The sequence below is a fragment of the Rhizobium sp. TBD182 genome, assembly GCF_001950375.1.
Lineage (GTDB): Bacteria > Pseudomonadota > Alphaproteobacteria > Rhizobiales > Rhizobiaceae > Agrobacterium > Agrobacterium tumefaciens.
The window spans coordinates 1,356,183-1,412,473 of record NZ_BDLN01000001.1 but is presented as its reverse complement, the minus strand read 5'-3'; the positions used below and the strand labels follow the sequence as shown (position 1 = coordinate 1,412,473).

Annotated in this window: 53 protein-coding genes, 2 tRNA genes and 1 riboswitch (2 of these 56 cut by a window edge); of the genes, 33 read left to right on the top strand and 22 right to left on the bottom strand. The window is 59.2% G+C overall.

The annotated features are described in order from the left end of the window. The 4 genes from pstA to phoB all read left to right on the top strand — a co-directional run. Window positions 1-313, top strand: partial view of a phosphate ABC transporter permease PstA gene (gene pstA / locus T18_RS07090; RefSeq protein ID WP_003514911.1) — the 3' end only. It extends 1,010 nt beyond the left edge of the window; the window shows 313 of its 1,323 coding nt (coding positions 1,011-1,323); the start codon falls outside the window, past its left edge; its stop codon occupies window positions 311-313. Between the two features lie 14 nt (window positions 314-327). Then, complete coding sequence (gene pstB / locus T18_RS07085; RefSeq protein WP_003514913.1) at window positions 328-1,143, top strand: phosphate ABC transporter ATP-binding protein PstB; 816 nt, start codon at window positions 328-330, stop codon at window positions 1,141-1,143. A gap of 98 nt (window positions 1,144-1,241) precedes the next feature. Then, window positions 1,242-1,967, top strand: a complete 726-nt coding sequence (gene phoU / locus T18_RS07080; RefSeq protein ID WP_003514921.1) for a phosphate signaling complex protein PhoU — start codon at window positions 1,242-1,244, stop codon at window positions 1,965-1,967. A gap of 31 nt (window positions 1,968-1,998) precedes the next feature. Continuing rightward, a complete protein-coding gene (gene phoB / locus T18_RS07075; RefSeq protein WP_003493692.1) occupies window positions 1,999-2,682 on the top strand; it encodes a phosphate regulon transcriptional regulator PhoB in 684 nt (227 codons plus the stop codon). Between the two features lie 299 nt (window positions 2,683-2,981). Here phoB and T18_RS07070 read toward each other — a convergent pair whose 3' ends face one another. Then, window positions 2,982-3,515, bottom strand: coding sequence for a GcrA family cell cycle regulator (locus T18_RS07070; protein ID WP_038489752.1), 534 nt, complete (start codon window positions 3,513-3,515; stop codon window positions 2,982-2,984). A 430-nt stretch (window positions 3,516-3,945) separates the two neighbouring features. On the opposite strand from T18_RS07070, the gene T18_RS07065 reads away from it, so the two are divergent. The 3 genes from T18_RS07065 (at window position 3,946) to T18_RS07055 (ending at window position 7,333) form a co-directional block, all read left to right on the top strand. Next, entirely contained in the window at window positions 3,946-5,148 is a 1,203-nt protein-coding gene (locus T18_RS07065) for an aspartate aminotransferase family protein (protein ID WP_013635420.1), read from the top strand. 54 nt (window positions 5,149-5,202) lie between these two features. Then, complete coding sequence (gene argF, locus T18_RS07060; RefSeq protein ID WP_003514928.1) at window positions 5,203-6,120, top strand: ornithine carbamoyltransferase; 918 nt, start codon at window positions 5,203-5,205, stop codon at window positions 6,118-6,120. Window positions 6,121-6,343: 223 nt separating this feature from the next. Then, window positions 6,344-7,333, top strand: coding sequence for an Hsp33 family molecular chaperone (locus tag T18_RS07055; RefSeq protein WP_003514930.1), 990 nt, complete (start codon window positions 6,344-6,346; stop codon window positions 7,331-7,333). Window positions 7,334-7,371: 38 nt separating this feature from the next. Here the strand turns inward: T18_RS07055 and apaG are convergent, their stop codons facing one another. Together apaG and T18_RS07045 are read right to left on the bottom strand one after the other, a co-directional pair. Further along, window positions 7,372-7,764, bottom strand: a complete 393-nt coding sequence (apaG, locus tag T18_RS07050) for a Co2+/Mg2+ efflux protein ApaG (RefSeq protein ID WP_003514932.1) — start codon at window positions 7,762-7,764, stop codon at window positions 7,372-7,374. A 235-nt stretch (window positions 7,765-7,999) separates the two neighbouring features. Beyond that, window positions 8,000-9,184, bottom strand: a complete 1,185-nt coding sequence (locus T18_RS07045; RefSeq protein ID WP_038489755.1) for an O-succinylhomoserine sulfhydrylase — start codon at window positions 9,182-9,184, stop codon at window positions 8,000-8,002. A 42-nt stretch (window positions 9,185-9,226) separates the two neighbouring features. Continuing rightward, window positions 9,227-9,305: riboswitch (SAM riboswitch) on the bottom strand. Between the two features lie 73 nt (window positions 9,306-9,378). Between T18_RS07045 and T18_RS07040 the strand changes: the two genes are divergently transcribed. The 4 genes from T18_RS07040 (at window position 9,379) to T18_RS07025 (ending at window position 11,831) form a co-directional block, all read left to right on the top strand. Then, entirely contained in the window at window positions 9,379-10,476 is a 1,098-nt protein-coding gene (locus T18_RS07040; protein WP_003514935.1) for a 2'-deoxycytidine 5'-triphosphate deaminase, read from the top strand. Between the two features lie 56 nt (window positions 10,477-10,532). Then, window positions 10,533-10,606, top strand: a tRNA-Gly gene (locus T18_RS07035). Window positions 10,607-10,760: 154 nt separating this feature from the next. Next, window positions 10,761-11,447, top strand: coding sequence for an aquaporin Z (gene aqpZ / locus T18_RS07030; RefSeq protein WP_019564342.1), 687 nt, complete (start codon window positions 10,761-10,763; stop codon window positions 11,445-11,447). Window positions 11,448-11,537: 90 nt separating this feature from the next. Further along, the gene (locus T18_RS07025) at window positions 11,538-11,831 is read left to right on the top strand and encodes a hypothetical protein (protein ID WP_019564341.1); all 294 of its coding nucleotides are present in this window, start codon (window positions 11,538-11,540) and stop codon (window positions 11,829-11,831) included. Between the two features lie 135 nt (window positions 11,832-11,966). On the opposite strand, the gene T18_RS07020 is transcribed toward T18_RS07025, so the two are convergent. Continuing rightward, on the bottom strand, window positions 11,967-13,904 hold the full coding sequence (locus tag T18_RS07020; protein ID WP_038489758.1) for a glycosyltransferase family 2 protein: 1,938 nt from the start codon (window positions 13,902-13,904) through the stop codon (window positions 11,967-11,969). Between the two features lie 170 nt (window positions 13,905-14,074). Here T18_RS07020 and T18_RS07015 point away from each other — a divergent pair, with 170 nt between their 5' ends. After that, window positions 14,075-14,836, top strand: a complete 762-nt coding sequence (locus tag T18_RS07015; RefSeq protein ID WP_038489761.1) for a transporter substrate-binding domain-containing protein — start codon at window positions 14,075-14,077, stop codon at window positions 14,834-14,836. A gap of 40 nt (window positions 14,837-14,876) precedes the next feature. Here the strand turns inward: T18_RS07015 and uppX are convergent, their stop codons facing one another. Beyond that, window positions 14,877-16,103, bottom strand: a complete 1,227-nt coding sequence (gene uppX, locus T18_RS07010) for a Wzx-type polysaccharide biosynthesis protein UppX (RefSeq protein ID WP_233284950.1) — start codon at window positions 16,101-16,103, stop codon at window positions 14,877-14,879. A gap of 350 nt (window positions 16,104-16,453) precedes the next feature. On the opposite strand from uppX, the gene uppY reads away from it, so the two are divergent. Further along, complete coding sequence (uppY, locus tag T18_RS07005) at window positions 16,454-17,749, top strand: Wzy-type polysaccharide biosynthesis protein UppY (RefSeq protein WP_025592405.1); 1,296 nt, start codon at window positions 16,454-16,456, stop codon at window positions 17,747-17,749. Window positions 17,750-17,776: 27 nt separating this feature from the next. Next, the gene (locus tag T18_RS07000; RefSeq protein WP_038489767.1) at window positions 17,777-18,529 is read left to right on the top strand and encodes a polysaccharide deacetylase family protein; all 753 of its coding nucleotides are present in this window, start codon (window positions 17,777-17,779) and stop codon (window positions 18,527-18,529) included. Between the two features lie 74 nt (window positions 18,530-18,603). Here T18_RS07000 and T18_RS06995 read toward each other — a convergent pair whose 3' ends face one another. Both T18_RS06995 and T18_RS06990 read right to left on the bottom strand, forming a co-directional pair. Beyond that, complete coding sequence (locus tag T18_RS06995; RefSeq protein ID WP_038489770.1) at window positions 18,604-19,254, bottom strand: helix-turn-helix transcriptional regulator; 651 nt, start codon at window positions 19,252-19,254, stop codon at window positions 18,604-18,606. A gap of 111 nt (window positions 19,255-19,365) precedes the next feature. Then, on the bottom strand, window positions 19,366-20,016 hold the full coding sequence (locus tag T18_RS06990) for a response regulator (protein ID WP_003514945.1): 651 nt from the start codon (window positions 20,014-20,016) through the stop codon (window positions 19,366-19,368). A gap of 244 nt (window positions 20,017-20,260) precedes the next feature. On the opposite strand from T18_RS06990, the gene T18_RS06985 reads away from it, so the two are divergent. Continuing rightward, a complete protein-coding gene (locus tag T18_RS06985; protein ID WP_003514946.1) occupies window positions 20,261-20,614 on the top strand; it encodes a DUF952 domain-containing protein in 354 nt (117 codons plus the stop codon). Beyond that, a complete protein-coding gene (locus tag T18_RS06980; RefSeq protein WP_013635431.1) occupies window positions 20,614-21,705 on the top strand; it encodes a quinone-dependent dihydroorotate dehydrogenase in 1,092 nt (363 codons plus the stop codon). Before T18_RS06985 ends, T18_RS06980 begins: the two co-directional genes overlap by 1 nt. A gap of 124 nt (window positions 21,706-21,829) precedes the next feature. Here T18_RS06980 and T18_RS06975 read toward each other — a convergent pair whose 3' ends face one another. Beyond that, window positions 21,830-22,327 carry a CAP domain-containing protein gene (locus T18_RS06975; protein WP_038489774.1) on the bottom strand — a complete coding sequence of 166 codons (498 nt, stop codon included), beginning with the start codon at window positions 22,325-22,327 and terminating at the stop codon, window positions 21,830-21,832. Window position 22,328: 1 nt separating this feature from the next. Continuing rightward, entirely contained in the window at window positions 22,329-22,595 is a 267-nt protein-coding gene (locus T18_RS06970; protein WP_003514949.1) for a DUF6460 domain-containing protein, read from the bottom strand. Between the two features lie 169 nt (window positions 22,596-22,764). On the opposite strand from T18_RS06970, the gene T18_RS06965 reads away from it, so the two are divergent. From T18_RS06965 to T18_RS06955, 3 genes are all read left to right on the top strand, one after another. Beyond that, complete coding sequence (locus T18_RS06965) at window positions 22,765-23,706, top strand: class I SAM-dependent DNA methyltransferase (protein ID WP_003514950.1); 942 nt, start codon at window positions 22,765-22,767, stop codon at window positions 23,704-23,706. 134 nt (window positions 23,707-23,840) lie between these two features. Beyond that, the gene (locus tag T18_RS06960; RefSeq protein WP_038489777.1) at window positions 23,841-24,452 is read left to right on the top strand and encodes a YitT family protein; all 612 of its coding nucleotides are present in this window, start codon (window positions 23,841-23,843) and stop codon (window positions 24,450-24,452) included. A 73-nt stretch (window positions 24,453-24,525) separates the two neighbouring features. After that, window positions 24,526-25,167, top strand: a complete 642-nt coding sequence (locus T18_RS06955; protein WP_003514952.1) for a YitT family protein — start codon at window positions 24,526-24,528, stop codon at window positions 25,165-25,167. A 26-nt stretch (window positions 25,168-25,193) separates the two neighbouring features. Here T18_RS06955 and T18_RS06950 read toward each other — a convergent pair whose 3' ends face one another. Together T18_RS06950 and T18_RS06945 are read right to left on the bottom strand one after the other, a co-directional pair. After that, the gene (locus T18_RS06950; protein WP_038489779.1) at window positions 25,194-25,655 is read right to left on the bottom strand and encodes a carboxymuconolactone decarboxylase family protein; all 462 of its coding nucleotides are present in this window, start codon (window positions 25,653-25,655) and stop codon (window positions 25,194-25,196) included. A 101-nt stretch (window positions 25,656-25,756) separates the two neighbouring features. Continuing rightward, the gene (locus tag T18_RS06945; protein ID WP_013635435.1) at window positions 25,757-26,260 is read right to left on the bottom strand and encodes an RrF2 family transcriptional regulator; all 504 of its coding nucleotides are present in this window, start codon (window positions 26,258-26,260) and stop codon (window positions 25,757-25,759) included. Window positions 26,261-26,310: 50 nt separating this feature from the next. Here T18_RS06945 and T18_RS06940 point away from each other — a divergent pair, with 50 nt between their 5' ends. Both T18_RS06940 and pdeM read left to right on the top strand, forming a co-directional pair. Continuing rightward, complete coding sequence (locus tag T18_RS06940) at window positions 26,311-28,902, top strand: ligase-associated DNA damage response DEXH box helicase (protein ID WP_233284929.1); 2,592 nt, start codon at window positions 26,311-26,313, stop codon at window positions 28,900-28,902. A gap of 34 nt (window positions 28,903-28,936) precedes the next feature. Continuing rightward, window positions 28,937-29,665, top strand: coding sequence for a ligase-associated DNA damage response endonuclease PdeM (pdeM, locus tag T18_RS06935; protein ID WP_025592414.1), 729 nt, complete (start codon window positions 28,937-28,939; stop codon window positions 29,663-29,665). A gap of 18 nt (window positions 29,666-29,683) precedes the next feature. Here the strand turns inward: pdeM and T18_RS06930 are convergent, their stop codons facing one another. From T18_RS06930 to podJ, 4 genes are all read right to left on the bottom strand, one after another. Further along, window positions 29,684-30,121: a universal stress protein gene (locus T18_RS06930; RefSeq protein WP_003514961.1), complete on the bottom strand. Its 438-nt coding sequence runs from the start codon at window positions 30,119-30,121 to the stop codon at window positions 29,684-29,686. Between the two features lie 160 nt (window positions 30,122-30,281). Next, on the bottom strand, window positions 30,282-31,106 hold the full coding sequence (locus tag T18_RS06925; RefSeq protein ID WP_013635439.1) for a TIGR02186 family protein: 825 nt from the start codon (window positions 31,104-31,106) through the stop codon (window positions 30,282-30,284). After that, the gene (locus T18_RS06920) at window positions 31,103-32,029 is read right to left on the bottom strand and encodes a sulfite exporter TauE/SafE family protein (RefSeq protein ID WP_003514964.1); all 927 of its coding nucleotides are present in this window, start codon (window positions 32,027-32,029) and stop codon (window positions 31,103-31,105) included. The genes T18_RS06925 and T18_RS06920 overlap by 4 nt, the downstream gene beginning before the upstream one ends. Window positions 32,030-32,291: 262 nt before the next feature. After that, a complete protein-coding gene (gene podJ, locus T18_RS06915; protein ID WP_075807503.1) occupies window positions 32,292-36,065 on the bottom strand; it encodes a cell division protein PodJ in 3,774 nt (1,257 codons plus the stop codon). Window positions 36,066-36,441: 376 nt separating this feature from the next. Here podJ and T18_RS06910 point away from each other — a divergent pair, with 376 nt between their 5' ends. From T18_RS06910 to T18_RS06885, 6 genes are all read left to right on the top strand, one after another. Further along, the gene (locus tag T18_RS06910) at window positions 36,442-38,238 is read left to right on the top strand and encodes an acyl-CoA dehydrogenase C-terminal domain-containing protein (RefSeq protein WP_038489783.1); all 1,797 of its coding nucleotides are present in this window, start codon (window positions 36,442-36,444) and stop codon (window positions 38,236-38,238) included. 32 nt (window positions 38,239-38,270) lie between these two features. Next, window positions 38,271-39,479, top strand: coding sequence for an acetyl-CoA C-acetyltransferase (locus T18_RS06905; RefSeq protein WP_013635443.1), 1,209 nt, complete (start codon window positions 38,271-38,273; stop codon window positions 39,477-39,479). 186 nt (window positions 39,480-39,665) lie between these two features. Then, window positions 39,666-41,882 (top strand): 3-hydroxyacyl-CoA dehydrogenase NAD-binding domain-containing protein, encoded by a 2,217-nt coding sequence (locus tag T18_RS06900; protein ID WP_038489786.1) that lies wholly within the window; start codon window positions 39,666-39,668, stop codon window positions 41,880-41,882. 169 nt (window positions 41,883-42,051) lie between these two features. Next, a complete protein-coding gene (locus tag T18_RS06895; protein WP_013635445.1) occupies window positions 42,052-42,474 on the top strand; it encodes a hypothetical protein in 423 nt (140 codons plus the stop codon). 285 nt (window positions 42,475-42,759) lie between these two features. Continuing rightward, window positions 42,760-42,835, top strand: a tRNA-Phe gene (locus T18_RS06890). Window positions 42,836-43,081: 246 nt separating this feature from the next. Then, complete coding sequence (locus T18_RS06885; protein WP_233284930.1) at window positions 43,082-43,519, top strand: alpha-ketoglutarate-dependent dioxygenase AlkB; 438 nt, start codon at window positions 43,082-43,084, stop codon at window positions 43,517-43,519. A gap of 75 nt (window positions 43,520-43,594) precedes the next feature. Here the strand turns inward: T18_RS06885 and mnhG are convergent, their stop codons facing one another. From mnhG to T18_RS06850, 7 genes are all read right to left on the bottom strand, one after another. Next, a complete protein-coding gene (gene mnhG / locus T18_RS06880) occupies window positions 43,595-43,939 on the bottom strand; it encodes a monovalent cation/H(+) antiporter subunit G (RefSeq protein WP_003514988.1) in 345 nt (114 codons plus the stop codon). Continuing rightward, entirely contained in the window at window positions 43,936-44,217 is a 282-nt protein-coding gene (locus tag T18_RS06875; RefSeq protein ID WP_003514989.1) for a K+/H+ antiporter subunit F, read from the bottom strand. The genes mnhG and T18_RS06875 overlap by 4 nt, the downstream gene beginning before the upstream one ends. After that, a complete protein-coding gene (locus T18_RS06870) occupies window positions 44,214-44,702 on the bottom strand; it encodes a Na+/H+ antiporter subunit E (RefSeq protein ID WP_003514990.1) in 489 nt (162 codons plus the stop codon). Before T18_RS06870 ends, T18_RS06875 begins: the two co-directional genes overlap by 4 nt. Beyond that, window positions 44,699-46,345, bottom strand: coding sequence for a monovalent cation/H+ antiporter subunit D (locus T18_RS06865; protein ID WP_003514992.1), 1,647 nt, complete (start codon window positions 46,343-46,345; stop codon window positions 44,699-44,701). The genes T18_RS06870 and T18_RS06865 overlap by 4 nt, the downstream gene beginning before the upstream one ends. Beyond that, window positions 46,342-46,677 carry a Na+/H+ antiporter subunit C gene (locus T18_RS06860; protein WP_003514993.1) on the bottom strand — a complete coding sequence of 112 codons (336 nt, stop codon included), beginning with the start codon at window positions 46,675-46,677 and terminating at the stop codon, window positions 46,342-46,344. The genes T18_RS06865 and T18_RS06860 overlap by 4 nt, the downstream gene beginning before the upstream one ends. Then, a complete protein-coding gene (locus T18_RS06855; protein WP_038489789.1) occupies window positions 46,677-49,595 on the bottom strand; it encodes a monovalent cation/H+ antiporter subunit A in 2,919 nt (972 codons plus the stop codon). The genes T18_RS06860 and T18_RS06855 overlap by 1 nt, the downstream gene beginning before the upstream one ends. Before the next feature lie 106 nt (window positions 49,596-49,701). Next, on the bottom strand, window positions 49,702-50,079 hold the full coding sequence (locus T18_RS06850) for a hypothetical protein (protein WP_038489792.1): 378 nt from the start codon (window positions 50,077-50,079) through the stop codon (window positions 49,702-49,704). 516 nt (window positions 50,080-50,595) lie between these two features. Here T18_RS06850 and T18_RS06845 point away from each other — a divergent pair. The 6 genes in view from T18_RS06845 to cheB are tightly spaced (at most 16 nt apart) and all read left to right on the top strand, a layout consistent with a single transcriptional unit that may run on beyond the window. Continuing rightward, window positions 50,596-52,191: a globin-coupled sensor protein gene (locus T18_RS06845; protein WP_233284931.1), complete on the top strand. Its 1,596-nt coding sequence runs from the start codon at window positions 50,596-50,598 to the stop codon at window positions 52,189-52,191. After that, window positions 52,191-52,490 (top strand): STAS domain-containing protein, encoded by a 300-nt coding sequence (locus tag T18_RS06840; RefSeq protein ID WP_013635450.1) that lies wholly within the window; start codon window positions 52,191-52,193, stop codon window positions 52,488-52,490. The genes T18_RS06845 and T18_RS06840 overlap by 1 nt, the downstream gene beginning before the upstream one ends. Further along, window positions 52,487-52,852, top strand: coding sequence for a chemotaxis response regulator CheY1 (gene cheY1, locus T18_RS06835; RefSeq protein WP_003493773.1), 366 nt, complete (start codon window positions 52,487-52,489; stop codon window positions 52,850-52,852). The genes T18_RS06840 and cheY1 overlap by 4 nt, the downstream gene beginning before the upstream one ends. 16 nt (window positions 52,853-52,868) lie before the next feature. Continuing rightward, window positions 52,869-55,136 carry a chemotaxis protein CheA gene (locus T18_RS06830; RefSeq protein WP_025592437.1) on the top strand — a complete coding sequence of 756 codons (2,268 nt, stop codon included), beginning with the start codon at window positions 52,869-52,871 and terminating at the stop codon, window positions 55,134-55,136. Between the two features lie 13 nt (window positions 55,137-55,149). Continuing rightward, entirely contained in the window at window positions 55,150-56,058 is a 909-nt protein-coding gene (cheR, locus tag T18_RS06825; RefSeq protein ID WP_038489797.1) for a protein-glutamate O-methyltransferase CheR, read from the top strand. Continuing rightward, a protein-coding gene (gene cheB / locus T18_RS06820) for a protein-glutamate O-methylesterase CheB (protein ID WP_013635453.1) crosses the window boundary here: on the top strand, window positions 56,055-56,291 show its 5' end (the start). 819 nt of this gene lie beyond the right edge of the window; 237 of the gene's 1,056 nt are visible here — the first part of the coding sequence; the start codon lies at window positions 56,055-56,057; its stop codon lies beyond the right edge, outside the window. Before cheR ends, cheB begins: the two co-directional genes overlap by 4 nt.

Below are 56,291 nucleotides of genomic sequence, written 5' to 3'. Positions count from 1 at the left end.
GACGATTTTCCATCACGTCCTGCCGCTGGCAATGCCTGGCATTCTGACCGGCACCATCATCGGTCTCGCCCACGCATTGGGCGAAACGGCGCCGCTGCTTCTGATCGGCATGGTGGCATTCGTCGCGAACTATCCGACAACGCCTATGGATCCGTCCACGGCCCTGCCGGTGCAGATTTACATGTGGGCGAACGAAGCTGAGCGTGCCTTTGTCGAACGGACATCTGGCGCTATCATCATCCTGCTTCTGTTCCTCATTCTCATGAATGTTGGCGCAATCCTGTTGCGTCGCCGCTTTGAGCGGCGCTGGTAGAGGGAGCTAGAGCAATGAACATGTTGTCGGAAGCAGCAGTTGAAAAGGCGCTGGACAAGAAAATGAATGAAGTCTCATACAAGATGATCGGCAAGGATGTTTCGGTTTATTACGGCGAAAAGCGCGCGCTTTACGACGTGAACCTCAATGTCCGCGAAAACACGGTGACTGCACTTATCGGCCCGTCCGGTTGCGGTAAATCCACTTTCCTGCGCACCTTGAACCGCATGAACGACACGATCGACGGTTGCCGGGTCACCGGCAAGATCACGCTCGATACCGACGATATCTACGATCAGCAGATCGACGTCGTGGAACTGCGTGCCCGCGTCGGCATGGTGTTCCAGAAGCCGAACCCGTTTCCGAAGACGATTTATGAGAACATCGCCTACGGCCCGCGTATCCACGGTCTCGCCCGCAACAAGGCGGATATGGACCAGATCGTCGAGCATAGCCTGCAGAAAGCGGGTCTCTGGAACGAGGTGAAGGATCGTTTGCTGGAATCTGGCACGGGCCTCTCCGGTGGCCAGCAGCAGCGTCTGTGCATCGCACGCGCGGTTGCCGTCAGCCCGGAAGTGATCCTGATGGACGAGCCGTGCTCGGCGCTGGATCCGATCGCGACTGCGAAGGTCGAGGAACTGATCCACGAACTGCGCACCAACTACACCATCGTCATCGTCACGCACTCCATGCAGCAGGCGGCGCGCGTTTCCCAGCGTACGGCCATGTTCCATCTTGGTCATCTTGTCGAAGAAAACGAAACCGACAAGATGTTCACCAATCCGGACGACCAGCGCACGCAGGACTACATCATGGGCCGCTTCGGCTGATCCCCGGCCGGTGCTTTATCGTAACCGTACAAGACTGGTGCCTCTGCCGTGCCCCGCTGTTGGGCACGCGCATGCAGGCCAAGCCGGAGGAATAGACCATGACACAGACAACGACCCATTCGCATATCCTGTCTGCCTATGACGACGAACTGAAGTTTCTGACGCGCCGCATCGCCGAAATGGGCGGTCTTGCCGAGCAGATGTGCGGTGACGCCGTGCGCGCACTCGTCAATTCCGATGCTGCGCTTGCGCAGAAAGTCATTTCGGACGATACCATTCTCGACCATGCTGAGCGCGAAATTGGCGACAAGGCGATTGTAACCATCGCCAAGCGTCAGCCGATGGCGGCAGACCTTCGCGAGATCATCGGCACCCTGCGTATCGCAGCCGATCTCGAACGCGTCGGCGATCTTGGCAAGAACACGGCCAAGCGCGTTATCGCTGTCGCCGGCACCGGCGTTCCGCGCAAGCTCGCCCGCGGCATCGAGCATCTGTCCGACCTGGCGCTGGTGCAGCTCAAGGAAGTCCTCGACGTCTATTCCACGCGTTCCGCCGAAAAGGCCAATGCGATCCGTGAACGCGACGAGGAAATCGATGCCATGTACACGTCGCTCTTCCGGGAGCTTCTGACCTACATGATGGAAGACCCGCGCAACATCACCACCTGCACGCATCTTCTGTTCTGCGCCAAGAACATCGAGCGTATCGGCGATCATGCGACGAATATCGCAGAGACGATCTATTACATGACCACCGGCAGCCAGCCGGAGGGCGAGCGTCCGAAGGACGACAGTTCCAACACGCTTGGTTCGGTGACCGAGTAACAGACAAGCAGAAGCTTGCGGAGTTCAGCATATGGTGCCCAAGATTGCAGTTGTGGAAGACGAGGAAGCGTTGAGCGTCCTGCTTCGTTACAATCTCGAGGCTGAGGGATACGACGTCGACACGATACCCCGTGGCGATGAGGCGGAAATCAGGCTGCAGGAGCGCATTCCGGATCTTCTCATCCTGGACTGGATGTTGCCCGGTGTCTCCGGTATCGAACTGTGCCGGCGCTTGAGAATGCGGCCGGAAACAGAACGCCTGCCCATCATCATGCTGACGGCGCGTGGCGAAGAGAGCGAACGGGTTCGCGGTCTCGCTACGGGCGCTGACGATTATGTCGTCAAGCCGTTCTCGACGCCGGAACTCATGGCCCGGGTCAAGGCCATGTTGCGTCGGGCCCGTCCCGAGGTTCTGTCGTCGGTGCTCAAATGCGGCGATATCGAACTGGACCGCGAGACCCATCGCGTTCACCGCAAAAGCCGCGAAGTGCGCCTCGGCCCGACGGAATTCCGCTTGCTGGAATTCCTGATGACGTCGCCGGGTCGGGTGTTTTCCCGCTCGCAATTGCTGGATGGCGTCTGGGGTCACGATATCTATGTCGACGAGCGCACTGTCGATGTGCATGTCGGACGTCTGCGCAAGGCCCTGAATTTCTCGCACATGCAGGATGTCATCCGCACGGTGCGTGGTGCGGGATATTCGATGGAAGCCTGAGCGAAGCGGAACCAGATAGTTTCGCTGGCGAAGTAGTGCACCAAAAAATCAGGAAGCCCGAAATCTGAAACGATTTCGGGCTTTTTCTATATGAGTATCCGCCAAACTCGATGCCATTGTCCGTTTTGACCGGAGAAGATCGGCAGCGCGTTGAAATCCGGATTGAGGGGTCACGCCCAATAGTAAGGGGAAAGGGTGCGGCCTGCCATCAAGCCGCCCAGAAAGCCGCTTTATTTTTGTCATAAAAAAACGGGCCCGAAGGCCCGTAATTTTTGAGTGCTGAATGCGTGCCGCAACACTCAAGCCTTGCGGCGCTCGCTCACCGGCTGGTAGGCGAGTTTCGCATGGAACTTGCAATAGGGCGAAGATTCCAGCGCTTCACAACCGCAGAAATGGAAGTCGTCCTTCAGCGGATCGCCAACCGGCCATTTGCAGGTGCGCTCGGTCAGTTCCGTCAGCGTCAGGCGACGGGAAATCGGCGTGACAACGTTCTTGGAAGGAACGTAATCGAGAACCTGCGCGGTCTCGATATCGATCTCCTCGTGCAGCGCCGTTGCCGCGTTCGAACGGGTGAGGATGCGCGCCGGTGCCGCGTTGACGCGACCTGCGAAAGTCGTCGCACGCGATGCAGGGGCAGCGGTGCGCTTCGGCGCGGAGCGTGCCGAAGTCACTGGACCGCCAGCCTTGACGCGTCCCGGCAGATTGAGACGATGGACCTTGCCTATCACGGCATTACGGCTGACGCCGCCCAGCTGCGCTGCAATCTGGCTGGCGCTAAGGCCCTCGGACCACAATTTCTTGAGCTTTTCGACTCGTTCGTCTGTCCAGTTCATGCCGCTTCTCCGCTTGTCGCGTGTATTTTCGGCAGAATCCCTCTCCGTCTCGCGCGCATGCCGCAAGCGTGGTTTCCGCCTGATTTTCGGTGACTAGTTCCGCCGCAATGCAGTCTAGTAATTAGCGATTAACCTAGTGCCAGCCCGACTCCGTGGCAAGAGTCGCGGGAATCATCTGGAATCGATTTTCCGGTTTTCCCCAACTTGCTGGCGTATTGAGTCTGAAAGGCAACACCTTGGGGCTGGCCCGCCGCCGCATACTAGTGCTTGAGAAGCCCGGGAAACGCTGACTTTTGTTGACATCGGCAAACGAAGTGACAATAGTGCCCCTGCCGCCGCAAGGCGGCATTTTGATTTTCAGGCGAGGGATAACCCCGCAAGCCTATTGACAACAGTTTGACAGCGCATCTGCGCAAGGAGTGATACAGCCATGGCCGAAGCCGGCGCGCCATTGTTTGATACGTTTTCAAGAGCCCCCCTGCGCTTCGAGCGCGGTGAGGGTGTATGGCTGTTCACGGAAAGCGGCGAGCGATATCTGGATTTTGCGGCCGGTGTTGCTGTCAACTCGCTGGGCCACGCCCATCCTCACCTCGTTGATGCGATCAAGACGCAGGCCGAGAAGGTCTGGCACGTCTCGAACCTTTATGAAGTACCGGGACAGGAAAAACTCGCCAGGCGCCTGACGGAAGCGACTTTCGCGGACAAGGTATTCTTCACAAATTCAGGCGCGGAAGCCCTGGAATGCGCCATCAAGACCGCCCGCCGTTATCACTATACCAAGGGCCATCCGGAGAAGTTCCGCATCGTGTCCTTCGAAGGCGCTTTCCATGGCCGTACACTGGCGACGATCGCCGCGGGTGGCCAGCAGAAATACCTCGAAGGTTTCGGTCCCAAGGTCGAAGGTTTCGATCAGGTTCCGTTCGGTGATGTCGATGCCCTCAAGGCCGTCATCACGGCTGAGACTGCAGCACTTCTGATCGAGCCCATCCAGGGCGAGGGCGGCATTCGCTCGCCCAGCAAGGAATTCCTGCAAATCCTGCGCGGATTGTGCGACGAGCACGGCCTGCTGCTGATTTTCGATGAGGTCCAGACGGGTGTCGGCCGCACAGGCAAGCTGTTTGCTTATGAACATACCGGTGTTGCGCCCGATATCATGGCGGTCGCCAAGGGTATCGGTGGCGGTTTCCCGCTCGGCGCATGCCTTGCCACGGCAGATGCCGCTTCCGGCATGACGGCGGGCGTACATGGCACCACCTACGGCGGCAACCCGCTGGCCATGGCAGTCGGCAATGCCGTGCTTGACGTCGTTCTCTCCGAAGGTTTTCTCGAGAAGGTCCGTGACGTCGCGCTGGTCTTCCGGCAGGGTCTGGCCTCGCTCAAGGACCGTTATCCTGACGTGATCGAGGAAATTCGCGGCGAAGGTCTGCTTCTGGGCATCAAGGCGAAGATTCCTTCGGGCGAATTGTTGCAGGCCATGCGCGCAGAGCATCTGCTTGGCGTGCCTGCGGGCGACAATGTCATCCGTCTTCTGCCGCCGCTCGTCACCACGGCGGAAGAGGCCCGTGAGGGTCTTGCACGTATCGACGCGGCTGCCGCTTCCCTGACGGTTGCGAAACAGGCAAAAAGCGCCTGAAAAAATCAAGAGCGGGCCTCTCTTCAGGGGCTCGCAAGCATGGGACAGATTAGAATGGGTTCACCAAAACATTTTCTGGACCTCTCGGCCGTCGGGTCGGAGGATCTGCGGACAATTCTTGATGATGCGCGCACGCGCAAGATTGCCACCAAAACCGGCACGGCGGAAAAGCCGCTTGCCGGCAAGATGCTGGCAATGATTTTCGAAAAACCGTCCACACGCACCCGCGTCTCCTTCGATGTCGGCATGCGCCAACTCGGCGGTGAGACCCTTTTCCTGTCGGGCACGGAAATGCAGCTGGGCCGCGCGGAAACGATTGGCGATACGGCCAAGGTGCTGTCGCGCTATGTCGATGCCATCATGATCCGCACCACGGATCACTCGCGTCTGCTCGAGCTTGCCGAACACGCAACCGTGCCTGTTATCAATGGCCTGACGGACGACACGCATCCCTGCCAGATCATGGCGGATATATTGACGTTCGAGGAACATCGCGGCCCGGTCAAGGGCAAGACCATTGCCTGGACGGGTGACGGCAATAATGTGCTGCATTCGTTCGTGGAAGGCTCCGCCCGTTTCGGTTACCGCATGGCGATGGCAGTCCCGATGGGTTCGGAACCGCACGACAAGTTCCTGAACTGGGCACGCAACAATGGTGGCGAAATCTCGCTGTACCACGATGCCGACAAGGCAGTGGCGGGCGCTGATTGCGTCGTCACCGATACCTGGGTGTCCATGAACCAGGAACACAAGGCGCGCGGCCACAATATCTTCCAGCCTTATCAGGTCAATGAAGCGCTGATGGCGAAGGCCAACAAGGAAGCGCTGTTCATGCACTGCCTGCCGGCGCATCGCGGCGAGGAAGTAACGGATGCAGTGATCGACGGGCCGCAATCGGTGGTCTTCGACGAGGCGGAAAACCGGCTCCATGCGCAGAAGTCCATTATTGCATGGTGCATGGGCGTCATCTGACCGCTATCGGCCGGGTGCTTGAACTCGGCGATGCACATTCCCATCTGTGGGGCTTCGAAGACGCTCGTCGGCTTTTCGCTGGCGGGCCACCTCACGGTTTGCACGATTTTCCCCGGAGGCGGTTTCGCTTCCCGGATCTCTGTGCGACAAGCTGAAAAAGTACATTTTAAAAGCCGGACTTTTGGACGGTAGCGGCGCAACGGCTGCGCCAGGGAGTTATGACATGGCAGATGTAACGGTTGAACTGGACAATCTCGATTTAGCTGGCGACGACAAGGTTGTGCCCTTTCAGGTCGAAGGTCTGGACGTGCGCGGTCGCGCCGTACAGGTCGGGCCGCTGTTGAATGCCATCCTCGAACGTCACGAATATCCCGAGATTGTCGCCCGCCTGCTCGCGGAAGCAACGGTTCTGACGGCGCTGATCGGCACATCCCTGAAATTTTCCGGCAAGCTTACTGTGCAGACCAAGGGCGACGGCCCGGTTGACCTTCTGGTGGCGGATTTCACCGCGCCCGAGAGCATGCGTGCTTATGCCCGTTTCGATGAGGAGCGGCTGGCGGAAGCTGTTGCTGCGGGGCAAACCTCGCCCGAACAACTGCTCGGAACCGGCATTCTGGCCTTCACCATCGATCAGGGCGTCGGCATGCAGCCTTATCAGGGCATCGTGCCGCTGGACGGTTCTTCGCTGGAAGAAATCGCCGGGGTTTATTTCCGTCAATCGGAACAGCTTCCCACCCGCGTGCGCCTCGGCGTTGCCCAGTTCTTCGACCGTGACGGCGAAGGCAAGCCGCGCCATAGCTGGCGTGCAGGCGGCGTGATTGCCCAGTTCCTGCCGCAGGCGCCCGAGCGTTTGCGCATGCGCGATCTCCATGGCGGTGACGGCGACGAGGGCGATTATGAAGTGGCGGAGGACGATGCCTGGACAGAGGCAGTGTCGCTGCTGAATACGGTGGATACCGACGAGCTGACCGATCCGCAGGTGCCAGTGGAGCGTCTGCTTTACAGGCTTTTCCACGAGAGCGGCGTGCGCATCTACGATCCGCAGGTCATTTTCGACCGTTGCAGCTGTTCACGGGACAAGATTAAGGGTGTGCTGTCCGGTTTCACCGCTGAAGAGATCAAGGCGAGTGAGGAAGACGGTGCGATTGCCGTGACGTGCGAGTTCTGCTCCACGACCTATCGTTACGATGTCAGCGAGTTTGAAAACGTCTGACGAGGAGAGCCGCGCTTGTGAATGGCGCGGCTTTTTTGTCAGTTCAGCACCCGCAACAGGCCGGGTGAATCCAGTGAAAAGGCGGGGATGGTGACGTTGAACACCTCGCCTTTGTCCGTTTCCATTTCATAGTGGCCAAACATAAGGCCTGACGGCGTATCCAGCGGGCAGCCGGATGAATATTCGTAACTGTCGCCGGGGTTCAGATGCGGTTTTTCGCCGACGACACCCGGCCCGTAGACCTCATCCACCTGTCCGTTCTGGTCGGTGATGTGCCAATAGCGGTTGACGAGTGTTATCGGAACATCGGAATTGTTCGAGATCACGACTTTATAGCCCCAGACGTAACGATCGTCATCCGGGTCGGACTGCTCCTCGAGATAATACGGATCGACCGTTACCTCGATATCCCTTGTCAGAGCACGATACATACGCGCCACACCTCGATATTTTCCCTGCTGCCATCATCCTACACTACAGGTTCTGGCTATCGTCAAGAAAATGAATGACTTGACGACCACGCGCATCTTCTGTTGCGCCGTTTTTTCACCGTTAGGGATAACGGTAAAGGTAAATATTGGTTGCCAGACGCGGGCTTTCACCCACGCGGGATGTGTGCCATGGCCCGACGGGAAGTCGGGCCATGGCGGTATGTCGACTGAATCCTTAAACTGAAACGGCCGCAAGACCCTTCGCCAGATCTTCCAGCAGATCGTCCGTATCTTCGATACCGCAGGAAAGACGCAAGGTCCCGCCGGAAATACCGAGTTCGGCACGCGCCTCGTCGGTCAGGTTCTTGTGCGTCGTGGTGCCAGGGTGGGTAATGAGGCTCTTGGCATCGCCGAGATTGTTGGAAATCTTCACTATATCAAGCGCGTTCTGCAGTGCGAATGCCGCTTCCTTGCCACCCTTCAGTTCGAAAGCCACGAGCGTCGAGCCGCCCGACATCTGCCGCGCGATGATGTCTGCCTGCGGATGGTCGGCGCGGCCCGGATAGATCACTTTGGCAACCTTGCCGCTGTCGGCGAGGCAATCGGCGATCTTCGAGGCATTGGCCGTCTGCTGCTTGACACGCAGCGGCAGGGTTTCGATGCCCTTGAGCAGCGTCCAGGCATTGAACGGCGACATGGCTGGGCCGGTGTGGCGGAAATAGTCCTGCAGCTCTTCCTCAATCCACTTCTTGTCGGAAAGGATCACGCCGCCAAGGCAACGGCCCTGACCGTCAATATGCTTCGTCGCCGAATAAACGACGATATGGGCGCCGAGTTCGAGTGGCTTCTGGAAAAGCGGTGTGGCGAAAACATTGTCGACAACCACTTTCGCGCCGATCTGGTTGGCGAGCTTCGCCACACCGGCAATATCCACCACTTCGAGCGTCGGGTTGGTCGGGCTTTCGAGGAAAAACAGCTTGGTGTTCGGCTGGATCGCCTTTTCCCAATTGTTGAGATCGCGTCCGTCGATCAGCGTGCACTCGATGCCGTATTTGGGTGCAAGCGTTTCTACCACCCAACGGCAGGAGCCAAAAAGCGCGCGGGCAGCAACGATGTGATCGCCGGCACGCAGCTGGCACATGATGGCGGCGGTAACGGCGGCCATGCCGGAGGCAAGCGCACGGGCGTCTTCCGCACCTTCCAGCAGGCACATGCGCTTTTCGAACATGTCATTGGTCGGGCTTGCATAGCGGGCATAGATGAAGCCATCCGTTTCGCCCTTGAAGCGCGCTTCGGCGGCTTCGGAGTTTTCGTAAACGAAACCCTGGGTCAGATAGATCGCTTCCGACGTTTCACCATAGGGTGAGCGTAGCGTACCACCGTGAACGAGCTGGGTTGCCGGGCGCCATTTATTGCTCATGTGATCACCTCAAAACAAAAAAACCGGTCGCAAAAGCAGACCGGTTCCTAGCACCCGGTCTTTTTAGCCACTTGTTTAACGTGGCTGCAAGCCGACCGGCCAAATCACCACGGGATAAGCTTGCCATACTGCCGTTACCGGCTTGCGTCAATGCTTTCCTTTTGGTTTTGTCGCCGTAAAAAGGAATGATGATCATGACCAGAACCACGGGCATTTTGGCGGATGGCGCGATCAGGGCGCTGTTTGCGGGCGGCAAGCTGAAAAGCGAGGCTGATCTCGATGTCGATCAGGTGCAACCCGCGAGCCTCGATCTGCGACTGGGCTCCAAAGCCTATCGCGTGCGCGCCAGTTTCATGCCCGGCCCCGGAACCCGAGTCATCGACAAGCTCAACCGCTTCAGCCTGCACGAGGTCGATCTGAGCGAGGGGGCGGTGCTGGAAACCGGTTGCGTCTACATCGTGCCCTTGATGGAGAGCCTGGAGCTGCCGGCGGATATGTCGGCTTCGGCCAATCCGAAAAGCTCGACGGGGCGTCTTGATATCTTCACCCGCGTCATGACCGACAATGCGCAGGAATTCGACAAGATACCTGCGGGCTATGCCGGCCCGCTCTATCTGGAAATCAGCCCGCGCACCTTCCCGGTCGTCGTGCGCCGTGGCTCGCGCCTCTCGCAAATCCGTTTCCGCATCGGCCACTCGTTGCTCAACGAAGCCGAGCTTCTGAAATTGCACGAGACGGAGATGCTTGTCGCCAGCGAAACCCCTAATGTGACCGGCGGCGGCATCGCGCTTTCCATCGACCTTAAGGGTTTTGGCGAAAAAGGGCTGATCGGCTATCGCGGCAAGCATCACACGGCGGTGGTAGATGTCGACAAAAAGGCTCAGCACGATGTTCTCGATTTCTGGGAACCTCTATACGCCCGCGGCCGTGCCGAACTGATCCTCGATCCGGATGAGTTCTATATTCTCGTTTCGCGTGAAGCGGTGCATGTACCGCCACTTTATGCGGCCGAAATGACACCCTTCGATCCCTTGGTGGGCGAGTTCCGCGTGCATTATGCGGGCTTCTTCGATCCAGGCTTCGGCCATGCGCAGGCGGGCGGCACGGGCAGCCGCGCCGTTCTCGAGGTGCGCAGCCACGAGGTGCCCTTCATCCTCGAACACGGCCAGATCGTCGGCCGGCTGGTTTACGAGCACATGTTGCAAAAACCTGATGGCCTCTACGGCAGCGGCCTTGGCTCCAACTATCAGGCACAGGGCCTGAAGCTCTCCAAGCATTTCCGCGCGGAGTAATGATCCTGTCGGGTGCTTGACACCCGATAAGAACTGTCCGATGTCTTGTGCGCGGCGCGGGTGTAGCTCAATGGTAGAGCAGCAGCTTCCCAAGCTGAATACGAGGGTTCGATTCCCTTCACCCGCTCCATATTTTCAAGGCAATCCAAACAACTTCCTGGCCGGTCAAAAGCGCGCATGTCACCGCCATCGCTGCGGCAAACGTGCGACTATGCGATTTAGCTTGACTACAATTAAATTGCACGTAATAGTTGATGCGGTCGTAACATTATTGGGGGAGTGTTATGAGTCGCAAGCTTCTTTCGGAATTTCTTGGCACTTTCTGGCTCGTGTTCGGAGGTTGCGGCAGTGCGGTTTTTGCCGCTGCTTTTCCTGAACTCGGCATTGGCTTTCTCGGTGTCGCTTTCGCTTTCGGTCTCACGGTTTTGACCATGGCCTATGCGGTCGGCGGCATTTCGGGCGGTCATTTTAATCCGGCCGTTTCCGTCGGTCTGTCCGTTGCTGGCAAATTTCCGGCATCGAACCTCGTTCCTTACATAGTGGCGCAGGTTCTGGGGGCGATCGTCGCGGCGGGGGCGCTTTATGTCATCCTTACCGGCAAAGCCGGTGCCGATATTGGCGGTTTTGCCGCAAATGGTTACGGGGAACATTCGCCGGGTGGATATTCGCTCGTGTCGGCGCTGCTGATCGAAGTCATTTTGACGGCATTTTTCCTGATCGTCATTCTGGGATCGACGCATGGCAGGGTTCCCACTGGTTTTGCGCCGATCGCCATCGGCCTTGCTCTCACACTTATTCATCTGATCTCCATTCCGGTCACCAACACATCCGTCAATCCGGCCCGCTCGACGGGACAGGCGTTGTTTGTTGGTGGATGGGCGCTGCAACAGCTCTGGCTGTTCTGGCTCGCTCCGATCCTCGGCGGCGCAATCGGCGCCGTGGTCTGGAAACTTTTCGGCGAGAAAGACTAGGGCTCAAAGCCCGCTTTCTCCGGCCCGCACAGACATGAATGGGAAGCATTGTTTCTCCGAATGGTCGGGGAAACCTGTGAGGAGGATGACATGGATCTTACTTCGATATTGGCCCAAATTGTCGGCGGTGCGGTTGGTGGTTCGGCCGGCGGAAAAATACTCAAGGATTCTGATCTCGGTGCGCTCGGCAACCTGATTGCCGGCGCTATTGGCGGCATCGGCGGAGGAACCGTGCTCGGATCGCTGCTCGGGACGGCGGGAACTGCTGCCGCCGGCGGCATGGATATAGGCGCTCTTGCCGGCCAGCTTGTTGGCGGCGGCGTCGGCGGCCTGATTGTCCAGATCATTGTCGGCCTCATCAAGAACAAGCTCGTTACCAAATAGAGCTGCTCGGCCGATCTTTTGCGAAGCGATAAAGCTTGCCGATGGAGAAACCTCGATCGGCAAGGCGTTTTGGTTTGTGCCATATCCGCAGTGGCGGCGCTGACGGAACCGGAATTCGTTTATAAAATCTGGTCGTCAGGCCTTGTTCCTGATGACCGGCATATGCGGCGTCTTGTTCCAGACGAACGGCTTGGTTTTCAATTCCACCACGGCGCGCCATGCGGCGAGTGACAGCATCAGCCAGTAAAGCGGGATCGCCAACCAGCGCCGTCCGACCTGTTGTTTCTCATGAGCTATCATCCTGTTTCTGCCCATCAGTACGAAGATGGCGTAGCTTCCGAAAATATTCAGCGTATCGATGAAAAACAGAATGCCCTGCCAGGAAAGCAGCATATCCGTGCCGTTTTCCCGGATTGCCATGGCCATGAAGGCGAAGGAAACAAACAGCAAGGGATGGGCCAGCGACGACAGAAGCATGCCGCCAATCAGCAGCTGAAAGACGATATAGGCAATCCATCCCATGCGGCGCGCGGTCGTGAAGGGCGAGCGGGTCATGACCAGCCAGCTTTGCAGCCAGCCCTTGTACCAACGCGCGCGCTGGTTCAGCCAGACGGAAAGCGAGGTCGGGGCATCCTCCAGTGTCTGTCGCCGGATGACACCACAGCGATAACCCAGCCTGTGCAGCCGGAGGCCCATATCGGCATCTTCCGTCACATTATACGGGTCCCATCCTCCCACCCGGCGTAACACGGCGGTGCGAAAATGGTTGGAGGTGCCGCCAAGCGGCAGCGGCAACTTGCACGCCGCAAGAACGGGCAACATGCAGCGGAAAAGGCCGGAATATTCCAGTGCGAAACAGGCGCTGAGCCAGGAGGAGCTGGCATTGCTGACAATAAGCGGCGCCTGCACACAGGCCACCTCGTCCGGCTGGCCGCGGAAGGCGGCATAGGCTTCGCGCAATTGCAGCGGATGCGGCCGGTCCTCGGCGTCGTAAACGGCAACGAAAGTGCCACGCGCGCCGGAAAGCGCATAGGTCAGGGCCTTGGGCTTCGTGCGTGGCATGGATGGCGGCACCTTGACGATCTCGATATGCGGACCGGGATTTATCCGCTGGATGGCCTCGATCGTCGCTACGTCGTCTGCCTCGCATACGAGCTTGATATCGAGCCGGGATTTGGGCCAGTCCAGCCGCTCCAGCGCATGAATGAGCTGCTCAACGACCGCCTCTTCGCGATAAAGCGGCATAAGAATAGTGTAGACCGGCAGCTCTCCGTCCTGCTGGAGTGGTGTGACGGTTTTCGCATCGTTTCCTTTTGGCGTATGGACGAGTGCAAACAACCTGAAAAGCAAGGTGGAGAGATAAAGCATCGTGAGGGTGACGTGAATATAGGCCAGGGCCGCCTGCGTATAAAACAGTAGCGACAGAACGAGCAGGGTAACGAAAATGCCGCTGACAAAACCCTGCTCGCCATGCAGCGTGATCCTTGCGGAATGCTGTGGCGCCGCGTTGAAAAGCTGATGTCGCGTGTCTCGGCAGCGGCGTGCTTCGCCCGCCTTCCAGATCGCGCTGCGCATGGCCTGTGGCGTGGTCACGGCAAGTTCTTCAAGAAGATACGGACGCTGATCGAGGATACCTTTCAGCGATTCCATTCTTGCCAGTTCCGGCACGATCAGCAGCACTGGCTTACCATTCAGCGGTGTCAACCGCAGGAGCCGTGGTTCGGCTAGTTGCGCGTCCAGGTGATTGAGGTCTGCCACACGACCCGGATCGATTTCCGGTCGGAACGGCAATCGCAACAATCTGGCAAAAGCACCGTAATACGCATCCGCATCGACCAGGCCGCTCGCCAGCAATTCGTCTTCCACGGTTGAGCCGTTTTTGAGGGCCTGCTCTTCGAATGCAGCGATGTAAGGCTTGCCGAACCCCAGCGAAGAGAGAAAGCGTGTTGGTCCGTGCTCGTCCGGTTCGGGCGCTGTCCAAAGCGGATTGTCGCCGATGAGCGAAAACGCAATTTTTCGCCCCGCTGACGTCGTGCGGAACGATTCTCGTGTATAGTGCCTAAAATAATCCATGCATCGCCGCCGCCGCCATGGTAACGCCCTGCTTCTTGCTACGGACAGTATAGATGAGAATGATGAATGTAACGCGAAATATAGTTATTGGTTTTACTTTAGCTGTCGCTTTACAATTCGGTGGTAATTTGGGAGAACTTCACGCGGAAGGTCTCTCGGACAGAAACCGCATGCCGGTGCTGTTTGATGCGCAGGAGCGGTTTCCGGGTGGCGATCTCTCCTCCGTGCCCCGGATCAGGTTTTTGATGTCGGTCGATTTTCCACCCTTCAATTTTACCGATCAGGAAGGCCGGCTTGCCGGTTTTCATGTCGATCTGGTGCGCGAAATCTGCGCCCAGCTGAAGGTTGAGAGCAAATGCCAGGTGCAGGCACTGCCGTTTGACGAGCTGGAGGCAGCGCTGGAAATGGGAGAGGGCGAAGCGGTGATTTCCGGCATTGCCACCACCGCCGATCTGCGAAAGAGTTTCACCTTCTCGCGACCCTATCTGCTGTTGCCCGCGCGTCTTGCCGTCAACAAGGCGGCGAAATTCACTGGCTCCGGCGCAGATGCCCTGTCGGGAAAGAAGGTGGGTGTGGTCACGGGCTCGCGGCACGAACAGATGCTCAAGGCATTTTTTCCCAAAGCCTCGACCGAAGGCTTTAATGGTTACGAACCCATGTATGAGGCGTTGAAGACGGGCAAGGTGGACGCGGTTTTTGCGGATGGGCTGCGCCTGCCTTTCTGGGTTTCGGGAAGCGCGTCCGGTGCTTGCTGTGCGCTTTTCGGCGGACCTTATTTATCCGACAGATTTCTTGGTGAAGGCCTTTCCATCATGGCAGTTGATCCGGACGATGTGCTTGTACCGGCCTTTGATCAGGCGCTTGCCGCACTTTCGCGCAATGGCCGGCTGGAAGAAATCTACCGGCGTTATTTCCCCTACGGGCTTTATTAGAGAAATCCGGTTTCACTCGGATCTGCGCCCGGATGACGTTCTATTTGGCGGGCGCAAAGGCTTCTTCGTTGCGCCGCAATCGCAAAAGCGCGATCCAAACGGCGGCGGCGATGGCGGCTTCCACGAAGAAATAGCTGCCGATCGTTCCCGAAATGCTGAACGACCAGGTGAGGAAGGCGACGATAACGGAGCCGATGAGATTGCCGCTGTTCCATATCTTGGCGCGGATATCCTGCCGTCCGGATGCGCCAAGCGCCTCAAGCGCGGTCGCCGCAACGGCCATCGGCAGCACGACCCAGCAAAGGATACGGGTGATGATCGGCAGCGAGACGTATTCGTCGCCGAACAGTATCGGCAGGAAGGGTGCGATGATGAAGATGACCAGCGCGCTGCCGACTGCGATGACAAGCGCTGCCTTCAGCACATTATAAGCGCGCTCTATGGTCTTTCCGATACCCTGCAGGGCGGCTGAGGCCGACCCCGGATAGATCAGCCGGTTGAGAGCCTCGACGGAGAGGTAGGAGCTGTCGAGAATTCGCCGTGCAATGGAGTAGCTGCCCAGAACCTCGGCGCTGGCAACGGCACCGAGAACGAGAATATCGGCATTGCCACGCACGGCCTTGAACAGGAACTGGGTGGAAAACAGGATGCCGATGCGGATTTCATCGCGAACGATCCGGAAGACCGGCCGACCGAGCCTGCCGATCGCCTTCAGCGAAATCACTGCCGCAATCGTATGGGCAGCCAGGTTCCACAGGGCCCAGGCCTCCACCGTCTCCACCTTGAAGATGAGACAGGCGACCACGGCGGCAATTGTGCGGGCAACGGCGAACATCACTTCCAGCTTGTTGGCGGAGGCGAAGTCGGAATGGGCGATGAAGCTTTGGGTGGAAAGTGAAATGACTTTCAGAAGGATGAGGTTCGTGACCAGGATCACGAAAGTGGTGATGAGGGTATGCAGCAATGTTTCCGACGTCGGGAAAAACACCGGGATCGTGACCATGCCGATGATGGTCAGCACAATGCCGGTAGCGGCGCTCAAGAGATAGCTGTGGCCGAGCATCACGGGAAACATGCTGCGATCCTGCGCCACGCGGCGGATCAGCGATTCCTGCGAACCGAAACCACAAATCTGTACGCCGAGATTGGTCACGGCCGTGATCGAGGCATAGAGCGCGAATTGTTCCACGCCGAGATGGCGGGCAAGCAGGGCGAAGGTCAAAAGCTGGGCGGCGCTGGACATCAAAAGCGCCCCGCCGGATGCCATATAGGTCAATCCCAGTCTGACTAGATGGCTGAACCGCGGCGTATTCAACGACACCTTATTCTCCGTGCTTTCCGGCGTCGCCGGGCGAATTCAAGATAACTGCCGTGTTCTTAAAATTGATGAACTGAAAAACCCGGCAAGGGGGCAATAATTCGAAGGCCGTTGACCTCTATGAATGGCAGTTGCCCAGTCTTAGCCTTCTTGAGGTAAGAGAGGGTTAAAGCAATTGTATAATAATGATGATAATGACTGTTATGGTTATTTGGACATGGCCCGGTTTCAAAAAGGGTTTCGTTGTTCGTCACAAGGCAGGCCAATGATCCGATTATCCTTTTTCGATGTGGCCGACGATGCCGCCTTTTACTGATACGCAGTCCATTCCTGTACAGAGCAACAGCATGTCGCTTACGGGCGGCCGTCGCGACGCGATTTTTTTCGTCGTCACGATGCTTTATATCTGGATTTCCGTTGCGCCTTTCGAAAATCTTGCTGCCGCGCCCGTGCCGCACGCCGCCGCAAACCAGCTGACCGGGCTGGTGATTGCGCTGATGCTGGGTGTTTTTGCCCTGCGTCATCGGCTGACGGGGCTTTTGTTGCGGCCGCGTCTGCCCATTCTGCTGTTGTTTTCCTGGCTGGTGATTTGTTCGGTGCTTGGCTCCCAGCCCGGCACCTCGCTGCAACGTTTGCTCTTTACGGGCCTTCTGTGCTTCATCACCAGCGTCCTCGTCGTCATGCCGCGCGACAGGCGGCAGTTCGACCGGATGATGGCCATCTTCGCCGTCATCCTGCTGGCGCTCTGCTACTTCGGGGTGATCTTCCTGCGCTCGCGCTCGATCCACCAGCCCTACGATCTCGATGAAACGGCGCTCGCCGGCGATTGGCGCGGTATCTTCAATCACAAGAATGCCGCCGCTCCGGCCATGATCATTCTCGTCATGATCGGGCTCTACCTGCGCAATAGCTGGTCGACGGTTGGCGGCATTGTCATCACGCTTCTGGCAGGGTTCTTCCTCTGGAAAACCAACGGGAAAACCGCAGCGATGCTGTTGCCCGTCACTGTTGCGCTGGTCTGGGTCATGGAAAGACATGCCGGTCGGACATTGCTGATGATCGGAGGTCTTCTGGCTTTCCTCAACATCCTCGCGGTCGGCTCCACCTATTTTCCGAGCATACGGCATGTGGTGGATAGTCTGGGGATCGATTCCACCTTTACCGGCCGAACGGATATATGGCGCCTGTCCTTCGACACGTTTGCGCAATCGCCGATCTTCGGGCAGGGTTTTCAGGCATTCTGGACGAGTGACCGGCTTCTGGCGCAGGCCGATACTGCCGGCACCTGGGCGGTCACCGCCTTCCATGCCCATAACGGCTTTGTCGAAAGCCTGCTGAATGGCGGCCTGCCGGCCTTTGTTCTCATCGTCATATGGCTCGTCATCATACCCGCAAACGATTTTCGTATAGCTGTGAACAAGGGTACCGATCCGGCATTAACGCGGCTTTTTGCACGAATTTGGGTGTATGCACTGCTTTCTTCGTGTCTTGAGAGTAATTTCTTTACCGGAACCGGGCCTATCTGGTCTTCTCTACTGATTGCAATCTATTGTTTGAGGCATCAGGCGTACGACATACTTGAGCAGGGGCAGTAATTTGCAGACAGGCCGGGGGGCTTATGCATGACACAAAAAATCGGGACATTTGCAGACAGGATCAATAACCGGCTGGTGCAGTACTTTCCAGGACCGGCGGCGCTGATCAAAACGTCCGAACCAATCGTCTCCTTCACATTCGATGATGTGCCGGCGACCGCCTGGACAAAGGGCGCGCGCATTCTGGAAAGCGAGGGTGTTCGCGGGACATTTTATCTCGCAGGTACTTTTATCGACAAGCACTATGAACAGCAGGACATGATTTCAACCGAAGGCTGTTCGGAACTTGCAGCGGCTGGCCACGAGCTTGCCTGCCATACTTTTTCCCATCGCAAACTCTCGAGCTTTTCACGGCGCGGGCTTGAAGAGGATCTTGATCACAACGAAACCGTGCTGGGGTCGTTCGCCGAAAACCGAGGCAGGCGGAATTTCTCCGTTCCTTTCGGCATGGCCTCGCCCGTCATGCAGCCCCTGTTACGACGAAGGTTCAAGACCGCTCGCGGCATCATGCCTGGCATCAACCGGGGCAGCATCGATCCGTACAATCTTGCCGGGGTAGAGTTGCGCGCGGACCCAAACTATCTCGATGCCGCCGATCGTTGGCTCGAGGATGTTTTGCAAAATGGCGGCTGGCTCATCATTTTCACCCATGATGTTTCGCAGACACCGAGCTTTTACGGTTGCCCGGAAGACAAACTTCAGAGCCTTGTCCGCAGGGCAGCCTCCGGCGGTGCGAAGATCATGACGGTTGATGCCGCGGCAACGTCACTCGGTCTGTAAAGGGATAGTATCGACGCCTGCTCTCTGAGTTGTGCCCGGGCAAGTAGGACGCCTGTCTTCGCAATTGCGGGTGTCTATTGGCTGGCCCAGATGATGCGGGCGATCCATTCCACATCGGCCATGTCAAAGCTGCGGTTCGGATGTTCGGGATTGAGCGAAAGAAGCTCGATATTCTTGGGGCTTTGCCGCGCCAGCACCTTGGCCATCACTTCGCCGTCACGGCTTTTCAGCACAACGCGGTCGCCGCGCCGCACCTGTGCGCCCGGCTCCACGATCAGGATATCGCCGTCGCGGTAAAGCGGCATCATGCTTTCGCCCTGCACTTCCAGCGCGTAGACGCCCTGCTTGCGTTCGGGAGAAGAGGGGAACTCCACCACATCCCAGCCTTGACCGGCCGGAAAACCGCCATCGTGGAAAAAGCCGCCGGAGCCCGCCTGCGCAAAACCGAGCAGGGGGATGGCATTGTCCGCACCTGAAGGCTGCATTGTCTGCGTCCTGCCGAAAGCATAACCAAAAAACTGGTCGACGCTTGCCCCCGTCGCCTCCAGCACCTTGGATACCGATTCCGTCGAAGGCCAGCGTTTGCGGCCATCCGGGCCGAAACGCTTCGATTTGTTGAACGAGGTGGGATCGAGACCGGCACGCTTCGCCAAGGCCGAAGGCGTCAGCTGGTGACGTTTGGCAAGCGTATCGATGGCGCTCCAGATCGTCTCGTGTGAAAGCATGATGAAAGCCCGCAGGTGGAGCCCGTGGCGTAAAAGCTCCTGTCGTTTACTCCGCGGAATCTAGACCATATCCCGTCAGGAGTAAAGAAAAGAAAGGAATAAAATCCTCGATTATGCCACCATGGCCGATGTGTTTATCTTGCTGAGCTGTATCACCGCCTGTGTGCGGCTATCGACCTTAAGCTTCAACAGAATAGCGGAGACATGCGCCTTGATGGTGGCTTCCGAAACATTCAGCGCATAGGCGATCTGCTTGTTCAGCAGGCCTTCCGCCAGCATGCCCAGAACCCGGCTCTGTTGCGGCGTCAGCGTTCTGAGCCGGCCGATGAGATCAGCCACGTCAGGATCATGCTCCTTTTCGCCCTGACAGCTTGCCGGTATCCACACATCGCCTTCAAGAACCGCGCGAATGCCATCCCTGATATCGTCGATGCCCGAGGATTTGGAAATAAAACCGGAAGCGCCGAGTTCGATGGACCGGCGAACAGTGGTCGCGTCGTCCGTTGCCGAAACGATGACGATGGGCAGGCTGGAAAATTCCGCCCGCAGCGCCATCAGGCCTGAAAATCCGCTGACACCCGGCATGGCGAGGTCCAGAAGCATCAGATCGGCGTCGTTGCATGCCGTCGCGGCACTTCTGGCAGCCTCGAAATCCCCGGCTTCCATGATTGTCTGCTGCCCGTCGAGACCGGATACGGCCTGTTTGAGGGCACCGCGAAAAAGCGGGTGGTCGTCTGCGATGATAATGACAAGTTCCGACATTCTGGCCCCCTCCCAAGGGCGTTATGCGGTTCTTTTAAAGGTATGGCGCACTCCCGTTTGCCGGCAGTCTAGACTGCTTCCGGCTCCTCTGCTGAAAGGTTGCTCTAATCGGTTGCGTATTACAAGAAAAAGCTTAGGAACAGCCGTCGCGGCAATAAAAATGCCGTGGAAACTGTGGACAATCGACCCGCTTTGCGGCAAACCGCCCAGACAGAAAAGCCTTGGAAAGCCTTCGGAGAGCCCCATGCACGAAACGCCCGCGATCATTTACAAAATCGTGCCGGAGACGTTGTGGAATGCAGCCAGGGCACAAGGCGTCTTCGAAGGCGCCGCCATCGATCTGACGGATGGGTTCATTCATTTTTCAACGGCAAAGCAGGCGGCCGAGACTGCCGCCCGGCATTTTTCCGGCCAGACCGACCTGCTTCTGATCGCTGTTGATGGTGCAGCACTTGGCGACAAGCTGGTTTATGAACCCTCGAGAGGCGGCGATCTTTTCCCCCATCTCTATGCGTCTCTTCCCTTGACCGCTGTGCTTTGGGAAACGCCGCTTTCACTCGGCCATGATGGCCAGCACCAGTTTCCGGAGATTTTGTGATGAGCGGATTATTTTCCTCAATCGGCCGCAAGGGCCTGTTTCTTGTCGATCCGGAAAAGGCACATGGCCTGTCCGTGGCGGCGCTGAAAAGCGGCTTTCTGCCCACCTGCATGGTGCCGCACGATCCGCGGCTGCAGCAGACCGTTGCAGGCCTCGTTTTCCCCAATCCGCTCGGCATGGCGGCGGGTTACGACAAGAATGCGGAAGTCCCGGGACCACTTCTGAGGCTCGGTTTCGGCTTTACTGAAATCGGCACCGTCACGCCGCGTGGGCAATCCGGCAATCCCAAACCGCGCATCTTCCGTCTGGTTGAGGATGAAGGCGTCATCAACCGCCTCGGTTTCAACAATGAAGGCCATGCCGCAGCGCTGGAGCGCCTGAAGCAGGCGCAGCTACGCGGCATCGTTGGCGTCAATATCGGTGCCAACAAGGACAGCGAAGACCGCATCGCCGATTATGTGCAGGGCATCGAGGCCTTTTATTCGGTCGCATCCTATTTCACCGTCAACATCTCTTCGCCCAATACGCCGGGTCTGCGTGACTTGCAGGCGCGCGAAAGCCTCGCGGCACTTCTTGGCGCCGTGCTGGAGCGCCGCAGGGCAGAAGCCGAACGCTTTGGCAAACGCATTCCGATCTTCCTGAAGATCGCGCCCGATCTGACCGAGGAAGGGCTGGATGACGTAGCGGAAGAGGCGCTGGCGCATGATCTCGATGGCCTGATCGTCTCCAACACCACGCTCTCGCGTGAAGGCCTGCGGCCCGGTCCGCATAAGGGTGAGGCGGGTGGATTGTCCGGCAAGCCGCTATTCGAGCTGTCGACCACTGTTCTCGCCAAGATGCGCCGCCGCGTCGGCAGCAATCTGCCCATCATCGGCGTGGGTGGCGTTTCTTCGCCGGAAACGGCACTGGAAAAGGTAAGGGCAGGGGCCGATCTGGTTCAGCTCTATTCCTGCATGGTCTATGAAGGCCCCGGCCTGCCGTCGTCCATCGTCAAAGGCCTGTCGAAGCTGGTCTCTCGCGAAGGTGTGCAGTCCATTCGTGACCTACGCGACAGCACGGTCGACCGCTGGGCCGACCGCAAGCTTGGATGACGATGACCTGAACGGTCGAGACGCTGCGTCGGTTAAGATAAGTGCTTATCGTGGTGGTGTGCTCTCCTGCCTCATCCCTGTGACAGGGACAGGAATGAGGGTGGAGGGGGCGCCCCCCGTTATCTCACGCGCAGAGCACCATCGCCCAATAGGGCCGGTTGCGGCTTGCGGCATCATAGGCAACCGCGACGCCAAGGCCATTATATGGTCCGAGCATGTTTTCGAGATGATGTTTCGAGCCGATCCAGGCCTTGACGACACGCTCCACGCTGTCCTGCCCGGCCGCCACGTTTTCCGCTGCTGGTAGCGGCACATTGCCGTCCTTCATGCGGATGAGGAAACTGTCGGTCAGGCCGATCAGATGCGCCATCTTCTGCGCCTTGACCATGCGTCCGGCCTGATAAGCGGCCGCACCACTTGCCGCACTACTGAAGGAGAGTGGCGAAAGCCCTTTCGAGCGGCGCAACTCGTTGACCATTGGAAGCGCTGCCGCGGTCTCATCGCGGGTGCCTGACGGCATGCCGTTGTTTGTAGGCACGGAAACACAGGCGGAAAGAACGGAACCGGCGGAAATCAGCACGAAGCCGCGCCGCGTAAGCGTCTGGAAAGATCTGTCGGTCATGTCAGCGGCGATAGCTCAGGAGGCGCAGGATGATGAAAATGGGTATGACGATCGTCGCGCCAAGGATCAGATAGTCGCCGATTGCGCCAAGCGCGTGGAAACCGCTGCGCCACAGATCGACCACGAAGTCGCGTGCGCCATAGATGATATTCCATGGCGTCAATCCGAAGATCGCCATCAGAAAGCCGACGAGCAATGAAACCACCAGCAGCTTCACCACGGTGCGGGCCACCGTATCACCCAGCATTTTGTTGACCTCACCGGCCATCAGCAAGTCTCCTGTTTTGTCCTGACATATGAAGCACGCTGCTTCGATGCAAGTTTCGGTGCACTATATCGCGTCATATTCGCAATTCCATAAGTGCGCCATGAAATAGGACTTGAGTTTTTTTATGGCTTGATAAATGACAGCCGACATCTTCTCCAGGAAATCTTGAATGGCCCCAAACCAGTTTTCTTCCGGTGACGTCATTGCCGACCGTCGGGCGGACTATGCCCGCATGTTGGCGGAGAGCGGTGATTATCCCGCCGCCGCCGAACTCATGGAGCAGGCGCTTGAACTTGCGCCGCGGTGGACGGCGGGCTGGTTTCGCTTCGGGGAATATCATGAAAAGGCGGGGGAAACGGACAAAGCCGTGGCGGCTTACGAAAAAGTCGCCGAACTGGATACGGAAGGGCTGTTTGCAGCCGAACTGAAACTCGCGGTTCTCGGCGCCGCGGACACACCGGAGCAGCCGCCGAGCCGTTATGTGGAAGGGCTGTTCGACGATTATGCAGACCGTTTCGAAACGTCGCTCGTCGAGAAACTGGATTACAGCGTACCGCAGAAGCTGGCGGAACTGATCGGCAAGGCGACGGGAGGCGGCGTCTTCGACACCATTGTCGATATTGGCTGCGGCACCGGCCTTCTCGGCGTTGAAATCCGCTCCCTGGCGAAGCGGCTGGAAGGTTTCGACATTTCCCAGAACATGCTCGCCAAGGCGGAGGAAAAGGGACTTTACGACCATCTCGGCCAGGCCGATCTATCGCTGGAAGCTGACGCCTCGGGACTGTTCGCGCCGGCAATGCCGCACCACCGCGCGGACCTCGTCGCCGCCGCCGACGTGATGATGTATCTCGGCAGTCTTGAAACCGTCATGCCCCTCGTTTCGGCCCTGCTTGCGCCCTCCGGCTTTTTCGCCTTTTCGGTGGAGGACGCAGGGGATGAAGATGGTTTCGTGCTGCGGGAATCGCTGCGTTACGCACATTCGAAAAGCTATGTGAGCGGCCTTCTTGAGCGGGCGGGCTATTCTCTTATCGAAATCCGCAAAACCACCATTCGCAAGGATGCCGGAAAACCCCTTTCCGGCATTCTTTTTCTTGCCCGCGCCAAAGCCTGAACATTTCGTTTCTTGCCTTTTTTACGATAGGTCAGTCGTCCTTACGTATCCATCTTGATCGCGTGTTTGTTGCAGTGCAAAATGCGCGGAAACCTGAGGGAAAAAGCGTGAGCAGAACGAGAAGCGTTTACAGCATGTGGAGTTCGGATCCGGCCAAACATGCGCCAGTGGAAGACGTGCAGGGCATCGTTACCGGAGCTATCGTATCGGCGCTCGGTTTTTATCTGCTGAACAAGGTCGGCCTTTTGACCGGTGGCACCGCCGGCGTCGCCTTCCTCATTCACTATGCCTTCGGCATCAGCTTCGGCCTCCTGTTCTTCCTCGTCAATCTGCCCTTCTATTACCTCTCGTTCCGCCGCCTCGGTCTTGCCTTTTCCCTCAAGACCTTCATTGCCATCGGTCTTGTTTCGGTGCTGACGGAAGTGGAAGCGCGCTGGATGGTCATTGACAGCATCAACCCGCTCTGGGCGGCGCTGCTCGGTGGCCTGCTCCTCGGTTACGGGTTGCTGGCGCTTTATCGCCATCGCGCCAGCCTCGGCGGCATCGGCATTCTGGCCATCTATATTCAGGACCGCTTCGGCATCCGCGCCGGCCTGATCCAGCTTGCCTTTGATGCATTCGTGATGCTCTGCGCCTTCCTCGTCATCGATCCGGCCACCGTCGTCTATTCGATTGTCGGCGCCTTCGTGCTGAACATGTTTCTCGCCATCAACCACCGCTCGGACAGATACATCGTTGTGCGCTGAAGAAAGTACGCTTGAAATCTCTCGCGCTTGGGCGCAATAGCTCGATCAAGGCCGGAAAATCAGGGGAACAGGCATGGGCGATACGACTACGCGCAAGCGCGTGAATATCTGGGCTTCTGCGCCCGATCGCCATTCGCTGCTGGAAGATGCCCAGGGCGTTCTGGCGGGCAGCATGCTGGTCTCGCTCGGCGTGACGCTGCTTTCCGCTGCGGGCCTCCTCACCGGAGGTGTGGTGGGTATTGCCTTTCTGGTGCACTATTCGATCGGCTTCAGCTTCGGCGCGGTGTTCTTCCTCGTCAATCTGCCGTTTTATTATCTCGCCTTCCGCCGTCTCGGCCTTGCCTTCACGGTCAAGACCTTTTGCGCCATTGCCATGACGGCGCTGCTTTCGGAATATATGCCGGGCTTCTTCGCGTTCGAAAGCATCAATCCCGTCGCGGCCGCCCTTTTCGGCGGGTTGACGGTCGCGGCAGGCATGCTGGCACTGTTCCGCCATCGCACCAGCCTCGGCGGCTTCGGCATATTGGCGCTTTATCTTCAGGACCGTTTTGGCTGGCGCGCCGGTCTCGTCCAGCTCGCCTTCGATGGCATGGTGCTGGCGTGCTCATTCTTCGTGGCGACACCCTTCGTCATCCTCTGCTCCATCCTCGGCGCGCTGGTCATGAACCTCGCGCTCGCCATCAATCATAGAAACGACCGCTACATCGCCATGTAACGGTCGTCCGGTGCAGGTAAAGCGGATCAGGCTGCTTTTGCTGTCGCTTCGACCGGGTGCTGCGAACGGAAGCCGACGGCGATGCGGTTCCAGGTGTTGATGGCACCGATGGCAACGGTGATCTTCACGATGTCCTCATCGGAGAAATGCGCCTTCAGGGTCTCGAAGGCGTCATCCGGAGCGCCGGTTTCGGCAATCTTCGTTACCGCATCCACCCAGCCGAGCAACGCCCGTTCCTGTTCGGTATATACCGGGGATTCCCGCCAAACGCTCATCAGGTTGATCCACTGTTCGGAAAGACCGTCGTGACGGCTTTCCTTCACATGCATGTCCACACAGAACGCGCAGCCATTCATGATTGATGCGCGCAGCTTGATGAGATGAACGAAGCGGCGCTCGAGGCCGCTGCTCTGGACGTAGGTTTCGAGCGCCATCACGGCTTTGAAGGCTTCAGGGGACGCTTTGGCATAGTTCAAACGGGTTTTCATGTGTCTCTCTCCATTCGTGGTTCAGTTTGAGGGGCATGTGTCATCGTTCCGGGAAGCTGCGAAGCTCTCCGGTATTTCAGATGGTCGGGTCTTTTTAGGTTCTAGCGCGTCGCCGTCCTGCGCTCGTTCAGCTCCAGAAAGGCGCAGCCGCGTGCCGCAATGCCGCCGTCGTCAGTGGCGGCAAGGTCGCCCAGAATGTCGGCAATGCTGGTTTTAGCGAGTTCCGCCCGATAGGCTTTCTCCGCCTTCAGCATCGCGGCGTTGATGCCGCAGGGCTTGGTGAAATAACGTCCCGGCAGGGGGTTCGGCCCGCGCTGGCGAATTTCTGCGCAGCGAAAGGCAGGCTGTGGTCCCTCCACGGCCAGAACAATATCAAGCAGGGTAATCTTGTCGGTTGTCCGGGCCAGACGATAACCGCCCTTCGGCCCTGGTACGGTGGAAACTATTCCGGCACCGGAAAGCAATTGCAGGTGCTTCAAGAGATAACTCGTGGAAACGCCATGGAATTCTGCCAGCGCCGCCGCCGAAAGCACGCCGCCTTCGGAAAGTCCCGCTAACATGCCTACGCTGTGAATGGCCTGTTCAACGCCGTCGCCGAGTTTCATCCGATTTGCTCACGTTTGGTTTGCTTTAGTATCGTGGATATTATTTATCCATGATTATGCATTCCTGTCAAGCAGCTCTGTTCCACTCTTCTTTTTTCAAGGTTTCTCACTACCTTGAAGGCGTGAAACACGCTGAGTCTCCCATTTCCGGCACGCATGTCGGCACCTTGCCCCTTTCATTCCAGAAATGGTTTGCCGAAAAAGGGTGGTCCCCGCGCGCGCATCAATTGGAGCTGATGGCTCGGGCGCGTGGCGGCGAAAACATGCTGCTGATTGCACCGACGGGTGCCGGCAAGACGCTGGGCGGCTTCATGGCGTCGCTCACCGATCTTGCTGAACGCGGCAAGGTGCCGCCGGGCTCCGCCTTTGTCGGCGTGCACACGCTTTACATCTCGCCGCTCAAGGCACTTGCGGTGGATATCGAACGCAATCTCACCAAGCCTGTCACGGAAATGGGCCTGCCGATCTCAATCGAAACCCGCACCGGCGATACGCCGCAGGCAAAACGCCAGCGCCAGAAGGTCAAACCGCCCGATATTCTCCTGACGACGCCGGAACAGGTGTCGCTGCTGCTTGCCAACAAGGAAGCCGAGCGCTTTTTCCGCGACCTGAAATATGTGGTGCTGGATGAGCTGCACTCGCTCGTCACCTCCAAGCGTGGCCATCTGCTGTCGCTCGCGCTCGCACGGGTGCGCAGGCACGCGCCGCATGTCCGCTTCATTGGCCTTTCCGCCACGGTGGCGGAGCCGATGGATTTACGCCGTTACCTGGCTCCGCAGGGGCAGGGAGAACCGCCCGCAGGTCTTATAACAGTGGAAGGCGGAGCCAAGCCAAACATCGCCATTCTGCAGACGGAGGAGCGTATTCCATGGTCCGGCCATTCCGCGCGCTACGCCATGAAGGATTTGTATCCCGCTCTGAAGGCGCACCAGACGACGCTCATCTTCGTTAACACCCGTTCGCAGGCGGAACGGATTTTTCAGGAACTCTGGAATGTAAACGACGATAATCTTCCGATCGCCTTGCATCACGGTTCGCTGGATGCCGGACAGCGCCGCCGGGTGGAGGCCGCGATGGCTGAAAACAAATTGCGCGCGGTCGTCGCCACCTCCACGCTCGATCTCGGCATAGACTGGGGCGATGTCGATCTCGTCGTGCATGTCGGCGCGCCAAAGGGGGCGAGCCGCCTTGCCCAACGCATCGGCCGCGCCAATCACCGTATGGATGAGCCGTCAAAGGCAATCCTCGTTCCCGCCAACCGTTTCGAGGTGATGGAGTGCCGGGCCGCACTCGATGCGAACTATATCGGCGCGCAGGATACGCCCCCCATCGCGCAAGGCGCACTGGATGTTCTTGCCCAGCATGTGCTCGGTATGGCCTGCGCCGAACCTTTCGATGCGGATGATCTCTATCGTGAAGTGACAAGCGCTTCACCCTATGCAGATCTACCGCGTTCTACCTTCGACCGCGTTGTGGATTTTACCGCTACCGGTGGATACGCACTGCGCACCTATGAACGTTACGCCCGCATCCGCCAGATGAAGGACGGCCGCTGGCGTGTCTCCAATCCGGCGGTCGCGCAGCAATATCGCCTCAACCTCGGCACCATCGTCGAGGCTGCGGAACTTAATGTCCGCATGGTCAAGCGCAATGCCAAGGGCTCGGTCGGACGCGGCGGCATGTCGCTCGGCAAGGTCGAGGAATATTTCCTCGAGCAGCTGGTGCAGGGCGATACCTTCCTGTTTGCCGGCAAGGTTCTGCGCTTCGAAGGCATCCGGGAGAATGAATGCCTGGTGTCGCAGGCCTTTTCGATGGACCCGAAGATACCCTCCTATGCCGGCGGCAAGTTTCCGCTTTCCACCTACCTTGCGGACCAGGTGCGCTCCATGCTGTCCGATCCCGCCCGCTGGCAGTCGCTGCCGGATCAGGTGCGCGACTGGCTGGCAATCCAGAAGGAAAAATCGATCATTCCCAAGCGCGACGAGCTGCTGGTCGAGACATTTCCCTTCCGCAAACGCTTCTTCATGGTCATGTATCCTTTTGAAGGGCGGCTGGCTCACCAGACCCTCGGCATGCTTCTGACACGGCGGCTGGAACGGGCGGGCGCAAAGCCCATGGGCTTCGTTGCCACCGATTATTCGCTCGCCATCTGGGCCATGGAGGATATTGGCAGGCGGCTGAAATCCCGCCGCCTGTCGTTGGCGGAACTTCTCGACGAGGACATGCTGGGCGACGATCTGGAGGCGTGGCTGGACGAATCCTTCATGCTGAAGCGGACCTTCCGCAACTGTGCCGTCATTTCAGGCCTCATCGAACGCCGCCATCCCGGCAAGGAAAAGACGGGCCGTCAGGTCACGGTCTCCGCCGATCTTATTTATGACGTTCTTCGCAGCCATGAGCCGGATCATATTCTGCTGGAGGCAACCAGACGTGATGCGGCGGCGGGACTTTTGGACATTGGCCGTCTTGGCGATATGCTGAAGCGAATCAAGGGTCACACCACCCATCGTGCACTGGAGCACGTCTCGCCGCTTGCCGTTCCCGTCATGTTGGAAATCGGCCGCGAGACGGTGGCGGGCGAGGCGATGGATCAGGTGCTGGCCGAGGCCGCAGACGAGCTTATCGCCGAAGCCATGTCCTGAAGCATCAAACTGGAATGAAGGAACGACCACAAAAGTGCTAAGCCGACTGACATTGAGCGACAGGTTTTCCAATGGCTTCGAATGCCTTGGCAGCGAAACTGCCATCAACGGCGTCGCCGCCTGGTGTGACCCGTTGGGTGGGCTTTACCTGCCCGATCTGTCGCTGCTGGTTGTCTCGGACCTGCATCTGGAAAAAGGTGCGGCCTTTGCCCGGCGCGGGCGCATGCTGCCGCCTTACGACACGATCGCTACCCTCAAAATCCTGTCTTCCCTTGTCAGCCGTTACGATCCGAAGATCGTCGTCAGCCTCGGCGACAATTTCCACGATCGGGTCGGGTCCGAGCATCTGCCGCTTATGCTGCGCGAACTGATCCGCGAGATGGCCCGTGGCCGTGACTGGATATGGATCAACGGCAATCACGATCCGGATGGCACGGTCGATCTGCCGGGGTCTTCGGTAGATGAGATGTTTTATGGCAATCTCGTTTTCCGCCACGAGCCTAAGGTAGGAGATGCCGCGGGTGAAATCGCAGGCCATCTGCATCCCTCCGCCACTGTTCGCCGTCGCGAAAAAACGGTGCGGCGCCCCTGTTTCGCCACCGATGGTTCCCGCCTGTTGATGCCGGCCTTCGGGGTGATGAGCGGCGGACTGGATTTGCGACACAAGGCGATGCGCGGTCTCTTTGACCACGCTGCACTCGTCGCGCATCTGATGGGGCGGGACCGCATCTATTCGGTACGGTTTTCAAATCTGCTCGGTTGAGCGCATCGCTCCGCCCGCCTATTGGCGGTATACCAGCACCGGTATCTTCGAGTTTTTCAGCACCTTGGCCGTAACGCTGCCGACAAGCATCTCGACGAAGCTTCTGCGCCGGTGTGAAGCCATGGCGATGAGGTCGCAGCCGGTCCTGTTGGCGATTTCGACAATCGCCTCATCCGGCCGTCCCGCCCGCGCCAGCAGGGCTTCGCAATCCAGCCCCATCGATGCGGCGTGCGCCTGCGTATCTCTCAGAAAATGCTCCGCCTCCTCGCAACGGTGGAATTCCTCTTCGGCAATGGCGGCAATGTCCTCGACATCGCTGGCAATCACGTGAAAGGGTTCGGACACCGTCACGACGGTCACCTTTGCGCCTGCCTCTCTGGCGAGAGCGAACCCTTGGTCGATTGCGATCTGCGCCAGCGGCGAGCCATCGGTGGGAATGAGAATGTGCTTGAACATGACATTTCTCCTTTTCATCCCGGTCACAACCGCACTTGCCGCCATAAGCTGCGTACGTGGTTGTAACGTCTTGAATTTTACCGCAAACCATTGAAGGAAGCGAACGCTATCTTTTACGCCGAGGGCGAAAGACGCGCTCTTTTACGGGAATGAAAAACACTCAGTCCTTGCGGAAAATAATACTGGCACTCCAGCCCGTGACGACGGCGAGGAGAACGCACAGCGCGCCATAGGCAAGCGGTGTCTGATGCGCGGCATCCGTGATTGCCTGTTCCATGCCGGTCTTGACGACGCGCAGTTTCAGCTCGCGCTGGGCGATGAAATTGCCGCTCTTGAAGAGATAGGCACGGGCGGTATGCACGCCGTTCGGGACGTTGGCGGGCAGGCGCAGGGTTGCCCAGAACAGGCCGGTGCGTTCAAGCCGCACGCCGGTCGTGTCGTTGCGATAGATGCCGCTTGAAAGCCGCAGGCGCCGATAGGCCTCCTGAAAATCGAAGACATTGTCGGGCACGCCGGAAAACACCGCACTTTTGAGCGACAGATGTTCGACACCAAGCCCCATTGCCCGCAAGGTGCCAGGCGAAGCGACGGCGCTGATATCGCGCGTGCTGGCCATGGAATAGGATTCCGGCAGCGGCGTGAAGGTGATGGCGCTGGTATTGATCCAGATACCGGCCACGCGCTCCTTCTTGCGCACCGTCATGTAGTCGCTGGGGCCTTCAAGGGTGACGACGATATCATATTGGCCTATAGCGAGCAGCAACTGGTCGGTGTTGTTAAGAGCGCCGAAAAGCGTGAAATCCGCCCCGCGAAAATCGGAGGTGATCGGAATCTCCGTCGTCGATGCGCCGATTTCGATATTTTCCTGCAAGGACCGCTGCTGTGTGCCGGGAGGCAGGGCAAGCGGCGGTGTCTGCGCCGAAGCGGTAAAGGCAAGGCAGGAACCGATAAGCAGAAAGGCGCAAAGCAGCAGGCGGTGGGTCAATAACCTAACCCTCCGACGGCGACCGAAAACAGGTCTTCGGGGCGAACAACCAGTGCCACGGCAAGGCGAAGGGCGACTGCAAGCACCAGAAGCGCCAAAAGCGCGCGCAGCTGTTCGCCGCGCAGTTTCTGCCCGACGCGCACGCCATATTGCGCGCCGATGACGCCCGCGACCATCAGGATGAAGGCCAGCACCACATCGACGGAATAGTTCGTCGCGGCCTGAACGATGGTCGTATAGGCGGTAACGAAAATGATCTGGAACAGTGAGGTCCCGACAACGACGTTGGTCGGAATACGCAGAAGATAGATCATGGCCGGCACCATGATGAAGCCGCCGCCGACACCCATGATCGAGGTCAGGATGCCGATACCGAAACCCAGCGTGACAACGGGAATGATGCTGAGATAGATCTTCGACTTCTTGAACCGCATTTTCAGCGGCAGGCGGTGAACCCAGTTGTGATGGCCGGGGCGGCGCAGCGTCACCGTCTCATTACGGGCAGCGCGGCGCAGGGCGGAAATGCTCTCCTTAAGCATCAAGGTGCCGACAGTGCCGAGCAGGATGACATAAAGCAGCGAAACGATGAGATCGAGCTGGCCGATGCTGCGCAGGAAGGAGAATATCCACACGCCCACCGTAGCGCCCACGAGACCGCCGACAAGCAGGACGCTCCCAAGCTTCACATCCAGCGTTCCGCGCCGGAAATGCGTGATCGAGCCGGAGACGGAAGAGGCCACCACCTGGTTTGCGCCCGTCGCCACAGCCACTACGGGCGGAATATTGTAAAAAATCAGCAAGGGGGTGATGAGAAAACCGCCCCCCACGCCGAACATGCCGGAAAGAAAACCGACGGCCGCGCCCATGCCGAGAATGATGAAAATGTTCACCGACAGTTCTGCAATCGGCAGATAGACAGTCACGGCTCGGACCTCGGGCAAATGGTTCCGGGCGGCAGGGCTTGTCCGGGTGGGGGGCCGCGCCGCGATTTACATTTTCTGTCTGAAAAGACCGGGCATGCCCAGCCTTATCCGTCATGCCCGCGAGGGTCCGACGTGTCAACATTCAACGGTAAATACGTTGATAATTTGGAAAGATAGCGATCAGGCGTGGGAGCAGCGCCACATTCCGGCGCCAAACTGTGGGGAAGCGGCCGGGAAGGCCGCCTCATCCGTTGCGAAACGGTTATTTGTTGCGGGCGAGCAGCGCTGTCACCAGCTCGTTGGTGATGCGCCCGTCGGGTGTCTGGCCAACGGATTTCTGGAAATCCTTGATGGCGGTAACCGTGTTCTTGCCAAGCTTGCCGTCGGGCTGGCCGGCATCGAAACCGTTCTTGTTCAGGATTGCCTGAATGTTGCGGATCGCCTTTTCCATGTCCACGGAGGCAGTCTTCACGCCCTCCTTGCCAGCCCATTCCTCGGGCGGGTTGACACTGTTGGCGTCTTCCGAAAGCGGCTTGACCTTCCACGCGTCGGCTTTCGCACGTGCGCTCTGAAGCTGCTGCGGGTTCATCGCTCCCGCAACCTCGTCACGCTTCTGGGCAGCGTCCGTGTCGCCATCCTTGGCCGCAATGGAGAACCACTTGTAGGATTCCTCGATATCCTGCTTCACGCCGCTTCCGCGCGCGTAGAGAATGGCAAGGTTGAACTGGCTGTCGCGGACGCCGAGTTCGGAGGCCTTGATGAACCATTGCGCGGCGGTGGTGAAATCCGGCTGGCCGGCCGCATCGGAGGCGAGCAGGACGGCGAGATTGTGCATGGCGCCTGCATTGCCCTGTTCGGCTGCCAGCGTGTAATAGCGCTTCGCTTCGGAAAGGTTGCGCTCGACGCCATTCGCCTTCTCGTAAAGGTTGGCGAGACGATATTGTGCGGGAGCAAGGCCGCGATCCGCAGCCAGCTTGTACCATTTGGCGGCTTCCGCGCGATCGGCGGCAAGGCCGCGACCTTCGGTGTAGCGTGCTGCGATCTCGTACAGCGCCTGCGTGTCGCCTTTCGCTGCGGCTTCCGCCAGCGATGCTGGCTCGATACCGGCGGGAACCGCAATCGCGCCCTGGGCGGCGGCAGCCGTGGTAGCGGCTTGCACCGGTGCCTGCGGCTCACTCTGTGCGACAGTGCCTGACGTCGCCGCATCCACAGCGGGCGCATCGGCAACAGGCGGTTCATTGGCAAGCGGCGCGCCGCCAATGGTACGCGGATCGATGGTGTTTTCCGATGGTGCTGCGTTTTCGATGCTGTCGGCGGATGCCGCCTCCTGCGGATCGATAGCCAGTTCGGACGGAATGGTCACGGCCTTGTCGCCGGTCTCGGGAAGTGCGGAGACCGGGGCATCGCCCATCTTCTCTTCGATGACCGGTGCCGGGGCTTCCGCGCCGCCCATCATCGTCTTGACGAGCGGCATGGCCATCATCGCAAGAAGAATGGCGCCGATGCCGAGCAGCAGCGGGCGACGATAACGTGAAAGCGCCGAAGCGTCGGGCTTGCGATTTTTCTTGCCGGTCTCAAGCTTCTCCGGTGAGGTTTCCATGGCGGCAGCCTGCGCTGCGCGACGGGCGGCGGCGATGAAATCCGTGCGGCCTTCTGCATCCGCCGCCTTGCCGCTGGAAGCGACCTGGCTGGCGCGCACCCGTTCCAGTATTTTCTTGATATCAGGTGCGCCGGAGCCGGGCTCCAGAAGTTCGTTCTCCTGGCCCGCGGGCAGCACGTCGATCGGATCGAGCGAAGGGGCGGGTTCCACCTGCGTGCGGGTGGTGGTTGCCGATACGGGTTCTTCTGCCGATTTGGCGGTCTTCGCCGTGCCGGTTTTGAAACGCTTGGTCAGGCCGGCAAGCAGGCTCTTTTTCTCTGCTTTTGCGGGTTTTGCAGCGGCGGGCGGCACGATTGCCATCGCATCCGCGCCGTTTTCGCCGGCATCGCGCGTGTCTTCGAGAATAAGCTGTTCTTCGGTGATGTAGCCCTCTTGCGGGAAGATGGCGGCCGGCATGGCCACGTCTTCGCGGGCGGGCGTAATCATATGCTGCGCGACGTTGCGTGGCGCTGCCTCTTCGCGATAGGCGGGAGCGGGTGCGCGATTATCAAGGCTGTCCAGTCGACCGGCAATCTGCACCAGCGTTTCGTGCAGCGCCTCGAAGGTGCGGTGCGTGCGTTCTTCCGTGTTGCGGCTCAGCGCCTCGAGGCTGCGCAGATCGGTGGCAAGATCGGTCAGCATCGTCATATCGGCGAGGTTTGCGCCGGAGGAGACATTGTTGCGCGTAAAGGCGTCCAGAACGGCCTCGGCCGCCTGTCGAGCCGCTTCGATGATATACTCATCGTTGGACGCCATGTAGTCCTCGATCGCCGACATGCGGGCATCGAGTTCCGGCGACATGCCCGCCGGCTGGTGATGACCCGGCTGGCTGATTAGCGAGGAGAGATGGGCGATCTGATTTTCGAGGCTGAGCAAAGCGCCGCTGTCGGCGGGTGCGGCATGGGCGGTCTCGTCCAGACGGGCCGCGATATCGCCAAGCCGTTCTTCCAGGCGCGAAAAAGTGCCTTCGTTGAAACCAGCAACGGGCTGCGGCTGGCTGTAGCGATAGTCAAGGTCTTCGATGCGCCGAGAAAGCGTGTCGAGCCGTTCCGCCAGGCCGTCATTGACCGTGCCGTGATCCAGCGCGTCGATCTTGCGGGAAATGTCGCTGAGGAACGATGTCAGTTCCGCCTGCTGTGAGGGGCGCTGCGAACGCTCCAGAAGCAGGGAAAGCTGGTCCAGTCGCTCGTGCAGCTGTGCCGCGTCGCGCGCCGTGCTCAATTCGTCGATCTTGGCGGCCAGCGTTTCAAGACGGGCGGTGAGATCCACAGCAGGATCGGGCTTTGCGGCGGCAATACGATTGATATCACCGAGCTGTTCGGCAAGGCCGTTCAGGCGGGTTTCCAGCCGCTGTGCCAGTGCGTTGTCGGTGGCCTGTGCATTGTTGGAGCGGGCGCCAGTAGCGGCAATGGCGCGGCTGATTTCATCCAGTCGCTGGTCCAGACCGGAAAACTGTTCGGTAAAGGCAGCCTCGTTCGGCTGCATATGCTTGCCGAGCTGCTCCACAGCGCTTGCGATGGTGATCAGCTTTTCCTCAAGCACGCGCACGGCGGGATTGTTGCTCATGCCGCCGAGCTGGGTCTTGATGTCGTCGAGACGATAGGCGAGCGAGACGATTTCGTCCTGCAGCGAGGCCGTGTCGAAACCGCGCAACGTGTCTTCCACGGTGTTCCAGCGGCTTTCGATCCGATGTACGCTGTCTTCACGCGCAAGCTGATCGATGGTGAGGCGCAGGTCATCGAATTCATTGCGCAGCCCGTAGGCATCGGGAGAGGCCAGATTGCCGAGCTGGTCGATGCTGCCGGCAAGCCTTGCAATATCGTCGCGCAGGTCGCCGATGAACTGCTGGTCTTCCGCGATCGCGCGAATGTTTCGGATTTCGGCTCGCAGCCCTTGCGCTTCGCGCGCCACGCCTTCTGAAATATCGTGCTTCAGCTCATGCCGCAGGTTGACGAGCGCCTGCGCGATCTCCTGCAAGGCCGCGTCGTTTCGCTGCTGCTCCTGATAGGGCGGGATGGAGCGCGCGCGCGGTGCGGGGTTGGCCGCCGCGTTCTGCACGTCGTTCGGCCGGTATTCAGGCGCAAGCGGTCTGGTAATGGTTCGTTCCGGGCGCGCAACGGGCTCCTGCGGGCGCTGGAAGCTTGCCTCAAGCAGGCGCTGGCGCTGGCGGATTTCGTTGACCGGGTCGAGTTGCGGCGGGGTGACGGTGGCGCGTGGCTCGCGCGGCGCGGCATGGGCCTCGTTTTTCGGCTCAGCTGTCGTGGCCCGGGGGTCGCGCGGAAATTTCTGGCTCATCAGCCCTTCGATGCGGGCTTCAAGGCCTTCAATGGTGCGATTGAGAGCATCAAGAGACGACCTGTCGCTCGGGCTTTGGTTTTTCGATCGCAATCCGTTCATCTTCTCGCTCGCTTCGCTTCCGTCCGGCGTGCCCGGTGTTTGTTGCAACGGCTACCCGCCTGATAATGCCGTCGCACAACATGCAGCAATTCTAGAGCCGGTATTTGCCCCCATGGAGGAAAATGCTTCGATTGACGAAGCAGTTACCTCGTGTCGGAGAATTCACGAAACGTGGTAAAGAAGTGGTTAACTATGGTTGGAATTTTTTAACTTTTGCGGCTCGTAACGCTTTCGCGTGGGGCTGGCCAAGCATTGCGCGGAAAAAGGGCCATGACATTCGACCGGAATTTATTTGACGTTTACGCGCACGTCAAATATTGTCATCCCATATCGGCCGGATCGGCTCCGGCTTTCACGATGCGGAGGAACATCGGTAATGCCTGTTTACAAGGCCCCAGTTAAAGACACGCTTTTTATTCTGAACGACGTTCTTGGCCTCGAGCGGTATAACAACCTGCCCGGCTTCGAGGATGCAACCCCCGACATGATCGAGGCTATTACCGGCGAGGCGGCGAAACTTGCCGAGGAGCGGCTTTTCCCGCTGAACCTGTCTGGCGATCAACAGGGCTGCAAGCGTGCAGATGATGGTTCAGTTTCCGTTCCTGATGGTTTCAAGGCGGCTTACGACGCCTATTGTGAAGGCGGCTGGATCGGCCTCGCCGTACCTCCGGAATTCGGCGGGCAGGGCCTGCCCTATACGCTGCATGCGGCGATTGGCGAGTATATGTCGTCCGCCAACCTGTCGCTGATGATGTATCCCGGCCTGACGCAGGGCGCCATCGCTGCCGTCCTCGTCCATGGCACGCAGGAGCAGAAAGAAACCTATCTGCCGAAGATGGTCGAGGGAACATGGTCCGGCACCATGAACCTGACGGAACCCCATTGCGGCACCGATCTCGGCCTGCTGCGCACAAAAGCAGTTCCGCAGGGCGACGGCAGCTACAAGATTTCCGGCCAGAAGATCTTCATTTCGGCCGGCGAACATTCCATGACTGATAATATCGTCCATCTGGTGATTGCCCGCATCGAGGGCGCGCCGGAAGGCACCAAGGGTATTTCGCTGTTCATCGTGCCGAAATTCCTCGTGAAGGAGGACGGTTCGCTCGGCGAGCGCAACGGCGTTACCTGCGGCGCGATCGAACACAAGATGGGCATCCACGGCAACGCCACCTGCGTCATGAACTATGACGATGCGACGGGGTATCTCTTGGGTGCGGAGAACAAGGGTCTCTCCGCCATGTTCGTGATGATGAACGAAGCCCGCCTCGGCGTCGGCCTTCAGGGCCTGTCCGTGGGTGAGATCGCCTATCAGAATGCGGTCGAATATGCCCGCGAGCGCATTCAGGGCCGTTCACTTTCCGGTGCGAAATTCCCCGATAAAAAGGCCGATCCGATCATCGTGCACCCGGATATCCGCCGTACGCTGATGACTATCAAGGCCTATAACGAGGCTGGTCGCGCCTTCCTTCTGTGGACCGCGCTGCAATCCGATATCGCCCACCGGTCGACCGATGAGAAAGAGCGTCAGACGGCAGATGACCTGCTCGGTCTCGTCACGCCGATCCTGAAAGGCGTGCTGACCGACAAGGGCTTCGACCATGCCGTAATGGCGCAGCAGGTCTTCGGCGGTCACGGCTATATCGAGGAACATGGCATGAGCCAATATGTCCGCGATGCCCGCATCACCATGATCTATGAGGGTGCGAACGGCATTCAGGCGCTCGATCTGGTTGGTCGCAAGCTCGGCATGAATGGCGGCCGTGCCGTCATGGCGCTGTTCAAGGAAATCGGCGATTTCTGCGAGGAAAACCGCGCCGACGAAAAGCTCAGCCTTTACACAAAGGGCCTGAAGAAGGGCTTGAACGATCTACAGGCCGCAACCATGTGGTTCATGCAGAACGCCATGGCCAAGCCAGACAATGCCGGTGCCGGTTCGACCGATTACATGCACCTCTTCGGTATCGTGGTGCTGGGTTACATGCAGGCCCGCATGGCGAAGGCGGCGAGCGAAGCCCTTGCGGCAGGTAGCACTTCGGACGAGGATTTCCTCAAGACCAAGCTTGTCACGGCGAAGTTTTATATGGAGCGCATCATGCCGGAAACGGCGCTACGCAAGGCCCGCATCGAAACCGGCGCGGACACCATGATGGAACTGGCTGCGGAAGCATTCTGACAGGGCGTGTCACGCGCCGAGGGAGAGAGTTAATGACTGACGTTTACATTTATGACCATGTCCGCACCCCGCGCGGACGCGGCAAGAAGGATGGCAGCCTGCATGAGGTGCCCTCCGTTCGCCTTGCCGCCAAGACGCTGGAAGCCATCCGCGACCGCAACGGGCTCGATACGTCTGCTGTCGATGACATCATCATGGGCTGTGTCGATCCCGTCATGGATGCCGGTGCAGTTATCCCGAAAGCCGCCGCCTTCGAGGCCGGTTATTCCAACAAGGCACCGGGAATGCAGATCTCGCGCTTCTGCGCTTCAGGTCTCGATGCCATCAACTTCGCGGCCGGCAAGGTCAAGGCAGGCTCCGACGATATCGTCATTGCCGGCGGCGTGGAAAGCATGTCGCGCGTCGGCATGGGCATGTCTGGTGGCGCCTGGTACATGGACCCTTCGGTCAACTTCCCCGCCTTCTTCATGCCGCAGGGCGTGTCGGCAGATCTCATCGCCACGAAATACGGTTTCTCCAGGGACGATGTCGACGCCTATGCTGTCGAAAGCCAGAAGCGCGCCGCGCATGCCTGGGAAAAGGGCTATTTCAACAAGTCCGTTATCCCCGTGAAGGACCGCAACGGCCTGACGATCCTCGACCGCGACGAACATATGCGCCCCGGTACGGACATGCAGGCGCTGGCTTCCCTCAACCCCTCTTTCCAGATGCCGGGTGAAATGGGCGGCTTCGAAGCCGTTGGCATCATGGCGCACCCGGAAGTGGAGCGTATCAACTACGTGCACCATGCGGGCAATTCGTCCGGTATCGTCGATGGCGCGGCCGCCGTTCTGGTTGGTTCCAAGGCGGGCGGCGAGGCGATGGGCGTGAAGCCGCGTGCCCGCATCAGGGCTTTCGCCAACATCGGTTCCGATCCGGCGCTGATGCTGACCGGCCCGGTGGATGTGACCGAGAAGCTTCTTAAAAAGACCGGGATGTCGCTTGCCGATATCGATCTTTTCGAACTCAACGAGGCCTTCGCCGCCGTCGTGCTGCGTTACATGCAGGCTTTCGACATCAGCCACGAAAGGATGAACGTCAATGGCGGCGCAATCGCCATGGGCCATCCGCTGGGTGCGACAGGAGCGATGATCCTCGGCACGGTGCTTGACGAGCTGGAGCGGCGCGATCTGAACACTGCCCTCGTCACGCTCTGCATCGGCGCGGGCATGGGCACGGCGACGGTTATCGAGCGGGTTTGAGTTACGGAGGGCTAACCCCAGGCTCCTCACCCTGTGCTCGTCACAGGGATTCCAGCAGCGCCGCGTCTGCGGCGCGCGAGAGTCTTCCAGCCCAAAGACTTGGGCTGACAGGGTTCCTGTGACAGGCACGGGAATGAGGGATCGGGAAGTCCGGCGAAACGAAATTCAGGGAAGAGGAATCCCAAGATGAGCACTTATACCAATTTCACCATCGAGACGGACGCAGACGGCATTGCCCTTGTCACCTGGGATATGCCGGAAAAGTCCATGAATGTCTTCACTTCCGAGGTGATGGACGAACTGAACGCCATCGTTGAAGCAACTGTCGCCGACGCTGCCGTCAAGGGTGTTGTCTTCACCTCCGGCAAGAGCACGTTTTCCGGCGGTGCCGATCTTTCGATGATCAAGTCGATGTTCTCCTTCTACAATGACGAGAAGGCGAAGGACCCGGATCAGGCAGCCGCCAAGCTGTTCGAACTGGTCGGCCGCATGACCGGCTTGTTCCGCAAGCTGGAGACCAACGGCAAGCCCTGGGTCTCAGCCATCAACGGCACCTGCATGGGCGGCGCTTTCGAGCTGTCGCTTGCCTGCCACGGTCGCGTCGCGTCGAATGCCAAGAGCCTCAAGATAGCCCTTCCTGAAGTCAAGGTCGGCATCTTCCCTGGTGCCGGCGGCACCCAGCGCGTGCCGCGCCTGACCGATGCGCAATCCGCCTTGCAGATGATGACCACCGGTCAGTCGCTGACCGGCGCGCGCGCCAAGGCCATGGGGCTGGTTCATCAGGTGGTGGAGCCGGATCAGCTCATTTCCGCTGCCAAGCAGATGATCAAGGACGGCCTGAAGCCGGTTGCCCCCTGGGATGAAAAAGGCTTCAAGGCCCCCGGCGGCGGCATCTGGACGCCGGCCGCTGCCCAGCTCTGGCCGGCCGCTCCGGCGATCCTGCGCCGTGAAAGCGCCGGCAACTATCCGGCCGCACTTGCTATCCTGAAATGCGTCTATGAGGGTCTGCAATTGCCGTTCGATACGGCGTTGAAGGTGGAGCAGCGTTATTTCACCGAAATCCTTCGTTCGAAGGAAGCCTTCGGCATGATCCGCTCGCTGTTCGTTTCCATGCAGGAACTGGGCAAGGGCGCGCGCCGCCCGGCCGGTCAGCCGAAGACGGAGTTCAGAAAGGTCGGCGTCGTCGGCGCTGGCTTCATGGGCGCTGCCGTTGCTTATGTCACCGCCGCAGCCGGTATCCCCGTCACGCTGGTGGACCGCGATCAGGAAGCCGCCGACAAGGGCAAGGGCCATTGCGAGGAAAGCGTCAAGGCCGCCATCGGCAAGGGCAGGCTGACGCAGGATGAAGGCAAGGCCTTGCTCGACCTCGTAACCCCGACAGCGGATTACGCGGCGCTCTCCGACGCCGATCTCGTCATCGAGGCCGTCTTCGAAGACCGCGACGTGAAAAAGGCCGTCATCGAGGCCGTGGAAGCCGTGTTGCCGCAAGGCGCAATTTTCGCCTCCAACACCTCCACCTTGCCGATCACCGGGCTTGCGAAGAACTCCAAGCGCCCGGTGGATTTCATCGGCATCCACTTCTTCTCGCCGGTCGAGAAGATGATGCTGACGGAAGTCATCCTCGGCAAGGAAACGGGCGATAAGGCGCTGGCCGTCGCGCTGGATTATGTGGCCAAGATCAGGAAGACGCCGATTGTCGTCAACGATACGCGCGGCTTCTTCGTCAATCGCTGCGTGCTGCGTTACATGGCGGAAAGCTACGACATGCTGATTGAGGGTGTGCCGCCCGCCATGATCGAGAATGCCGCGAAATTCGCCGGCATGCCGGTCGGCCCGCTGGCGCTGAACGACGAGGTGGCGATCGATCTTTCCTACAAGATCCTGAAAGCAACCGTCGCCGATCTCGGTGAAAAGGCTGTCGATCCGCGCCATATGGAACTGGTGAAGAAGCTGGTGGAAGGCGAGGGCCGTTTTGGCCGCAAGAACGCCAAGGGCTTTTACGACTACCCGCCAAAGCCCGCCAAGAAGTCCCTCTGGCCCGGCCTGAAGGATCTCTATCCTCAGCAGAAGCCGGAGGATGTGGATATGGAAGTGCTGAAACAGCGCTTTCTGGTCACCGTGGCGCTGGAAGCCGCCCGCACCGTGGAAGAAGGCATCGTCACCGACCCGCGTGAGGCCGATGTCGGCTCCATCCTCGGTTTCGGCTTTGCGCCCTACACCGGCGGCGCCCTCTCCTATATCGACGGCATGGGCGTGAAGAGCTTCGTGGCGCTGGCCGAGAAGCTGAGCGAGACCTATGGCCCACGCTTCAAGCCGACGCCGCTTCTGAAGGACATGGCCGCCAAGGGCGAGACCTTCTACGGTCGCTTCGATCCCTATGGCAGCACCGCGAAAGCGGCATAAGCCTTCAAGACACACAAATGAACAGGCCCTTCGGGGCCTGTTTTTTTATCGGCCTATCGTGCCGATACCGTCGCTTTATGTGCATCCTTTGCCCGGCTGGGGCGTTGAGAAGGCGTGAACGGGCGATGCGCGCCCGGTGCCGCAATTCAGGACACTTCAGGAGACTGCAATGAAGACATCGCTGCGATCCCATGGTTTCGACAAACCATCGGACCTTGACGACCACTTGGCTGAACTTGATGAAGAAGCTGCGGAGAAAGAGGCAGAAAAGCCCGCTGTCCGAGAGGCGCGTGCTTCCGCTACGGTGGACCAGTCGATACGCGCGGAACTGGACGAACTCCGCAAACAGTTGGAAAAGCTGCGTCGCGATGTGAAAAAGCTGGAATCGGCGTCCCATCCAACCCGCCACAAACCTACAGATATCAGGCACGAGAAAGACCACGAGAATTCGCGCCTGATGATGGTTGTGCGCTCCGTCGCCGTTACCTCGCTTGCCAGCCGCATCTTCGCGTCCTCACCCGTCATGGCGGCTCTGGTGGCTGTGGTGCCTTTTGCGCTTGGACTTGCCGCACGGCGCAGGGAAGGGGCATAATTGCCCCAAGCCGCCCAACCGCCGCTCGCCCGGATCAGCCGCGCCTGAACCCGCCACCTGACTGATGTCGATCATGTCTGGCGGATTGCCGATAGCGCGTTTCCAGCCACGATAAGGCCTTCACAGCGCACGTATTCCAGCCATCCACAGGCGCCGTGAAAAAACTGTCAAAAAACTTCGCTATGGCGCTTGCCATGTCCGAACAAGATGTTATAACCCCGCTCACTTTCGGGGCACCAAACAGCCCCGCCCGCCAAAAGCGGAGGTTCTTCAAGGACCTGAAGTGCCCGGATAGCTCAGTTGGTAGAGCAGCGGATTGAAAATCCGCGTGTCGGTGGTTCAAATCCGCCTCCGGGCACCATTCTTCTTAATTTCATTTTTTCCTGAATTGAATGCGTGTTGCCTCCTCCGCGCTGGCGAGATTAGATTGCTTCCGTTGTCATCGGTTTTTTAGCGCGGACGATGTGACTCGATGCGTTACGTCTGCCTACTTGTCCAACAATCGGAAAGCTGCCCGCAAGTGGATCATCGGATAAGCGCCTCTCATCCGCCGCCTGGCGTAATCTATTTTGATGACTTCTTTTCTTCAGCGGAGGAGGCATTCGTTATGGCGATGCTTGATGCTGGTGAATGGAACACGGAGCTGAAGCGTCGCGTGCAACATTTTGGCTACCGGTACGATTATAAGGCGCGCGCTATTACGGCAGATGCCTATCTGGGCAAGTTGCCGGCGTGGCTGGAAATCTTTGCAGAACGTCTGGTTGAAACAGGATACTGCAGGAGTTTGCCCGATCAGGTCATCGCAAACGAATATCTCCCCGGACAGGGCATCAGCGCGCATGTCGACTGTGTTTCGTGCTTTGACGACACGATAGTATCGATAAGCCTTTTATCCACGTGTGAAATGGTGTTTCGCGAATTGCGCGGACCGGACATTAGAAGCGTTGTACTTCAGCCTTGCTCCGTCGTCTTGCTTGGAGATGCCGGCCGTTACGATTGGTCCCATGAAATTCCGTCGCGAAAATCGGACGTGTCAACGGCCTGAGGACAGCCCGTCGCAGGAGAGTTTCCTTGACCTTCAGGAAGGTAATTCACGCAAAACTTGTCTGAGTCCGCGGTGCTACAGATGCTCCCGGTTATCCGTATTCTGCTCCGCCCGGTCCCGATAAAGTGCGGCACGCCCCAGCAGCATCAGCGACACTGGCGTCGTCACCGTCACGAAGATGCCTATGAAGATCTCGTGGAAGGCGAAGCGGTCGCCGGAGACGGAGAAATAGATGATGGAGGCCATGACGATGCCGCCGGTGCCCCAGCTGGTGCCGAGCGTCGGTGCGTGCAGGCGCTCGTAGAAGCTGTTGAGCTTGGCAAAGCCGATGGTGCCGATCAGCGTCAGCGAGGCGCCCAGAAGGACGAAGAACGCCACCAGAATAGCGGCCCAGAGCGGAAATTCTGCGGCATTGTTCATTCAATCACCTCGCCACGCATCATGAATTTGGAAAGGGCAACGGTGGAGACGAACCCAAGGATCGCGATGAGCAGCGAGGCCTCGAAATAGATGTCGTTGCCGGTGCGCAGGCCGAAGGTCAAGAGAAGCAGCATGGCGTTGACATAGAGCGTGTCGACGCCGAGCACCCGGTCCTGGGCGCGTGGGCCGATGGCGATGCGGTAAACGGAAATCGTCATGGCAATGGCGAGCATCAGCTGCGCGAGCGAAAAGGACCAGAAAAGGATAATCGAACTCATTCGAATATCTCCATCAAAAGTTTTTCATATCGGTTCTTGATGAGGCTTATCCAGGCCGCCTCATCCTCATCGTCGAGAACATGAAGCAGAAGCGTGCCCTGGCTGGAATTATATTCGAGCCAGGCGCTTCCCGGTGTCGAGGTGAGGATTGTCGCCAGAACGGCCAATCCCATCGGATCGCGAATATCGAGCGGCACCGCGAGGAAACCGGATTTGCGATCTCTCTCGCGCTGGAACAGAATAATCTTCACGACGGAAATATTGGACAGGACGATGTCGTAAAGCACGATCGCGATCAGCTTGACGAGCTTGTGCCAGTTGCGGATGCGAGGTTTTGCCGGCCGGAGCGACGCCATAGCCCAGGAGGCGATGAGGGCCACACCGGTGCCTAGCAGCAGATGTCCGGCTGAAAAGCTGTTGATCGTCATCCAGAAGATGATCAGCGACACCGTCAGCAGCGGGTAGGGCAGGACACGGCTTATCATGGCTGCGCCTCCGGATTGGTTCCCGCTCTCGGGGCGGAAATGACGCCCTGAATGTAGCTGGCCGGCAGATCGAGAATACGCGCCGTCTCCTGCATGTAGCGCATCACCGGCCCCGCCTGCACGGTCATGGCGAGTGTCAGTCCCAGCAGCAGCATGATGGGCGCTATTTCGATGACGAGAACACGCGGTACTGTGCCTTCGAGGGAGGCCCAGAAGGTGCGGATGCCCGCGCGTGTCATCGAGATTAGCGAGGCGAAACCTGCAAAGACAATCAGGAAGACCAGCCACCAGGAAAGGGTGGAGACGCTGTCATTGGCCCCCAGCCCTGAAGGATTGAGAATGGCGGTCAGCATGGAGAATTTGGCGATGAAGCCCGAGAGCGGCGGCAGACCGGCGAGGAGAATGCCGCAGGCTGCAAAACACGCCCCGAGCACCGCCATGGTGCCGGGCATGGTCACGCCGACTTCTTCCTCCTCTTCCTCCTCTTCGCCCTCGCCATAGGCTTCCATGGTTACGGCAAGAACGTTCGCGCCGGCATCCTGCCCGCGTTCCACCAGTTCGATCAGCATGAAGAAAGCGCTGATGGTGAGTGTGGAGCTGACGAGATAATAGAGCGCGCCGGCTGCAACCGTGGGATTGCCGGTGCCCATGGCGGCGAGAAGCGTTCCCGAGGACACCAGAACCGAAAACCCGGCCAGCCGCCCAAGCGCCTGCGAGGCAAGAACGCCGATGGCGCCGAAGATGATGGTGGCGATGCCGCCGACAAGCAGGGCATCATGGCCAAAACCGGCCGATTCCCCGGCCGTCTGCCCGAAAAGCAGGAAGGATAGGCGGGCAATGACGTAGATGCCGACCTTGCTCATGATAGCAAACAGCCCGCCGACAGGTGCTGAAGCCGAGCCATAGGCGGAAGGCAGCCAGAAATTCAGCGGCCACATGCCAGCCTTGACCAGGAACGCGATGCCGAGAACCGCAGCGCCGGTTTCAAGCAGCATGCGCTGGTCCGGGTTGAGGCCGTCTATGCGGTGGGCAAGGTCACCCATGTTCAGCGTGCCGGTGACGCCATAGATGAGGCTGACGCCGATCAGGAAGAACAATGCGGCGACGAGGTTGATGGCGATGTAATGCAGCCCGGCCTTGACGCGCTGCTGACCGGAGCCATGCAACAGCAAACCATAGGATGCCGCGAGCATAACCTCGAAGAAAACGAAGAGGTTGAAGAGGTCACCGGTCAGGAAAGCGCCGTTGACGCCCATCAGCATCATCTGGAACAGCGAATGGAAATGCGCGCCTGCCTTATGCCATTTCGCCAGCGAATAGATCAGCGAGGGAATGGCAAGCAGTGCCGTCAAAAGCACCATCAGCCCGGAGAGGCGATCGGCAACGAGCACGATGCCGAAGGGCGCCGGCCAGTTGCCGAGCAGATAGACCCCGCTCGAAACCACCGCCGCAATCTCGGTATTGACCGTCGAGTTCACCTCGCGGAACAGCAGGATGGCGACAACAAGCAATATCACGGTCGAGGCAAGGCTGATGGCGGCCTTCGCCACGCGCTGGCGCTCGTCGAAGAACAACAGGAGGGCTGCGGTGATCAGCGGCACCAGAATGGGCGCGATGACGATGTGGAAGGGGAACGACATCATTTCGATTCCCTCCCGTCCACATGGTCGGTGCCGGTAAGCCCACGGGCGGCCAAAAGCACGACGAGGAACAGCGCAGTCGTCGCAAAGCCGATGACGATTGCCGTCAACACCAGCGCCTGCGGCACGGGGTCGGCAAGCGTGGAACTGTCGACGCCGTTCACCAGCACCGGCGGCGCATTGGTCTTAATGCCGCCGACGCCGAAGATGAACAGGTTGACGGCATAGGACAGCAGCGAAAGCCCGACGATGACCTGATAAGTGCGTGGGCGCAGGATCAGCCAGACGCCGGAGCCGGTCATGATGCCGATGCCGATTGAAAGAATGAGTTCCATTACACGTCCTCCGCTTTTGCGGCTTCAGGCGTGCGAACGCGGTAGTTACGCAACGATTGGTGTGCCAGTGCTATAAGAATAAGAACGGTGGAGCCGACGACCAGCGAGAAGACGCCGAGGTCGAACAGCAAGGCGGATGCTGTCGGCATTTTGCCGATATAGGGTATCTCCGTGTACTGGAAATAAGAGGTCAGGAACGGATAGCCGAAGTACCAGGACCCCATGCCGGTTGCCGCCGCCATCAGAAGGCCGAAGCCCATCCAGCGCAGCGGCAGGATGCGGATGCGATCCTCCGCCCAGCGCGCGCCGCCGGCGAGATATTGCAGCAGGAACGCGATTGCCATGGTGATGCCGGCCGCAAAGCCGCCGCCGGGCAGATCGTGGCCGCGTATGAACAGGAAGATCGAAAAGGTGACGATAACCGGGAACATCCATTGCATGACGATGGACGGTACATAGAGATAGTCGCGCACCGTATCGCCCTTGCTGCGGTCGGGCCGCTCCGCATCGAAGGCGTTTTGCATCTGCTGCTGTTCCGGCACCCCGATGCTTTCATGCGCAGGGCGGAAACGGCGAAGCAGCGCAAAGACCGTCAGCGCCACGATCGCCAGCACCGCGATTTCGCCGAACGTGTCGAAGCCGCGGAAATCGACGAGGATGACGTTGACGACATTGGTGCCGCCGCCTTCCGAATAGGCGCGCTCGAGGAAATAGGTCGCGATGGCGTTCGGCACGGGCAGGGTCATGACCGCATAGGCGATGACGGACATGCCAATGCCGCTTGCGGCGGCCAGCAGGAAGTCACGGGCGCGGCGAAGCTGCGCCGGCAATTCATCGCTGCTGTCCACCTTCTCGAAGCGTTTCGGCAGCCATCTGAGACCGAGCAGGATCAGAACGGTGGTGACGATTTCGACCAGCAACTGGGTGATCGCGAGATCGGGTGCAGAAAGCCAGACGAATGTGAGGCAGGTGACAAGGCCGGAGACGCCGAGCATGATGAGTGCGGCGAGACGATGATATTTCGCCTGCCAGGCGGCACCCAGCGCGGCGATCATGCCGATCAGCCACAGAATGGCAAAGATCGGATCGAAGGACGTCACGCGCGGCAGCGACAATGAAAATTCCGAGAGGAAAAGCGGCGAGAAACCGGCAAGAAGCGCCACGAGGATCAGAAGCCTCAGCTGCGGCTGCAGGCGCCGGGTGCCGAGCGTGCTTTCCAGCCACCGCGCCCACTTCCAGGACACGGTGACGAGAATGCGCTCGAAGATGCGCTGTCCCCGAAGATGCCGGAAGATTGGCGGGCCGTCGTCGCAGCGGGAGAAATAGCCGCCGAGCAGGGCATAGATGGCAACGCCGCCGCCGAGTGCCGCAATACTCATGATGAGCGGCAGGTTGAAACCGTGCCAGATCGACAGGCTGTAGACGGGCGTTTGCGGACCGAGAACGGAAAGCACGGCCGAATGCAGGAACGGGCCGATCGACAGGCTCGGAACGATGCCGACGATCAGGCAGGCGAAAACCAGGAACTCGATCGGGAAACGCATCCAGCGCGGCGGCTCATGCGGATTGGGGTTCGGCAGGTCAACCGGCTTGGGGCCGAAGAAGACCGTGTGGATGAAGCGTAGCGAGTAGGCGACGGCGAAGGCGCCTGACAACGTCGCGACGTATGGTAAAGCCCGGTCCAGCAGCGAGTCTGCGTGGGTTTCGACGGCCTCGGCAAAGAACATTTCCTTGGAGAGGAAGCCGTTGAACAGGGGCACGCCGGCCATTGCAGCGCTGGCCGCCATGGCGAGTGTCGCGGTTGCCGGCATATAGGTGTAAAGCCCGCTCAGCCGCCGCATGTCGCGCGTGCCGGTTTCATGGTCGATGATGCCAGCCGCCATGAACAGCGATGCCTTGAAGGTGGCGTGGTTGACCATGTGGAAGATCGCTGCAACCGCCGCAAGCGGGCTGCCCAGGCTCAAAAGCGTGGTGATGAGCCCCAGATGGCTGATGGTGGAATAGGCGAGCAAGCCTTTCAGGTCCTGCTGGAACATGGCGAAATAGGCGCCGAGCAGCAGGGTGATGACGCCTGCAGCACCCACCAGCCAGAACCATTCCGGCGTGCCTGCCAGCACCGGCCAGAACCGCGCCAGCAGGAAAACCCCGGCCTTCACCATAGTGGCCGAGTGCAGATAGGCGGAAACGGGCGTGGGCGCCGCCATGGCATTGGGCAGCCAGAAATGAAACGGAAACTGTGCGCTTTTCGTCAGCGCGCCGCCAAGGATGAGAATAAGTGCGGGCAGATAAAGGGAATGGGCGCGGATATCGGGACCGGCCGCGATGATCTTGTCCAGATCGTAGCTTCCCGCCATGTGGCCGAGGATGAGAAGCCCGGCGAGCAGGCTGAAGCCGCCGATGCCGGTCACGGTCAACGCCATGCGGGCGCCATCGCGCGCGCCGGCGTTCTGGTGCCAGTAGCCGATCAGCAGGAACGAGAAGATGCTGGTCATTTCCCAGAAGATCGACAGCAAAATGACGTTGCCGGACAGCACTATGCCGAGCATCGAGCCCATGAAGGCGAGCAGAAAGGCGAAAAACCGTGGAATAGGGTCCTGGGCCGACATGTAATATCGGGCGTAGAGAACCACGAGCAGGCCGATGCCGGTAATGAGGATCGCGAAAATCCAGGCGAAGCCATCCAGCCGCAGGGTAAAATTAAGCCCCAGCTGCGGCAGCCATTCCACATCGTATTTCAGCACGCCACCGCCACTGACATTTGGATAAAGAAGGATGCTGCCGACCAGGCCGAAGAGGGCTACGGCGCTAGCTACGTAGGCCGCGCTTGCGGCCGCGCCTTCGCGCGGCATGAAGGCCGTTATGAGAGCGCCGACGAACGGCAATGCGATAATAAATGGTAGAACGGTTGCAAGTGTCATATGCGGCGGCGGTTTTCTCTCTGGAATTGGAGCCTACGGCGGGTTTCCGACGACTCCGATCCCTCAAGGTTCGCAAGGAACCGAATGATGAGGACCGCCGGAATGACTAAGAGATAATATGCGGAGGTGCTCTTGGAACCACGTTCGCAAAGTCTCGGAAAGTTTGTGGCGCGATGGCAACAGGCGTGACGGCCGGTTTGGCGTCAGCCACGATCCGCAGGATGGTCGAGGGAAAACCGACGGGGCGAAGCCCCGGGGCACCGTTGTGAGCCTTGCAGCCGTGATCGTCGCCGGTGGTGCAGTCCTTATCGCGAAGCGAGGGGGAGTGGCTTAGGTCAGCCGTCTGCAATCGTTCCAGACGGCTGGTCTTTGAGATTGCCTTGATGCCGGATGGCGCCTGAAAGCCGATGATGACGAGCAGGCTCGCAACCACAAGACCGATCAACACTTGCGGATGGCGCCTTGAACAGCGGCATTTCTCCATCCGTAACAAGTTGGCGTCTCCTTGATCGTAAAGGTCTCTCTAAAGCATCACCGCTGAGCGAATATCCCGTTGATTTGTTTTAGGGGAAGGCGGACACGCTTGTCCAGCGCACAGGCTGGAAAAACCGCCCGTCGCGTCCGATTCCTTTTCGTTTTTGCCCGTTTGCGGCAAAGTAGGGGCGACAATGGCTAAAAGCTTTTACAAATTTTACCGTTTGACGCCGGTGCTGATGTTTCTTAACTTTCAAGCAAGGAATTAACCATAAAGATTGATGGTATTTCCACGGCGGAATGGGGTTATCTCCCCTTCCAGGCATGACGCCGCACTGCCGTACCGGGCCCGATCCGGTATTTCGTTTCTTGGTTCAAGAAGGTCAGGCAAGCGTCGATGCCGCATCGTCCGCGATGGGTATGTTCGTTCAAAAATCCCCCGTAAGGGTGCTGGCGTTCTGAACCTTGCCATTTGGCCGGGTTTTACCGGCCGTCATATTATTGGGGTCGTCGGTTGGGGCAGGACTTGCCATCAGAACAAGCGCGGAGATCGGCAGGCGCAAGCCTGGCGGGGCGGTTGCGCTTTGCCGGCCTCGACGAGACGCAATCCGATTTCCTGCGCAATTATCGCAGCATGCTGGAGCCTTACGTTAAGGCCGGCCTACGCGATGTGATGAACCGTTTCCAGTCCATGCCGGACTGTTCGCCGTCTTTCGAAAGCGAAAACCAGCTCGACCGCCTGCACGATTTGCAATCCTCGCACTGGAGCGTGCTGACCGATGCGCGTTTCGATGGGCTTTATGCCGAGCGGGTGAAAGTGCTTTCCGACAATGCCGGTCGCATGGGTCTCGATCCTCGCTGGCAGATCGCCAGCCATGCCGTCGTTTTGGAACATCTTCTGGGCGGTCTGGTGACTGAGCACGCGCCGCGCTCCATCCTGCCCGGCAACCGTAAAAAGAGCCGCGAACTGGCGGAAGCCATCAAGAACGTCGTCCGTCTGGTGATGGTCGATACCGAGATTGCCGTATCGTTGCGCTTCAATGAATTGCGCCTGCGCCATGGCCGGGAACTGGCAGAACAGCGCGACAATGACCGCTCCGAAGCCGCAAAGTTGCTGGGCGAAGCGTTGACGGCATTTGCCGCAGGCGATTTGCAGGCCCGCATCGGCGGCGACGTGCCCGACGCCTACCGCGACGTTGCTGCCACTTTCAATGCGGCACTCGAGACGATTGGCGCGTCACTGACATCGGCGCAAAACAGCATCGGTGAAGCCGAGGCGCTGAGCGCGCGGTTTGCCGACATTGGCCGTTCCATGGCGGAGCGCTCCCGCCAGCAGGCCGCAGCCCTTGCCGAGACCTCCCGTGCGATCCAGACGATGATCGGGGATGTGGCCGAAAACGGCGCCCGCATTTCGGCGGCGGAGACGGCGGTTTCCCATGCCCGTGAGGCGGCGGTCGAAAGCGGCAAGGCAATCGGTGAGGCGATAAACGCCATGTCGGATATCGAGCAATCCGCCGAGCAGATCGGACGGATCATCGGCACGATTGACGAGATCGCTTTCCAGACGAACCTTCTCGCCCTCAACGCCGGCATCGAGGCAGCACGCGCCGGTGACAGCGGACGCGGTTTTGCCGTTGTCGCGCAGGAGGTCCGGGCATTGGCCCAGCGTTCCGCAGACGCTGCAAGAGAGATCAAAAGCCTCGTTGGTTCCACGAAAAAGCAGGTCGAAGGCGGCGTGCACATGGTCAACCGCACGCAGGACGCAATCGGCGGTGTTGTCCGGCAGGTATCCGGCATCAACGACATGATCACCGAGGTCTCCCGGCACGCGGTAGAGCACGCCGGCGAATTGCAATCAGTCGCTGCCGACATCGGTGAACAGCAAAGACAGGCTGACCGGAACCTTGCCGATATGGGCAATGGTTCCTCGGAGGCCGATACGCTTCACACTGTCATTCTGGAACTCGGCCGCACCATTCGCGAATTCCGGATTGCCCGTCAGGGACAGGCGGCAGCTGTCGCCGCTACGGCTCGGCAGGACACATCATTTGTGGCCCGTGTGGATAACCGCACGGATTACGGCCAGGATTACCAACAATTCAGACGCCAAGGAGTCATGTAATGGCAGCCAGAAAAGCAGCTGAGGCGACGCTGAAACTGTCACCGGTGCTGGATCTCAACGAGGCATCGGCGCTGCACGGCAAGCTGATGACGCTGAGAGGAGCACCTTTGTCGGTGGATGCGTCCGAGGTGGAACGTATCGGTGCGCTTTGCGCCCAGGTCCTGATGGCCGGTGCGAAGTCCTGGGAGGAGGACGGCAAGCCGTTCGGTTTTGCCAGAGTGTCCGATGCATTCGACAAGACCATGAAACTGATAGGCGTCGAAATCGATCATTTGCTCCTGAAGGAGATCAAGAAGTGAAGAAAAAAGTTCTTACCGTGGATGATTCCAGAACGATCAGGAACATGCTCCTGGTCACGCTCAACAATGCCGGTTTCGAGACAATTCAGGCCGAAGACGGCATTGAGGGTCTTGAAGTGCTGGAGCAGAGCAACCCCGACGTCATCGTGACCGATATCAACATGCCCCGTCTTGATGGTTTCGGCTTCATCGAGGGTGTGCGTCGCAACGAGAAGTACCGGGCCATACCGATCCTCGTTCTGACGACCGAAAGCGACGCAGAGAAGAAGAACCGCGCCCGTCAGGCCGGTGCGACCGGCTGGATCGTCAAGCCGTTCGATCCTGCGAAGCTCATCGATGCCATTGAACGCGTAACTGCCTGATACGGGACATTTCACGATGGATATGAACGAAATCAAGGAAATCTTTTTCCAGGAATGCGAGGAACAACTCGCGGAACTGGAATCGGGGCTTCTTAAATTGAATGACGGTGACCGTGATCCGGAAACCGTCAACGCCGTTTTCCGTGCCGTTCATTCCATCAAGGGCGGGGCGGGTGCCTTCGGTCTGGATGATCTCGTGGCCTTCGCCCACGTTTTTGAAACGACCCTCGACTGCGTTCGCTCCAACAAGCTGGAACCGACACAGGACGTCCTGAAAGTCATGCTGCGTTCCGCCGACGTGCTGGCGGACCTCACCAATGCGGCAAGAGACGGCGGCAGCGTCGACGAAAGCCGCACCCGTGGCCTCGTCAAGGAACTGGAAGCCCTGGCCAACGGCGAAACCGTCCACGCATCCGCGCCGGTGGCAGCGCCGGTTGTTGCAAAGATGCCTGAACCCGTTGCGCCAAAGCCGACGGACGATAGCGGTTTCGAGCCGATCCCGTTCTCCTTCTCGGACTTTGCCGATGAAACGACGCCGTTGATGGAGACGCCGTCTTTCCAGATAACCTTCAAGCCGCACGCATCGCTTTATTCGAAAGGCAATGAAGCAGCCCTTCTCCTGCGCGATCTCTCGCGCATCGGTGAGATGAGCGTCAATTGCGACCTGTCGGAACTGCCCTCGCTCGACAAGCTCGATCCAGAAGCGTCCTATTTCTCCTGGACGGTTTCGATCTCGACCGACAAGGGTGAAGAGGGAATCCGCAGCGTCTTCGAATTCGCCGAATGGGATTGCGATCTCGAAATCACCCCGATTCTTTCGGAAACCGCTGCGGATGCGGAAGAGCTGCCGATGATCCCGGTTCCGTTCGACCTGTCGGCTCTCGACGGTGATGCGGAAGGGGAACCGGCCGTTGTGACCGCCGGGGCGGAAGAGCCCTACGTCGCCGCAGTCGTCGAGGCTGCCGTCGCAACGACGCAGATCGCCCAGAGCGTCAACGCCGCCATCGAAAAGCGTGAGGCTGCGGCAGCGCCGGCCGCAGCGCAGGCGAATGCCAATGCCGCGGCCAATGCAAGCGCCGGCCAGACCATCCGTGTCGATCTCGACCGTGTTGACCGCCTGATCAACCTCGTCGGCGAGCTTGTCATCAATCAGGCGATGCTGTCGCAGAGCGTCATCGAAAACGATGCGAGCGGCACGTCTGCCGTCAACATGGGTCTCGACGAACTCCAGCAATTGACGCGCGAAATCCAGGACAGCGTCATGGCGATCCGTGCGCAGCCGGTGAAGCCTGTCTTCCAGCGCATGTCGCGTATCGTTCGCGAAGTTGCCGACATGATCGGCAAGCAGATCCGCCTCGTTACCGAAGGCGAGAACACGGAAGTCGACAAGACGGTCATCGACAAGCTGGCCGAACCCCTGACGCACATGATCCGCAATGCGGTGGACCACGGCATCGAAACGCCGGAAAAACGCGAAGCCGCTGGCAAGAACCCGGAAGGCACCATCAAGCTTTCGGCCAAGCACCGGTCGGGCCGCATCCTGATCGAGCTTCAGGACGATGGCGCGGGCATCAACCGCGAGCGCGTTCGCCAGAAGGCGATCGACAACGATCTCATTGCCGCCGATGCGAACCTCACGGATGAGGAGATCGACAATCTGATCTTCGCGCCGGGCTTCTCTACCGCAGACAAGATTTCCGACATTTCCGGCCGTGGTGTCGGCATGGATGTGGTCAAGCGTTCCATTCAGGCGCTTGGCGGTCGCATCAACATCTCCTCGCGCCCCGGTCTTGGCTCGACCTTCACCATGAGCCTGCCGCTGACGCTTGCGGTTCTCGACGGCATGGTGGTAACCGTGGCCGGCCAGACGCTTGTCGTTCCGTTGACGGCAATCGTGGAAACCCTGCAGCCGGAAGCGAAGAACATTCACTCCTTCGGCGCCAACCAGCGGCTGATTTCCATCCGCAACTCTTTCTGCCCGCTGGTCGATGTCGGACGCGTTCTGAACTTCCGTCCGACCCAGGCCGATCCTGTGGAAGGCGTGGCGCTTCTGGTGGAATCGGAAGGCGGCGGCCAGCGAGCCCTGATGGTCGATGCGATCCAGGGACAGCGCCAGGTCGTCATCAAGTCTTTGGAAGCCAACTATACCCATGTTCCAGGCATTGCCGCCGCCACCATTCTGGGTGACGGACGCGTTGCGCTCATTCTGGATGTCGACGCCATCGTCAGCGCTTCGCGCGGGCAGCCACTGAAACAGGAAATGTCACTCGCGGCGACGGGTTGAAGGCGGATATCCAATGGCAGCACTTAATCTCAGCGATCAGCGACAATCTCCCGATGACGTTCTTGCCAGCGGCGAATATCCGCTGACGAGACGCGATTTGTCGGAGATCGCTGCGATGATCTACGCGGATGCGGGCATCTATCTCAACGACACCAAGGCGTCGCTGGTCTATTCGCGCTTGTCCAAGCATATCCGCAATCTCGGACTGGCCGGGTTTCGGGAATATTGCGCACTGGTGTCATCGCCCGATGGAGCGGCTGCGCGCCGCGAAATGCTGTCGCACCTGACGACGAATTTCACGCGCTTCTTCCGCGAGAACCACCATTTCGAACACCTGCGCGACGAGGTCCTGCCGGGCCTCATTGCAAGGGCAAAGACCGGCGGGCGCGTCCGCATCTGGTCGGCCGCCTGTTCCGATGGGCAGGAGCCCTATTCGATTGCGCTCACCGTGCTCGCCATGTTTCCCAATGCGGCGGACTACGATTTCAAGATTCTGGCGACCGACATCGATCCGAAGATCCTGGCGCAGGCCCGTGCAGGCTTTTACGATGACAACGCGCTCGAAACCGTGTCTCCCGCCATGCGCAAGCAATGGTTCACGGAAGTTGATGCCGGCGGTCGCCGCAAGTTCCGCATCGATGACAAGGTCAAGCGCCTCATCACGTTCAATGAACTGAACCTGATGACGCAATGGCCCTTCAAGGGCAATTTCGACGTCATCTTCTGCCGCAACGTCGTCATCTATTTCGACGAGCCGACCCAGATGCGTATCTGGACGCGTTTTGCAGGCCTGCTGCCGGAAGGCGGTCATCTTTACATCGGCCATTCCGAAAGAGTGTCCGGCGACGCCAAGAACCTGTTCGACAATACCGGCATCACCACCTACCGCTACATTGGTCACACGTCCGGGAGGAAGGCATGAGCGCACTCGCACGGGTCCTCGTCGTCGATGATTCCCCCACCATGCGTGGCCTGATTTCCGCCGTCCTCAAGGCCGATCCGGAGGTTGAGGTGGTTGGGCAGGCCGGCAATGCCATGGAAGCGCGCGCCGCCATCAAGCAGCTCAATCCCGATGTCGTGACGCTCGACATCGAGATGCCGGAAATGAACGGCCTCGAGTTTCTCGAAAAGATCATGCGACTGCGGCCGATGCCG

What these genes read in the sequence shown, in the direction of transcription:
- T18_RS06885 (WP_233284930.1), top strand. Translation starts at nt 43,082, where the DNA reads ATGGCGATGCTTGATGCTGGTGAATGGAACACGGAGCTGAAGCGTCGC.
- T18_RS06965 (WP_003514950.1), top strand. Translation starts at nt 22,765, where the DNA reads ATGGCCCCAAACCAGTTTTCTTCCGGTGACGTCATTGCCGACCGTCGG.
- T18_RS06830 (WP_025592437.1), top strand. Translation starts at nt 52,869, where the DNA reads ATGGATATGAACGAAATCAAGGAAATCTTTTTCCAGGAATGCGAGGAA.
- T18_RS06840 (WP_013635450.1), top strand. Translation starts at nt 52,191, where the DNA reads ATGGCAGCCAGAAAAGCAGCTGAGGCGACGCTGAAACTGTCACCGGTG.
- T18_RS06850 (WP_038489792.1), bottom strand. Translation starts at nt 50,079, where the DNA reads ATGGAGAAATGCCGCTGTTCAAGGCGCCATCCGCAAGTGTTGATCGGT.
- argF (WP_003514928.1), top strand. Translation starts at nt 5,203, where the DNA reads ATGGGTTCACCAAAACATTTTCTGGACCTCTCGGCCGTCGGGTCGGAG.
- T18_RS07055 (WP_003514930.1), top strand. Translation starts at nt 6,344, where the DNA reads ATGGCAGATGTAACGGTTGAACTGGACAATCTCGATTTAGCTGGCGAC.
- T18_RS06905 (WP_013635443.1), top strand. Translation starts at nt 38,271, where the DNA reads ATGACTGACGTTTACATTTATGACCATGTCCGCACCCCGCGCGGACGC.
- phoB (WP_003493692.1), top strand. Translation starts at nt 1,999, where the DNA reads ATGGTGCCCAAGATTGCAGTTGTGGAAGACGAGGAAGCGTTGAGCGTC.
- T18_RS06940 (WP_233284929.1), top strand. Translation starts at nt 26,311, where the DNA reads ATGATTATGCATTCCTGTCAAGCAGCTCTGTTCCACTCTTCTTTTTTC.
- T18_RS06985 (WP_003514946.1), top strand. Translation starts at nt 20,261, where the DNA reads ATGCACGAAACGCCCGCGATCATTTACAAAATCGTGCCGGAGACGTTG.
- cheR (WP_038489797.1), top strand. Translation starts at nt 55,150, where the DNA reads ATGGCAGCACTTAATCTCAGCGATCAGCGACAATCTCCCGATGACGTT.
- T18_RS06950 (WP_038489779.1), bottom strand. Translation starts at nt 25,655, where the DNA reads ATGAAAACCCGTTTGAACTATGCCAAAGCGTCCCCTGAAGCCTTCAAA.
- T18_RS06930 (WP_003514961.1), bottom strand. Translation starts at nt 30,121, where the DNA reads ATGTTCAAGCACATTCTCATTCCCACCGATGGCTCGCCGCTGGCGCAG.
- T18_RS06895 (WP_013635445.1), top strand. Translation starts at nt 42,052, where the DNA reads ATGAAGACATCGCTGCGATCCCATGGTTTCGACAAACCATCGGACCTT.
- T18_RS06855 (WP_038489789.1), bottom strand. Translation starts at nt 49,595, where the DNA reads ATGACACTTGCAACCGTTCTACCATTTATTATCGCATTGCCGTTCGTC.
- T18_RS06900 (WP_038489786.1), top strand. Translation starts at nt 39,666, where the DNA reads ATGAGCACTTATACCAATTTCACCATCGAGACGGACGCAGACGGCATT.
- T18_RS06990 (WP_003514945.1), bottom strand. Translation starts at nt 20,016, where the DNA reads ATGTCGGAACTTGTCATTATCATCGCAGACGACCACCCGCTTTTTCGC.
- T18_RS06980 (WP_013635431.1), top strand. Translation starts at nt 20,614, where the DNA reads ATGAGCGGATTATTTTCCTCAATCGGCCGCAAGGGCCTGTTTCTTGTC.
- T18_RS06960 (WP_038489777.1), top strand. Translation starts at nt 23,841, where the DNA reads ATGTGGAGTTCGGATCCGGCCAAACATGCGCCAGTGGAAGACGTGCAG.
- T18_RS07045 (WP_038489755.1), bottom strand. Translation starts at nt 9,184, where the DNA reads ATGAGCAATAAATGGCGCCCGGCAACCCAGCTCGTTCACGGTGGTACG.
- pstB (WP_003514913.1), top strand. Translation starts at nt 328, where the DNA reads ATGAACATGTTGTCGGAAGCAGCAGTTGAAAAGGCGCTGGACAAGAAA.
- T18_RS06970 (WP_003514949.1), bottom strand. Translation starts at nt 22,595, where the DNA reads ATGGCCGGTGAGGTCAACAAAATGCTGGGTGATACGGTGGCCCGCACC.
- apaG (WP_003514932.1), bottom strand. Translation starts at nt 7,764, where the DNA reads ATGTATCGTGCTCTGACAAGGGATATCGAGGTAACGGTCGATCCGTAT.
- uppY (WP_025592405.1), top strand. Translation starts at nt 16,454, where the DNA reads ATGCCGCCTTTTACTGATACGCAGTCCATTCCTGTACAGAGCAACAGC.
- T18_RS07040 (WP_003514935.1), top strand. Translation starts at nt 9,379, where the DNA reads ATGACCAGAACCACGGGCATTTTGGCGGATGGCGCGATCAGGGCGCTG.
- T18_RS07020 (WP_038489758.1), bottom strand. Translation starts at nt 13,904, where the DNA reads ATGGATTATTTTAGGCACTATACACGAGAATCGTTCCGCACGACGTCA.
- T18_RS06870 (WP_003514990.1), bottom strand. Translation starts at nt 44,702, where the DNA reads ATGATAAGCCGTGTCCTGCCCTACCCGCTGCTGACGGTGTCGCTGATC.
- T18_RS06860 (WP_003514993.1), bottom strand. Translation starts at nt 46,677, where the DNA reads ATGGAACTCATTCTTTCAATCGGCATCGGCATCATGACCGGCTCCGGC.
- T18_RS07015 (WP_038489761.1), top strand. Translation starts at nt 14,075, where the DNA reads ATGCCGGTGCTGTTTGATGCGCAGGAGCGGTTTCCGGGTGGCGATCTC.
- T18_RS07065 (WP_013635420.1), top strand. Translation starts at nt 3,946, where the DNA reads ATGGCCGAAGCCGGCGCGCCATTGTTTGATACGTTTTCAAGAGCCCCC.
- T18_RS06865 (WP_003514992.1), bottom strand. Translation starts at nt 46,345, where the DNA reads ATGATGTCGTTCCCCTTCCACATCGTCATCGCGCCCATTCTGGTGCCG.
- T18_RS06910 (WP_038489783.1), top strand. Translation starts at nt 36,442, where the DNA reads ATGCCTGTTTACAAGGCCCCAGTTAAAGACACGCTTTTTATTCTGAAC.
- mnhG (WP_003514988.1), bottom strand. Translation starts at nt 43,939, where the DNA reads ATGAACAATGCCGCAGAATTTCCGCTCTGGGCCGCTATTCTGGTGGCG.
- T18_RS07025 (WP_019564341.1), top strand. Translation starts at nt 11,538, where the DNA reads ATGGATCTTACTTCGATATTGGCCCAAATTGTCGGCGGTGCGGTTGGT.
- T18_RS06975 (WP_038489774.1), bottom strand. Translation starts at nt 22,327, where the DNA reads ATGACCGACAGATCTTTCCAGACGCTTACGCGGCGCGGCTTCGTGCTG.
- T18_RS07070 (WP_038489752.1), bottom strand. Translation starts at nt 3,515, where the DNA reads ATGAACTGGACAGACGAACGAGTCGAAAAGCTCAAGAAATTGTGGTCC.
- uppX (WP_233284950.1), bottom strand. Translation starts at nt 16,103, where the DNA reads ATGGCATCCGGCGGGGCGCTTTTGATGTCCAGCGCCGCCCAGCTTTTG.
- podJ (WP_075807503.1), bottom strand. Translation starts at nt 36,065, where the DNA reads ATGAACGGATTGCGATCGAAAAACCAAAGCCCGAGCGACAGGTCGTCT.
- T18_RS07000 (WP_038489767.1), top strand. Translation starts at nt 17,777, where the DNA reads ATGACACAAAAAATCGGGACATTTGCAGACAGGATCAATAACCGGCTG.
- T18_RS06955 (WP_003514952.1), top strand. Translation starts at nt 24,526, where the DNA reads ATGGGCGATACGACTACGCGCAAGCGCGTGAATATCTGGGCTTCTGCG.
- aqpZ (WP_019564342.1), top strand. Translation starts at nt 10,761, where the DNA reads ATGAGTCGCAAGCTTCTTTCGGAATTTCTTGGCACTTTCTGGCTCGTG.
- T18_RS06875 (WP_003514989.1), bottom strand. Translation starts at nt 44,217, where the DNA reads ATGAGTTCGATTATCCTTTTCTGGTCCTTTTCGCTCGCGCAGCTGATG.
- T18_RS06945 (WP_013635435.1), bottom strand. Translation starts at nt 26,260, where the DNA reads ATGAAACTCGGCGACGGCGTTGAACAGGCCATTCACAGCGTAGGCATG.
- phoU (WP_003514921.1), top strand. Translation starts at nt 1,242, where the DNA reads ATGACACAGACAACGACCCATTCGCATATCCTGTCTGCCTATGACGAC.
- T18_RS06995 (WP_038489770.1), bottom strand. Translation starts at nt 19,254, where the DNA reads ATGCTTTCACACGAGACGATCTGGAGCGCCATCGATACGCTTGCCAAA.